This window comes from Aeromonas schubertii (assembly GCF_000820105.1).
In the GTDB taxonomy this organism is placed as follows: Bacteria; Pseudomonadota; Gammaproteobacteria; order Enterobacterales; family Aeromonadaceae; genus Aeromonas; species Aeromonas schubertii.
The window spans coordinates 1-50,245 of sequence record NZ_CDDB01000067.1; the positions used below are offsets into that span (position 1 = coordinate 1).

Genomic DNA, 50,245 nt, shown 5'->3' on the forward strand with positions numbered 1-50,245 from the left:
GGCCATCGGTCACGGCGTGGCGCGAGAGCGTTACGCCCAGCACTGCGGCCAGCGACGGTGTCACCAGCCAACCCACTAATCTTGCTTTAAGTCGACTTTCCCTTCTGGCGCATCTCATGACATCAGTGCGGTCGTGTGGCCGCTCGGTGGTCTGTTTTTAGGAATTCACTCTCCCCAACGTTTGATGTTTGGCGTCTGAGGTCTCAAGGGGCCAAATCATCTCGGTAATGATTGAGCTAACGCCTTCAGTAAAACGATGAGTGTCCCAGATAAAAGAAGTGACCGGGCTCTCTTTTTCACTAATTGGTCGGCACCGGTGGGCGAGCCCCCTCCCAAGGCGCCCTGCTTGTTGCGATAGTGGCAAGATGACCCATTCGGAGAAGAGACCATGCTGGCGCTGATCACCACAGCTCACCAAACCTGTTACCCCAATCCCATCGGCGTTGTGGCCGGGGAGCGGGTGCGTATCGGCCATGAGGATGACGAATTTCCGGGCTGGGTGCGCACCTACACGGCCGACGGCAACGAGGGGTGGGCGCCCCTGTCGCTGCTGACCCCGGCCGGGCAGGGGGAGGCGTTGGCGCGGCAGGATTACACGGCCCGGGAGTTGAATGTGGAGGTGGGGGAGCGGGTGACGGTGGAGCACGAGTTGGCCGGCTGGCTCTGGGTGAGCAATGAAACGGGGGAGTGCGGCTGGATTCCGCAAAGCTGTATCACCCCCCTTGGGTGATCTTGTGCTCGACGAGTCCACGTGTGAACGGGTTATAGTGGGCGTCGATTGTCAACTCACCGAGAGTGCACCATGAACCGTGATATTGCCGCCCAGTTTATCAAGATGCTGACCAACCTCGATCACTGCCTGGCCAAGGCCGAGGCTCATGCCGAGGCGAAACACTTCAACGTGGAGAACTTCTTCGGCGAGCGCCTGATCGTCGACATGCTGCCGCTCGCCAAGCAGGTACTGATCTGCTGCGATGCGGCCCGCGCCTGCGTCGCCACCGCCAGCCTGACCGAGCCGCCGGTACTGGGTGACGATCCCAAGACCATGGCCGATCTGCGCGCCCACGTGGGCAAGACCCTCGGCTACCTGGAGGGGATGCTGGAGGCCGACTTCAGCCACTTCGAGCGTGGTCATTATGTGCCCCACTGGGCCGGCGGCAAGGGGATGGATGGCCATACCTGCGTGTTCGAGTACGCCATCCCCAACTTCTACTTCCACCTCACCATGACCTATGCCCTGCTGCGCAAGGCGGGGGTTGATCTCGGCAAGCGCGACTACCTGGGCAGCCTCAACCTGCAGTAAGGGTTGCAGCTGGATTCGGCCTCGGGCTGGTTTGTGCGTCAGGTGAGTCGGAGCCTCGATTCGGCTCACCTTGGAATAAGGAGCCTCGGCTCACTCGGGTAAGAAGTCCCTATGTGTATCGTTTCTCTGTTGGTTGGGTCCCTCTTCTGGCTACTTTTGCTGCTCTCCCCCCTGCTGCTTATGCTGGCGCTCTCTTTTGTGACCTCGCTGCTCACCCTGGGCGGTGAGGTGACCCTCACAAACTGGCCACTGGTGCTGGTGTCGAGTCTGGCGGTCTCTCTGCCGGTGGCTGTCGTTATCACCGAATGGGTTCGGCGTCGTTACGGTGTGATTGCTCTCTTCGGGCGCCTGTTGCATCAGCCCGAGCTAACCACGCCACCGGATAACCGACAGGGTTGAGGGGGGCGCTATGATGGTCATGAGAAAAACCTGGCGGCATAAGGCCGCCAGGTGAATTGTCAAGAGTAGGGTGACAGCGGGTATCAGCCTAGTCTAATCAACTCGATGGGCGCGAAGCGCTCTCGGGAGTGGGCCAGCAGCACGCACTTTTCGTGCTCCGCCTGATAGGGGGTCAGGTTGTCGGTGTGGGCCTCCTTGAGCACGTCTACGGCGCCGGTAGCGGCGATCATCACTCGTTGACCCTGGGTCAATCGGTTTCGATTACGGTCATAGATCTTCATGGTTTCCTCCTGATAGGTGTCGAAAACCCGTTCAGCCTACGCCCCTCAAAAAGGGTGAGGCATGTCACAGATCAAAAAAGCGAAAAAAAGGATTCCATTGGCACCTCCGCTCTGCCCAGCCATGGAGAGATAAAAAAGCCCGCTTCGGGAAGCGGGCTATCGGTTAGCGGGCGGCTCAGGCGCGCCAGGCTTTCCAGGTGTTGATCAGGCCATTGGTGGAGCTGTCGTGGCTGCTGATGGCCTCAGCGGTGCCGAGCTCCGGCAGGATCTTGTTGGCCAGCTGCTTGCCTAGCTCAACGCCCCACTGGTCGAAGCTGAAGATGTTCCAGATAGCGCCTTGCACGAAGATCTTGTGTTCGTACATGGCGATCAGGGAGCCCAGCATCTTGGGGGTCAGCTGCTTGAACAGCAGGGAGTTGGTCGGGCGATTGCCCTCGAACACCTTGAACGGCACCAGATCCTTGACCTGCTCCAGCGTCTTGCCGGCGGCCAGGAATTCGGCCTCAACCTGCTCCTGGCTCTTGCCGAAGGCCAGGGCCTCGGTCTGGGCGAAGAAGTTGGCCAGCAGTTTCGGATGGTGATCGCCGATGGGGTTGTGGCTGATGGCCGGGGCCAGGAAGTCACAGGGGATCAGCTTGGTGCCCTGGTGGATCAGCTGATAGAAGGCGTGCTGGCCGTTGGTGCCCGGCTCACCCCAGATGATGGGGCCGGTCTGGTAGTCGACCGGGTTGCCGGCGCGATCCACGTACTTGCCGTTGGACTCCATGTTGCCCTGCTGGAAGTAGGCGGGGAAACGGTGCATGTACTGATCGTACGGCAGGATGGCCTCGGACTCGGCGCCGTGGAAGTTGTTGTACCAGAGGCCAATCAGCGCCAGCAGCACCGGCACGTTCTGCTCATAGGCGGCGGTGGCGAAGTGCATGTCCATCTCGAAGGCGCCTTGCAGCAGGGCTTCGAAGTGCTCGAAACCGACCGACAGGGCGATGGGCATGCCGATGGCAGACCAGGAGGAGTAACGACCGCCCACCCAGTCCCAGAACTCGAACATGTTGGCGGTGTCGATGCCGAACTCGGCCACGGCCTTGCCGTTGGTCGACAGGGCGGCGAAGTGCTTGGCCACGTGGGCCTTGTCACCGGCATGGCTCAGGAACCAGTCACGGGCACTCAGGGCGTTGGTCATGGTCTCCTGGGTGGTGAAGGTCTTGGAGGCGACCAGGAACAGGGTGGTCTCCGGATCGATCTTTTTGAGGGTCTCGGCGATATGGGTGCCGTCGACGTTGGAGACGAAGTGCATCTCCAGGTGGTTTTTATAGGCGCGCAGGGCTTCGGTGATCATGACGGGGCCGAGATCCGAGCCGCCGATGCCGATGTTGACCACGTGCTTGATCGATTTGCCGGTGTAACCCTTCCATTCACCGCCGATGACCTTCTCGCAGAAGCCTTTCATCTTGGCCAGCACGGCGTTCACTTCCGGCATCACATCCTTGCCGTCCACCTCGACCGGACGGTCGGAGCGGTTGCGCAGGGCCACGTGCAGCACGGCGCGATCCTCGGTGCGGTTGATCTTCTCGCCGTTGAACATGGCGTCGATGGCGCCGCGCAGGTCGGTCTCGTCGGCCAGCTTGATCAGCAGTTGCAGCGTCTCTTCGGTGATCAGGTTCTTGGAGTAATCCACCAGCAGATCGCCACCGAAGGTGAGGGAAAACTTCTCAAAGCGCTGGGGATCCTTGGCGAAAAGATCCTTCAGTTGCATGTCGCCCTGGGCGGCGAAGTGGGCTGCCAGTGCCTGCCAGGCCTGGGTATGGGTTGGATTGATGTTTTTCATAGTCATCCTGAGATTCCAATTGTTGTTTGAACCTTGCAGGCAAGGCTCCCGCCAAACCTTATTATTCGAGGGATTATAGCCAGTCCGGCAGCCGTTCCGGGGTAACAGAAGATTGCAGACTGTCTCGCTCAGAGAGGTGGTAAGTTTACAACCAAACGCCCGGATTATGGCCCCCCGAGATGACGGTGACATTGAGCCTGCTCATATTTTCCCCGGCCAGTACCAGCGTAAAGCACTGCCCTTGCCCCCTTCGTCGCGACAAAAACGGGTTTTGTGCAGAAGTTGACCGCCGTCAACTCAGGTTCAGGCGGCGCCTTCTATGCTGCGCGCGCAAGGATTCAGATCTCCCAGGGATGGTTCACAAAGAGAGGAGATCGGATATGAAGAAGATGTTTTCCCTGCTGGTGCTCTGCCTGGTGGCCACCGGTGTGGTCGGGTTTCTGACCCTGTCTGCCGCAACCCTGGCGCCGAGCCTGGAGGTGAGAGTGCTCTCGGTCATAGGTGCGCTGCTGGCCGGTTATCTGATGATGCAACCCATCGTCAACCGGTTGGCGAGTCGCCTGGCCTGATCCCGTTAACGAGGCGTCTGCCTCGTTATTTTTGCCCTTTACATTACAGTTAAGGTAAAGGTTAAGGTTCGGGATATTCCATCGAGGGAGTATCACTCATGACCATTTCCATTCAGGTGCCCGTCAAAGGCATGAGCTGCGCCAACTGCGGTGAGCGTATCGAGCGTGGCCTGAGCGAGCTGGAAGGTGTCACGGCCTCGGTCAATTTTGCCCTGGAGCAGTGCTCCATCACGGCGACCACCCCCGAGGCCGAGCGCGCCGCCCTGGCTCGTATCGGTGAGCTCGGTTACCAGACCGTCGAAGAGACCCATCAGTTTGCCATCGAGGGGATGAGCTGCGCCGCCTGCGCCGCCCGTCTCGAGCGGGTGATGGGCGCGCAACCCGGCGTGCTGGGGGCCGAGGTGAACTTCTCTCTGTCCCAGGCTCGGGTACGCGGGGTGCAGGGAGCGGTGACGCCGGCCTCTTTGCGTGATGCGGTGCAGGGGGCCGGCTTTGGCGCCCACTTCGCCGGTGGTGAAGACAAGGCGCGCCAACTCACCGAGCAGGCCGAACGGGAGCGCAGTGAGGAGCGGGGTGAACGCCGCCGCCTGATAGCCGCCGCCCTGCTTACCCTGCCTCTGGTGGTCGGCATGGCATCCATGGCCGGCTGGCTCCCCTGGCACCTGCCGCCCCTGGTCGAGTTTCTGCTCGCCACTCCGGTTCAGTTCTGGGTTGGCGCCCGTTTCTATCGCGGTGCCTGGCGGGCCTTGCGTGCCGGCGCAGCCAACATGGACGTGCTGGTCGCCACCGGCACCAGCGCCGCCTATGGCTACAGCGTCTGGATCTGGCTCAAGCTGGGGTCGGGGGCCATGGGGCATCTCTATTTCGAGGCGAGCGCCGTGGTCATTACCCTGGTCTCCCTCGGCAAGTGGCTGGAGGGGCGCGCCAAGCGCAGCACCCGAACCGCCATCGTCGAGCTGATGGCCCTGCGCCCCCAGCAGGCCAGGGTGTGGCGCGGCGACCAGTGGCAGCAGTGCGCCATCAATGAGGTGCTCAAGGGGGATCGCATCCAGGTGCTGGTGGGCGAGCGCATCCCGGTAGACGGTGTGATCCTGAGTGGTGAGAGCGAGCTCGACGAGGCGGTGGTCACCGGCGAGAGCGTGCCGGTGCTGCGCCAGGTGGGGGACAAGGTGCTGGAGGGGACCATCAACGGCTCCGGCCTGCTCGAGATAGAGGCCCGCGCCGTCGGGGAGGAGTCCAACCTCGGCCGCATCATCGCCCTGGTGGAGCAGGCCCAGATGGGCAAGGCCCCGTTCCAGCAACTGGTGGATCGCATCAGTGCCCTGTTTGTGCCCGTGGTGATGATCATCGCCCTGCTCACTGGCCTGCTCTGGTGGCAGCTTGGTGGTGGGGTCGAGCAGGCGCTGATGGCCGCGGTCGCCGTGCTGGTGATCGCCTGCCCCTGCGCCCTGGGGCTGGCCACTCCGGCGGCCGTGGTGACCGGTACCGGGGTGGCGGCGCGCCACGGCATCCTGATCCGCGATATCGAGACCCTGCAGCGGGCCCATGGCATTCGCGCCGTCATCTTCGACAAGACCGGGACCCTGACCCTGGGGCGGCCGACCCTGGAGCAGTGGCAGGGGAGTGAGGCGGACCTGCGCCTGGCCGCCGCCCTGCAACAGGGGAGTGAACATCCGCTTGCCCACGCCATGCTGAGCGCCGCCAGCGGCCCTCTGCCCCAACCGGAATCGGTGCTGGTGCACGTGGGCAGTGGCATCGAGGGGCGGGTCGAGGGACATCATCTCTTCATCGGTAACCTGGGTCTGATGGGGGTGGCAGGCATCGATCAGAAGCCGCTTGCGGCGCCAGAGGCCGGGGTGACCCGGGTCTGGGTCGCCCGCGATGGCGAGCTGGCGGGGTGGGCCGATCTGGCCGATCCCCTGCGCCCGGAGAGCGAGGCCGCGGTACATGCCCTGCAGGGGCGCCACATCGCCGCCTGGCTGGTCAGCGGTGATGCCCGTCCCGCCGTCGATCATGCGGCGCAGCGGCTCGGCCTGGATGGCGCCTTCGCCCAGGTGAAACCCGAGGGCAAGGTGGAGCGGGTGCGCGAGCTGCAAGCCAAGAGCGACGGGCTGGTGGCCATGATAGGGGACGGCGTCAACGATGCGCCGGCCCTGGCCGCCGCCGACGTGGGCATCGCCATGGGGTCGGGGGCCGAGGTAGCCATGGAGACGGCCTCGATTACCCTGATGCGGCCGGATCCACGCCTGGTGGTCGATGCCATCGACATCTCGGCCTCGACCTGGCGCACCATACGCCAGAACCTGTTCTGGGCTTTTATTTTCAACACGGTCGGCATTCCGCTCGCCGCCTTTGGCCTGCTCAGCCCGGCCCTGGCAGGCGCCGCCATGGCCTTGAGCAGCGTGACCGTCCTGACCAATTCCCTGTTACTGAAACGGTGGCGCCCGCGCGCCGCCGCCTGAATAAGGAGAGTGCAATGAATATCAGCAAGGTGGCCAAGGCCAGCGGGCTCACCGCCAAGACCATCCGTTACTACGAGAGCATCGGCCTCATCACGCCGCCGGTACGCAGTGCCAACGGCTATCGCAGCTACGGCGATGCCGCGGTGCGCGAGCTGCGCTTCGTGAAGCGGGCGCGCGAGACCGGTTTTAATCTGGAGGAGTGTCAGGAGCTGCTGGCCCTCTATCGGGACGAGCACCGCACCAGCGCCCAGGTCAAGAAGCTGGCCCAGGAGAAGATCGTCGATCTGCGCGAGCGCATCAGTGGTCTGCAGGCCATGTTGGCCAGCCTGGAGAAGCTGACCTGCTGCTGCCATGGGGACGAGCGTCCCGAGTGCCCGATCCTGGAAGAGTTCGAGAAGGGGTGAGTCGGATAGCGGGTCGATGCTGACCGCAAGCCGGCGAGAGCGATCTGAGTAAAAGGCTAATAATTGACCTTTATTGTTGGTCCGATGAGCCGGTGCTAGACTGTCGCCCTTCTAGGGAAGGGAGTGGCAGAGTGACAGCGAGTGTAACCAAGCAGGTCCGGCAGGCAGTCGTGACCCAGCTCTGTGAACACGTGGCCTTCAGCCTGCCCTGTCTCCTGCTGGTGGCCATCAGCTGGGCCCTGATGTTTTACGCCTATGTCGAGCCACGCCAGACCCTCGTCTGGCTGGGCAGCAACCTGCTGTTGCTGGGGCTGCGCTGGGTTCATCTGCTGTGGCGCCAGGGCATGCTGGAGCGAGTCGATCACGAGCGGCTCGAGCATGAGCTTTTTATCGGCGTCACCTCCAGCTCCATCCTCTGGGCCATGGGGATTCTCATCTACTTCGACCTGCTGCCGGATGCCTATCGGGCCAGCATGTTGATCCTGATCAGCCTGATCCTCACCGGCGGCAGCATATTGCTCATCGGCAGTCGCCGCTGTTTCCTCGGGTTTCTGCTCCCCCTCGGGGTGACCCTGCTGCTGGAGCTGGCGTTTGGCAGCGAGCAGGAGCGGATCCTCGGCTGCATGGTGGCAGGCTACCTCTTCGTCTTTCTCACCACCCTGGTACGCAGGTTGCGGCGGGATATGCTGGCTTCCCTCTATCACCGCTTCGCCAACGCCGATCTGGCGGCCGAGCTGAAGGCGGTCTCCGAGCATCTGCAGCTCGCCTCGCGCCTCGATGGCCTCACCGGCATCGCCAACCGGGCCCACCTCGATCACTGCCTGGATCTGGCCTGGCGCCGTTGTCGCCGCGCCCGGGCTCCGCTCTCCCTGATCCTGCTCGACGTGGATTACTTCAAGCAATTCAATGACCTCTATGGCCATCAGGAGGGGGATGCCTGCCTGCAGCAGGTAGCCGGTGTCCTGGCCGAGGCCCTGCGTCGGGAAGACGATCTGGCCGCTCGCTACGGGGGAGAGGAGTTTGCCCTGCTGCTGCCGGCCACCGGTCATGAGGGGGCCCGCCAGGTTGCCGAGCAGGTACGCCGCGCCATGCGTCAGCTGGCGATCCCCCACGGTCGCTCCCGGGTCTCCGGGGTGGTGACCTGCAGTCTGGGGGTCGTGACCCTGGTGCCGGATCCCTCCCTCAGGGTGAGCGATCTTATCCAAAAAGCGGATGCAGCCCTCTATCAGGCCAAGCATAATGGGCGTGACCGAGTGGAGGTGGCCCTCAAGGGGCGCGCCGCCTGAAATCCGACACCAGAAGCGAGGAATCAGATGCAATGTCATCGTATTGAGGAGCTGCTCGAACTGCTGCAGCCCGCCTGGATCCGCGAGCAGGATCTGAGCCTGATCCAGTTTATCGAGAAGCTGGCCCAGGAGGCCGGTTACCAGGGACCCCTGAGCGAGCTGACCGATGACGTGCTCATCTATCACCTCAAGATGCGCGATGCCGCCAAGGCGCAGATGATCCCGGGTCTGGCCAAGGATCACGTGCCCGATTTCAAGGAAGCCCTGCTCAAGGCGCGCGGCATCAAATAAATCCCTCCTTTTTGTGGTGCGTTGTCAATGGTGACGCGCCACTTCTTCGCTACAAAATTGCGATCATCGTTCCATTCTTGTCACATCTGACGCCATCTCGCAGCAAGCTGTTTAAGATATAATCCGCCTATAACAATCAAAACGGAGCAACGTGCTGCAATGGGTGACCACGAAAAGATCGAGGTCAAGGACGTGACCGGGGTGTATAACCCCAACACGTTCAAGGCCAGTGACGACAGATTCAACCCGGGAAACCGGATCTATGTACGGGCACAGCTGGGCCAGTGGCAACGGCTGCGCAAGGGGATGGGCTGGTTCTTCATGCTCTTCTTCCTGGCGCTTCCCTGGCTGCGCTACGATGGCCGCCAGGCGATCCTGTTTGATATCGGCAACCAGCAGTTCCATATCTTCGCCGCCACCATCTGGCCCCAGGATCTCACCCTGCTCGCCTGGATCTTCATGATCGCCGCCTTCGGGCTCTTCTTCCTCACTACCTTCCTCGGCCGGGTCTGGTGTGGCTACCTCTGCCCCCAGACGGTCTGGACCTTCCTCTTCATCTGGTTCGAAGAGAAGCTGGAGGGGCCGGCCAACAAGCGACGCAAGCTCGATGCCGCGCCCTGGGGCCGGGAAAAGATAGTGCGCAAGGGGAGCAAGCACCTGGCCTGGATGGTCATCTCCCTCATCACCGGCCTCACCTTCGTCGGCTACTTTCAGGACATGATGACCCTGGTGCCGGGGCTGGTGACCCTCTCCATCGACTTCTGGCCCCTCTTCTGGGTGCTCTTCTTCGCCGCCTGTACCTATGGCAACGCCGGCTTCATGCGCGCCATCATGTGTGTTCACATGTGCCCCTATGCCCGCTTCCAGTCGGCCATGTTCGATAAAGACACCTTCATCGTCGGCTATGATGCCAAGCGCGGTGAGCAGCGCGGAGCCCGTTCCCGCAAGGCCGACCCCAAGGCGATGGGGCTGGGGGACTGCATCGACTGCGACCTCTGTGTGCAGGTCTGCCCGACCGGTATCGACATCCGTGACGGCCTCCAGTACGAGTGCATCAACTGCGGCGCCTGTGTCGATGCCTGCGATCAGACCATGGATCGCATGGGCTACGCCAAGGGGCTCATCAGTTACACCACCGAGCACAAGCTGGCCGGTAACGATACCCAGGTGGCTCGCCCCAAACTCATCGGCTACGGCCTGGTGATGGCGGCCATGCTCTCGGTGTTTGCCTACAACGCCATGTCCATCATGCCCATGGGGCTGGATGTGCTGCGTGACCGTAACCAGCTGTTCCGCGAGAACAGCGACGGCCTCATCGAGAACACCTATAACCTCAAGATCCTCAACAAGACCCTGCAACCCCAGGTCTACCGACTGGCGGTCGAGGGGCTGCCCGACTACCAGTGGTACGGACCGCGTGAGGTGACCCTCAAGAGTGGCGAGATCCTCAACCAGCCGGTCAGCCTGGGGGTCAACCCGGACAACCTGCGCCAGGGCTCCCTGGATATCCGCTTCGTGCTGATCCGCAAGGGGGCAGGCTCGGATCCCAAGGGGGTCATCAAGCAGGAGAGCAAGTTTATCAGCCGGCTCTGAGTGCTTTATGGATAGAATGGGGGCCCAGTGCCCCCTTTATTTTCGGAGATGTCATGGGCTTTCACTTTCACGATCTCACCCCGGATCTCATCCTCGATGCCCTCGCCAATACCGGGCTGGCCGTGGACTCCGGGCTGACCGAGCTCAACAGCTACGAGAACCGGGTCTATCAGTTTCACGACGAGGATCGCCGCCGCTATGTGGTGAAGTTCTACCGTCCCGGGCGCTGGAGCCGTGAACAGATCCTGGAGGAGCACGGCTTCTCCGCCCTGCTGGCGGCCGAGGAGATCCCGGTGGCGGCCCCGCTCGCCTTCGGCGGCGAGACCCTGCTCGAGCAGGGAGGCTTTCACTATGCGGTGTGGCCGAGCCTGGGGGGGCGCGCCTTCGAGGTGGATAATCTGGATCAGCTGGAGTGGGTCGGCCGCTGGCTGGGGCGAATTCATCGCCTCTCCCGCACCTTTGCGTTCCACCACCGCCCCCATCTGGATGTGGCCTCCATGCTCGAAGAGCCGCGCCACCTGCTGGCGACAGGGGAGTGGGTGCCACGGGGGATCGCCAGGTCCTTCTTCGGCCTGCTCGACGAGCTGATCGCCCATGTGCGTGAAGCCATGACCCTGGAGGTGGAGCAGATCTCCCTGCACGGGGATTGTCACCCGGGCAATATCCTCTGGCGCGACGGCCCCCTGCTGGTGGATCTGGATGACTGCCGCACCGGTCCCGCCATCCAGGATCTCTGGATGCTGCTCTCGGGGGATCGCCAGGAGCGGCTGTTGCAGCTCGACACCCTGCTGTGCGGCTATGAGGAGTTTATGGATCTGGACCGGCGGGAGCTGTCGCTCATCGAACCCCTGCGGGCCATGCGTATGGTGCACTACATGGCCTGGCTGGCCCGTCGCTGGGACGATCCGGCCTTCCCGCGCCACTTCCCCTGGTTCAACACCCCGGCCTACTGGGAGCAACAGCACAAGGCCCTGCACGATCAGTTGCAGCTGCTGCGTGAGCCGCCCCTCTCATTGACTCAGGGCTGGTGACACAATAGGCTTGCTCTGCTCCGGTTCGCCGGGCGTGCCTCACACCGATCTTATTAACAGGAAAGATCATGAGAAAAATACTGTTTTTCATTGCTGCCATGCTGATGATGCCGATGGTGCACGCTGCCCCGGAGTTCAGGGAAGGCGTCAACTATGACGTGATCAAGCAGACCGGCAGTGCGCAGCCGGAAGTGCTGGAGTTCTTCTCCTACTACTGCCCCCACTGCTACAAGTTCGAGCCCATCGCCGAAGAGCTCAAGAAGAGCCTGCCGGAAGGGGTTGCCTTCAAGAAGAACCCGGTCGGTTTCCTCGGTCGCGAGATGGGTCCCGAGACCCAGCGTGCCTATGCCGTCTCCAGCCTGCTGGAAGTGGAAGGCAAGGTGACCCCGGCCATCTTCGACAAGATCCACAACCAGAAGCAGTATCCCCAGAGCCGCGGCGATCTGAAGCAGATCTTCGTCGACAACGGCGTCAAGGGAGAGGAGTTCGACGGTGCCGTCGACAGCTTCGCCGTCTCCGGCATGGTCTCCCAGTTTGATCGCAACACCGAGGAGTACCAGATCCGTGGCGTGCCCGCCTTCGTGGTGAACGGCAAGTATCTGGTGAAGATCGAGTCCATCACTTCCCAGGATCAGTTCAACCGTCTGGTGAGCTACCTGGTCGGCCTGAAGGGCTGATGTCGAATAGCAAAAAGCCCGGCCGATCGGCCGGGCTTTTTCATGCCCGCTTACTTCTTGCGGGCGTTGGCGAAGGCCGCCGCGAAGGCGTTGCCGAGGGCCCCGTTCCGGGGCTTCTCCTCGCGCCGCCCCTGGGGCCGGGCTCCCTGGCCTGAGCGGGCCTCGCCACCACGGCGCTCCTCTGCGCGCGGCTTGCGCTCGCCGCCCTTCTCGTCGAGGCGCATGGTGAGCGAGATGCGGCCACGCTGCACGTCCACCTCCAGCACCTTCACCTTCACGATGTCGCCAGCCTTGACCACCTCGCGGGGATCCTTGACGAAGCGATCGGTCAGGGACGAGATGTGCACCAGTCCATCCTGATGGACGCCGATATCGACGAAGGCACCGAAGTTGGTGACGTTGGTGACCACCCCCTCGAGCACCATCTCGGGCTCGAGATCCGACACCTTCTCCACCCCTTCGCGGAAGGTGGCGGTCTTGAACTCGGGGCGCGGATCGCGGCCCGGCTTGTCGAGCTCACCGATGATGTCGGTCACGGTCGGCACGCCGAAGCGCTCGTCGGTGTACTCGGCGGGTGTGAGCCCCTTGAGCAGGCTGCTGTTGCCGAGCAGGCTCTCCACCGACTGCTGCAGTTTGGCCAGGATCCGCTCCACCACGGGGTAGGACTCCGGGTGCACCGCAGAGGCATCCAGCGGGTTGGCCCCGCCGCGGATACGCAGAAAACCCGCGCACTGTTCGAACGCCTTGGGCCCGAGGCGGCTCACCTTGAGCAGCTGCTGGCGGCTGGCGAAGGCACCGTTGTCGTCCCGGTACTGGACGATATTCTGGGCCAGCGTCTGGGTCAGGCCCGAGACCCGCGCCAGCAGGGGGGCGGAGGCGGTGTTCACATCCACCCCGACCGCGTTTACGCAATCCTCCACCACCGCCTCCAGCTTGCGGGCCAGCTGGGTCTGGCTCACGTCGTGCTGGTACTGGCCGACACCTATGCTCTTGGGATCGATCTTCACCAGCTCGGCCAGGGGGTCTTGCAGGCGGCGGGCGATGGAGACGGCGCCGCGCAATGAGACGTCGAGCCCGGGGAATTCATTGGCCGCCAGCTCGGAGGCGGAGTAGACAGAGGCGCCGGCCTCGCTCACCACGATTTTCTGGGCGCGCGCCTCCGGGTAGCGGGTGAAGAGCTCGGCGGCCAGCTTGTCGGTCTCGCGCGAGGCGGTGCCGTTGCCGATGCTGATGAGCTCGACCCCGTGCTTCACACAGAGATCGCGCAGGGTCTTGAGGCTCTGCTCCACCTGGCGCTTGGGCTCGAACGGGTAGATGGTGGCGGTGTCGACCAGCTTGCCGGTGGCGTCCACCACGGCCACCTTGACCCCGGTGCGGATCCCCGGATCCAGCCCCATGGTGGCGCGCATGCCGGCCGGGGCGGCCATCAGCAGGTCCTTGAGGTTCATGGCAAACACCTTGATCGCCTCCTCCTCGGCGCTCTCGCGCACCCGGCCGACGAGCTCGGTCTCCATCTGCAAGGAGAGCTTGATGCGCCAGGTCCAGCTCACCACCCCCTGCAGCCACTTGTCGGCCGGCCGGCCGCCGAAGGTCAGCCCCAACTGGCGGGCGATGATCCCTTCGCAGGGGCTGGCCCCTTCCTCTTCGCCGGTGTGCAGGGTGAGCGACAGCACCCCCTCGTTGCGTCCGCGCAGCATGGCCAGCACCCGGTGCGACGGCGCCTTGGCCAGCGGTTCGTCGTGCTCGAAGTAGTCCTTGAACTTGGCCCCCTCCTGCTCCTTGCCGGCCACCAGGCGGGCGCGCAGGTTGGCGTGTTGCCACAGGAAGTCGCGCAGCTTCTCGAGCAAGTCCGCCCGCTCGGCGAAGCGCTCCATCAGGATGTAGCGGGCGCCGTCGAGCACCGCCTTGGTGTCGGCGAAGCCCGCCTCGGGGTTGAGGTAGGCGTTGGCCTCCGTCTCGGGATCCCGCATGGGATCGCCCAGCAGGGCCTCGGCCAGGGGCTCGATGCCGGCCTCGATGGCCATCTGTCCCTTGGTGCGGTGCTTGGGCTTGTAGGGGAGATAGAGATCCTCGAGGCGGGTCTTGCTGTCGGCCTCCTTGATGTCGCGGGCCAGCTCTGGGGTCAGCTTGCCCTGCTCCTCGATGGAGCGAAGTATGGTCTGGCGGCGATCCTCCAGCTCGCGCAGGTAGCCGAGGCGGCTCTCGAGGTTGCGCAGCTGGGTGTCATCGAGGCCACCGGTCACCTCTTTACGGTAACGGGCGATGAAGGGGACGGTGGCGCCCTCGTCGAGCAGGCGGATGGCGGCCTCGACCTGTTCGGGGTGGGCGGCCAGCTCGGTGGCGATCTGTTTCTCTATGGTGCTCATGGGGTTCTCGTCTTGATCAGGGCCGGGAGTAGGTGATGGCGTTGATGTACCAGACGGCCTCACCGGCCGGGGTCTGCACCACGGCCTCGTCGTCCACCTCCTTCTTCAGGAGGGCGCGGGCCATGGGGGAGTCGATGGAGATGTAGTCCTTGCGCCCGAAGATCTCGTCATAGCCGACGATGCGAAAGTTCAGGGTGTCGCCCGCATCGTTCTCGATCTCGACCCAGGCACCGAAGAAGACCTTCCCCTCCTGGGTCGGGGAGTAATCGACGATCTTGAGATTTTCCAGGCACTTGCGCAGGTAGCGCACGCGCCGGTCGATCTCGCGCAGGCGTTTCTTGTTGTACTGGTAGTCGGCGTTCTCGCTGCGATCACCCAGGCTGGCCGCCCAAGCCACCTTGCGGGTGGTCTCGGGGCGCTCGACCCGCCACAGCTGGTCCAGCTCCTGCTTGAGGGCATTGTATCCCTCGCGGGTGATGAGTTGGCTTCGCATGGAAATGGCCTCTCCTTGTCACTTGGTCCGGGCATTCTACCCCCGGGGCGCGGTGAGGGCACCTGGGATGAGTGGCTTGCCCCCTGTTGCTCGTCGGGCGACTGTGCGATGCTCGTACGAGGACAACAGGGAGAGAGTGTCATGCGTCTGATGGTCGGGTTGTGGCTGTTGCTGGTGTCGTCTCTGCTGGGGGCGGCCGAGCCGAGAGGGGAGATGACGGGGCAGGAGCGGGAGCGCACCCTGATCCTGCTCAACGAGCCTGTGGTGATGTTTCAGGCCAGCCTCGGCAGCCTGACCCCGGAGGCCCGGGTGCGGCGGGCCAAGGGGCGTATCGCGACCCTGGAAGAGTCCGATCTCCAGGTGCCCGTCGAGGTGGAGAGCCTGCAACGGTTCGGCCAGTCGGTGCGCTTTATTAGCCTCAATGGCAAGCGGCTGGTGATGCTGGTCGAAAAGGATCTCGACGAGTCTGACGAATTGACCCTGGATCAGGCGGCCGACCGGGTGCGCGAGCGGCTCGAGAAGATGCGGTTGCAGTTTATCGAGTTGCGTTCCCCCGCCTATCTGGCCAAGGCGGCGGCCCTGGCCCTCGGCTCGGCCTTGCTGCTCGGTGCCTTCCTGCTGGTGCTGCATCGCGGTTATCGCCGTACACGCCAGTGGCTGGGCAATCGCCTGCTGATGAAACGATCCTGGTTACCGGAGAGCTGGCGTCCCCTGATCGGTCCCATCGAGTTGCGGCTGTTGGGGGCCATGGCCCTGGTGGTGGTGGTGATCGCCCTCTATCTCTGGCTCACCTATGTGCTCGGCCTCTTCCCCCACACCCGGGTCTGGAGCCAACAGCTGGGCCAATCGCTGCTGGCCCTCTGCGCCCGCCTGCTGGAGGGGGGGCTGGCCGCCCTGCCGGGGCTGGCGACCGTCCTCATCATAGTGGTGGTGACCCGCTTCTTCATTCGTCTGCTGGGGTTGCTGTTCGATCGGGTGCAGCGGGGGCAGGTGCAGATCCAGGGGCTGCATGCCGAAACGGTGGGGGCCACCCGCCGCCTGATGAACGCGGTGATCTGGCTGTTTGCCCTGACGGTGGCCTACCCCTATCTGCCCGGTGCCGACTCCGATGCCTTCAAGGGGGTGAGCGTCTTCTTCGGCCTGATGGTGACCCTGGGCTCGGCAGGGGTGATGAACCACGCCATGAGCGGCCTGGTGCTCATCTATTCCCGGGCTCTGCGCAAGGGTGACTGGGTGCGTATCGGCGAGGTCGAGGGGCAGGTGAGCGAGCTCAACGCCCTCTCCACCAAGATAGTGACCCGGGAGGAGCACGAGGTGACCCTGCCCAACGCCGTGGTGGTGGGGGGGCGCATCACCAACCTGAGCCGGCTGGCGGCGGGACGGGGGCTGCCCCTGCTGACCAGGGTGACCATAGGTTATGACACGCCCTGGCGTCAGGTGCAGGCCATGCTGGAGCTGGCGGCACGGCGCACTCCGGGGCTCAATGGTGATGAGACCCCCCTGGTACGTCAGCTCGGCCTGCTCGACTGGTATGTGGAGTACGAGCTGCAGGTGTGGGTCAACGAGGGGGAGAAGCCGGCCCTGATCCGCAGCCGTTTACACGGGGCCATCCAGGATGTCTTCAACGAGTTCGGGGTGCAGATCATGTCCCCCAACTTTGTCGCCCAGCCGCCCCAAAATCTGGTGGTTCCGAAGGCGCAGTGGTACGCGGCACCGGCGCCGGCAGAGGATAATAAACGGTAACATCTTTTCCCTTGGCGGGCGGTCATCTCCCTTCTACCATGGCCGCCAATTGTGGTGAGGAGTAACGAAATGACCCAACAGCAAAAGGTGCTGGTTGTCGATGATGATCCCAAGCTGAGAGCCCTGCTGGAACGCTATCTGAGCGAGCAGGGGTTCTGGGTGCGCGGGGTGGCGAACGGGGAGCAGGCGGATAGGCTGCTGACCCGGGAGAACTTTCATCTGATCGTGCTGGACCTGATGCTGCCCGGGGAGGATGGCCTCTCCATCTGCCGCCGCCTGCGTGAGGGGGGGAACCAGATCCCGATCCTGATGCTGACCGCCAAGGGGGACGAGGTGGATCGCATCGTCGGCCTCGAGATGGGGGCCGACGACTACCTGCCCAAGCCCTTCAACCCCCGCGAGCTGCTGGCCCGGATCCGTGCCGTGATGCGCCGTCACTCGGTGGAGCTGCCGGGCGCCCCCTCCGCCACCGAGAAGGTGGTGGAGTTCGGTGCCCACGTGCTTAACCTGGCGACCCGTGAGATGACCACGGATGGCGAGCCGGTCACCCTGACCAGCGGCGAGTTCGCCGTGCTCAAGGTGCTGGTCAGCCATCCGCGCGAGGCCCTGTCGCGCGACAAGCTGATGAATCTGGCTCGTGGTCGCGAGTACACCGCCACCGAGCGCAGCATCGACGTGCAGGTGTCGCGCCTGCGCCGTATGCTCGAGGCCGATCCGGCCCATCCCCGCTATATCCAGACCGTCTGGGGTATCGGTTATGTCTTCGTGCCTGACGGCGCGACACCATGAGGCGAGCCTCGGGTATGTTCTCCCGCCTGCTGCTGTTTCTGGCGGCGGTGCTGGTGGTCTATCAGGTGGCCTCCTACGCCATCTCCTACAACTATCTGCTGGAGCCCACGGTCAAGCAGATCAGCCACCTGCTGGCCAACCAGGTCAAGCTCATCTTCCCCATGGACCGCAACCAGCAGCCCCTGAGCGAAGATGCCGAGGCGCTGGTCTATGTGGCGACCGGCGCCGATATCTACACCCAGCGCGAGGCGGAGCGCTACGGCCTGAAGCAGGCCAGGCCCAATGCCTTCATGGAGGATCTGATCGCTCACGAGCTGGGGGGCAAGACCCGGGTCATGGTGGAGATCCAGGACTACTACATCATCTGGATCCAGCCGCCCCAGGCCAACGGAGTCTGGGTGCGCATTCCCCTCACCGAGATCGACGACGACGATATCAAGCCGCTGATGTTCTACCTCTCCATCATGCTGGTGGTCGTGCTGTTCGGGGCCTGGTGGTTTGCGCGTCAGCTGGTGCGCCCCTTGGAGAGTCTGGAAGAGGGGGCCGTCTCGGTGGGGCGTGGCCATTTCCCCGATCCCTTGCCCGAGAAGGGGTCTCGCGAGTTGCGCCGTCTCACCCGCACCTTCAACAACATGTCCTTCTCCATCAAGAGCCTGATCGAGGAGCGTAACCTGATGATGGCGGGGGTCTCCCACGATCTGCGCACTCCGCTCACCCGGATCCGGCTCGCTACCGAGATGATCTCCTCCGAGGATGAGTTCCTCAAGGAGAGCATCAACGCCGACATCGACGAGTCCAACGAGATCATCGATCAGTTTATCGACTACATCCGTCCCGACACCGGCGTGACCATGGAGCGTGTCGATCTGGCGGCCCTGGTACACGACGCCATCCTGCTGCAGGCGGATCAGGGGCTGGAGATGGATCTCGACCTGCCGAGCTGCGCCGTCCCGGTCGATTGCAATCCGGTGGGGCTGCGCCGGGTCATTAACAACCTGACCAACAATGCCTTGCGCTACGGTGCGACCCGGCTCTGGGTCGAGCTGCGCGGTGACCAGCACTGGGCCTCTTTGCGCCTGTGTGATAACGGCCCCGGTATCCCGGAGCAGGACTACCAGCGCCTGCTGCGTCCCTTTACCCAGGGGACGACGGCCCGTACCCAGAGCGGCAGCGGGCTGGGGCTGGCCATCGTGGCCAAGATCCTGGCCCATCACCATGGCTCTGTGCGCCTCGGCCGGGCCGAGCAGGGAGGGTTGATGGTGGAGTTGAGGCTCCCATGCAAGCAGCCTCTGGAGTGGGATGACTGAGGCGTCGAGCCAAAACAAAGCGGGCCAATCGGCCCGCTTTTTCATCTCGCTATCGACTTACAGCCGGGGGCCGGCGGCCACCAGGCGTTTGCCTTCGTCGTTGTCGGTGAAGCGCTCGAAGTTCTTGATGAAGCGCTCTGCCAGATCCTGCGCCTTGGCATCCCACTCCGCCTGGTTGGCGTAAGTGTCGCGCGGATCGAGGATCGCCGGATTCACATCGTGGAGCTCGGTCGGCACTTCCAGATTGAAGATCGGCAGCACCTTGGTCGGCGCCTTCTCGATAGATCCATCCAGGATGGCGTCGATGATGGCGCGGGTGTCCTTGATGGAGATACGCTTGCCGGTGCCGTTCCAGCCGGTGTTGACCAGATAGGCCTCGGCGCCGGCGGCTTCCATCCGTTTCACCAGCTCCTCACCATACTTGGTGGGGTGCAGGGTCAGGAAGGCGGCCCCGAAGCAGGAGGAGAAGGTCGGGGTCGGCTCTGTGATGCCGCGCTCGGTACCGGCCAGTTTGGCGGTGAAACCGGAGAGGAAGTGGTACTTGGTCTGTTCCTTGGTCAGCTTGGCGACCGGGGGCAGCACACCGAAGGCGTCGGCGGTCAGGAAGATCACCTTGTTGGCGTGACCCGCCTTGGAGACCGGCTTGACGATGTTGTCGATGTGATAGATGGGGTAGGAGACGCGGGTGTTCTCGGTCTTGGAGCCATCATCGAAGTCGATGGTGCCGTCGGCGGCCACGGTCACGTTCTCCAGCAGGGCGTCGCGACGGATGGCGTTGTAGATATCCGGTTCGGCTTCTTTGGAGAGCTTGATGGTCTTGGCGTAGCAGCCCCCTTCGAAGTTGAAGACGCCGTCATCATCCCAGCCGTGCTCGTCGTCACCAATCAGCTCGCGCTTGGGATCGGTGGAGAGGGTGGTCTTGCCGGTGCCGGAGAGGCCGAAGAAGATGGCCACATCGCCCTCCTGACCCACGTTGGCGGAGCAGTGCATGGAGGCGATGCCGCGCAGGGGCAGGAAGTAGTTCATCATGGAGAACATGCCCTTCTTCATCTCGCCACCGTACCAGGTGCCGCCGATGAGCTGCATACGCTCTGTCATGTTGAAGGCGACGAAGTTCTCGGAGTTGAGACCCTGCTCCTTCCATTCCGGGTTGGTGCACTTGGCACCGTTCATCACCACGAAGTCAGGCTTGAAGCTCTTCAGCTCTTCCTCACTCGGACGGATGAACATGTTCTTCACGAAGTGTGCCTGCCAGGCCACCTCGGTGATGATGCGCACGGCCAGACGGGTGTCAGGGTTGGCACCGCAGTAGCCGTCGATGACAAACAGGCGCTTGCCGGAGAGCTGCTTGGTCACCAGGGCTTTCAGATGCGACCATACTTCCGGGCTGATGGCTTTGTTATCGTTCTTGCCCTGGTCAGACCACCACACAGTATCCTGGGTAGTTGCGTCCTTGACGATATATTTATCTTTCGGGGAGCGACCGGTGAAGATGCCGGTGTTGACATTGACGGCGCCCAGCTCGGTCACTACACCGCGCTCGTAACCCTGCAGATCGGAGCGGGTCTCCTCGATGAAGAGCTGCTCGTAAGAAGGGTTGCGCACTACATCCGTCACACCATGGATGCCGTAACGTTCCAGGCCCAGTTGCTCGGCCAGGGTGGGTTCAGCCACGATTGTCATTGTGATCTCCTGGGTTCAGAGGTTTGTAGGGTTCTATCTGGCCTCCATGCTACCACCTAGGTGGTAGAAATAAGCGACGGCCATCAAACTTTATAAAATAGGGTATTTTTTTAGTTATTAAGTTAAAGGCGGGTTACCCCGCCTTTAATTAGTGTAACTTGTTTGCATCATTCACTGGAACCACATTGAACAGGGTTTCCACGTCGATGCCGTCAAAAATGTAGTGATTGCCACAGTAGTCACAGTGCATGTCGATCTGCCCCTGATCCTGAATAATCGCCACAGCCTCCTCCTTGCCGACCTGCAGCAGGGCACTCTGGCAGCGCTCGCGCGAGCAGGTGCAACGGAACTCGACCGACTGCGGGTCGAACAGGCGAACCCGGTCCTGGTTGTAGAGGCGATAGAGGATCTCCTCGGCCGGCAGGGTAAACAGCTCCTCATCCTTGATGGTCCCGGTCAACTGCACCAGATGGTCGAAGTCGGCCTCGTGATCCTCGCTCTGGGCCGGCAGGGCCTGCACCATGATGCCGGCGGCCTTGGGCTGACCCTCCACCATGCCGGTGCGGATCCAGAGGCGGGTCGGCAGCTGTTCGGACTGGGCAAAATAGGCCTCCAGGCAACCGGCCAGGGTATCGGCCGAGAGGGCGATGATCCCCTGGTAACGCTCACCCTGCTCCGGAGTGATGGTGATGACCATCTGGCCATGACCGATCAGATCCTTGAGGGCGTCGCTGGCCGGCAGATCCCCTTCGAAGCGGGCCACACCCCGCAGCTGCTGGTTGTGATCCCCGTTGATGACGGCCAGCTTGACCGGGCCGTCTCCCTGCAGTTGCACCGTGATGGAGCCTTCGAACTTGAGGGTGGCGGTGAGCAGGCTGGTGGCGACCAGCAGCTCCCCCAGCAGGCGTTGCACCTGGAGGGGATAGGCCTGGGCATCGACGATATGGCGGTAGGTCTGGTCGAGCTGTACCAGCTCGCCGCGCACTTCATACTCTTCAAACAGGTAACGATGGAGTTGGTCTTGAGTCATCTTGGTTTCCAGTGATGGGCGCAAGCCATGGGCCTGCGACAATAAAAAGGGATCAGAACTGCTTGGCCCGGATCAGCAGGCGACGCTCCTGCTTGTCGGGGCGACGCTCGGGGCTGGGGGCAAACTGGCTGCCGAGCTTGCGCGCCTCGGCGTTATCGTGGCGGCGTTTCACGCTCGCCTCTGTCTCCCGGTAGAGGAGCTGGGCCTCGGGGGCGCCACGGCGTTGGGCCGAGATGGCGATCACTTCGACTTCCCGCTCGTCCTGCCCCTGCCAGAAGCGGATCAGGGCGCCGACTTCGACCACCTTGCCCGGCTTGCTGCGCTGCCCGTTGTAATGCACCTTGCCACCTTCGATCATCTCCCGGGCCGTGCTGCGCGCCTTGTAGAAACGAGCGGCCCAGAGCCACTTGTCGAGCCGGACGGCTTCGGATTTCTCCTGTTGCAACGACATGGGATGTCCTGACGGTGAAAAATGATGCCTTATTATACCAGAGTGGGGCGGCCGGGTTGAACGCAAGGGAGAGAGGCGGCGAGTGTGATCCTCCCCCTTTTTTCGAACGAGACCCCGGTCTGGCGGTTGTATCGCCGACCAAGGCCGTACACAATGACCAGCCCGGTACATCCTAGATATTATTGATAAAACCATGAATGACCTGCTCAGGGAAGACTGGCTCCAGAAGGGATGGGAGTGGTTGTCGCGCCTGCCCTGGCGCCGCAGTTGCCAGCCCCTGTTTCTGCTGTTGCTGCTGCTGATCGCCCAGCAACTGGCCATCCTCACCTGGCGCCTTACCGGCATGATACAGCCGTACCAGGCGGCCGTCTGGCAACCTGCCGGCCAGGGGCTCTCGGGCTCATCCCGTCAGGGGGAGAGCGATCTCGGTGCCATCACCCGTCTCGCCCTCTTTGGCAAGGCCGCTCCCACCGAGGAGGCTGGTCAGGATCGTGCCATCGCCGCCGACGCCCCCCAGACCCGCCTCAACGTCCAGCTCACCGGTGTGCTGGCCAGCAGCGATCCCGCCAAATCGATTGCCATCATCGCCAATGGCGGGGTACAGAATAGTTACGGGGTCGGCGATATCATCGACGGTACCCAGGCCAAGATCCGCCAGGTCTATCCTGATCGCGTCATCATAGAGCACCAGGGGCGGGACGAGACCCTGATGCTCGATGGCGAAGAGTATGGCAAGCCGCTGCCCACCGCCCATGCGGACAACACCCTGGGTGGGGTGCGCGAAGAGCTGTTACAGAATCCCGGTAAATTGACCGATTACGTCACCATAGAGCCGGTGCGGGTGGATGGTCGCATGGCCGGTTACCGCCTCAATCCGGGCCGTGATCCCGAGCTGTTCAACCGGCTCGGGCTGCAGGCCAACGACATGGCGGTGAGTATCAATGGACTGGACTTGAAGGACACGGCGCAGGCCATGCAGGCCATGCAGCAGTTGGCAGGAGCCACCGAGATGACGGTCACCGTGGAGCGGGAAGGTCAGCTCTACGACGTTTTCGTCGGACTGTCGGAATGATGATCTGGAGTTACACCAATAAATGATTATTAAAAACAAGGCGCTACGAATTGCCTCTGTGGCCGCTGCGCTGCTGATGGCCGGTCAGGCATGGGCGGCAGAGTTCTCCGCCAGCTTCAAGAATGCGGATATTGAAGAGTTCATCAACACGGTCGGCAGAAATCTCAACAAGACCATCATCATAGAGCCCTCGGTGCGCGGCAAGATCAACGTCCGCAGCTATGACCTGCTCAATGAACAGCAGTACTACCAGTTCTTCCTGAGTGTGCTCGATGTCTATGGCTTCGCCGTGGTGCCCATGGATAACGGTGTGCTCAAGGTGGTGCGTTCTCGCGATGCCAAGACCTCGGCCATTCCTGTGGTGGATGGCACCAATCCGGGGATGGGTGACGAGATGGTGACCCGGGTGGTGCCGGTGCGCAACGTCTCGGTGCGTGAACTGGCCCCTCTGCTGCGCCAGCTCAACGACAACGCAGGCGGCGGCAACGTGGTCCATTACGATCCCTCCAATGTGCTGCTCATCACCGGCCGTGCCGCCGTGGTGAACCGCCTGGTGGAGGTGGTGCGCCGGGTCGACAAGGCGGGCAACCAGGAGGTGGACATCATCAAACTGAAGTACGCCTCGGCCGGTGAGATGGTGCGTCTGGTCACCACCCTCAACAAGGATGCCAGTGCCCAGGGAGGGGCCGGTGCCTCTGCCCTGCTCACCCCCAAGGTGGTGGCAGACGAGCGCACCAACTCCGTGGTGGTGACCGGCGAGCCCCAGGCCCGGGAGCGGATCATCCGCATGGTGCGTCAGCTGGATCAGGATCTGCAAACCCAGGGTAATACCCGGGTCTTCTACCTCAAGTATGCCAAGGCCAAGGAGATGGTGGACGTGCTCAAGGGCGTCAGCTCCAGCATCGAGGCCGAGAAGAAGGGAGGGGGCGCCGCCGCGACCGGTGGCGGGGCCAGCATAGGCGGTGGCAAGCTGGCCATCTCCGCCGACGAGGCCTCCAACTCCCTGGTCATCACGGCTCAGCCGGACGTCATGGCCGAGCTCGAGCAGGTGATCACCAAGCTCGACATCCGCCGTGCCCAGGTGCTGGTCGAGGCCATTATCGTCGAGATGCAGGATGGGGACGGCCTCAACCTCGGGGTGCAGTGGGGTAATGCCAACGGTGGTGGCACCCAGTTCACCAACACTGGCTTGCCTCTCGGCCAGGTGATCGCCGCCGGCAAGGATTACGACAAGAATGGCACCACCACCGGGCTCAGCGGCTTGATGAAAGAGTTCAACGGCATGGCCGCCGGCTTCTATCACGGGGACTGGGCCATGCTGGTGACGGCCCTCTCCTCCAACACCAAGAACGACATCCTCTCGACTCCGAGTATCGTCACTATGGACAACAAGGAGGCGTCGTTCAACGTGGGTCAGGAGGTGCCGGTGCAGACCGGCTCCCAGAGCTCTACCTCGGGTGACAACATCTTCAACACCATAGAGCGCAAGACGGTGGGTACCAAGCTGGTGGTGACCCCCCAGATCAACGAGGGGGACTCGGTGCTGCTCAACATCGAGCAGGAGGTCTCCAGCGTGGCGCAGGCCCAGGCCTCGGGCACCGCCAATCTGGGCCCCACCTTCGACACCCGTACCGTGAAGAACGCGGTGCTGGTCAAGAGCGGCGAGACCGTGGTGCTGGGGGGCCTGATGGATGACCAGACCAAGGAGCAGGTCTCCAAGGTCCCCATCCTCGGCGATATTCCCGTGCTGGGCTACCTGTTCCGCTCCACCTCCAACACGGTGAGCAAGCGTAACCTGATGGTCTTTATCCGCCCGACCATTTTGCGCGATGCCAACGTCTACTCCGGCATCTCCAGCAACAAGTACACCCTGTTCCGCGCCCAGCAGCTGGAGAATGCGGCCCAGGAGGGCTACCTCACCTCGCCGGCCCGTCAGGTGCTGCCCGAGTATGGCCAGGATGTGACCGTCTCCCCCGAGATGCGTCAGCAGATAGAGCAGATGCAGCGCCAACAGCAGAACACCGCCAGTGGGGCGCGTACCTTCCTGCAGGGTAACCAGTGATGGCGTATCAGCTCGACGACGCCGAGGCACCGGCCCCGCTGCCGGAGCTTCCCTTCGCCTTCGCCCGCCAGAATGGCGCCATCCTGACCGAGCGGGAGGGGGCGCCCTGGCTGGTGTGTCGTGCCGGCATCTCCCCCCTGAGCCTGCTTGAGGTGCGCCGGGTGGCCGGCCGCCCCTTCCAGGTGGAGCAGCTCGATGCCGAGGCGTTTGAGGAGCAGCTGATGGCCCACTATCAGCGCGACTCCTCCGAGGCGCGTCAGCTGATGGAGGATATCGGTAACGAGATGGACTTCTTCGCCCTGGCCGAAGAGCTGCCCCAGAGCGAAGACCTGCTCGATGCCGACGACGATGCCCCCATCATCCGCCTCATCAACGCCATGCTGAGCGAGGCGATCAAGGAAGAGGCATCGGACATTCACATCGAGACCTTCGAGCGCTCCCTGGTGATCCGTTTTCGCATCGATGGGGTGCTGCGGGAGATCCTGCGCCCCCATCGCAAGCTGGCCTCCTTGCTGGTGTCGCGTATCAAGGTAATGTCGCGCATGGACATCGCCGAGAAGCGGGTCCCCCAGGATGGCCGCATCTCATTGCGCATCGGCGGTCGCGCCGTCGACGTGCGGGTCTCCACCATGCCGTCGAGCTATGGCGAGCGGGTGGTGTTGCGTCTGCTCGACAAGAACACCATCCGCCTCGAGCTGGCCCAGCTCGGCATGACCCTGCGCAACCGCAACATCATCAGCGAGCTCATCAGAAAGCCCCACGGCATCATACTGGTGACCGGTCCGACCGGCTCGGGCAAGTCGACCACCCTCTATGCGGCGCTCTCGGAGATCAACTCCCGGGATCGCAACATCCTGACCGTGGAAGACCCTATCGAATATGACCTCGAGGGGGTCGGTCAGACCCAGGTCAACACCAAGGTCGACATGACCTTCGCCCGCGGCCTGCGCGCCATCCTGCGTCAGGATCCGGACGTGGTGATGGTGGGGGAAATCCGTGACCTTGAGACTGCCCAGATCGCCGTGCAGGCCTCCCTGACCGGTCACCTGGTGATGTCGACTCTGCACACCAACACCGCCATCGGCGCCATCACCCGGATGCGCGACATGGGGATCGAGCCCTTCCTGCTCTCCTCATCCTTGTTGGCGGTGCTGGCCCAGCGCCTGGTGCGTACCCTCTGCCCCGACTGTCGGGAGTCCCACCCCATCACAGCCCACGAGCGGGAGCTGATGGGGCTGCGCGACGACGAGGGGGAGACCGTCTGGCGCGCCGTCGGCTGCGAGCTGTGCAACCACACCGGTTATCGCGGCCGGACCGGCATCCACGAACTGGTGGTGATCGACGAGCCGGTGCGCGAGGCGATCCACAACGCCAGCGGTGAGCTGGCCATCGAGCGCCTCATTCGTCACCACACTCCCAGCATCCGCCGGGATGGCATCGACAAGGTGCTGACCGGGCAGACCAGCCTGGAAGAGGTGCTGCGCGTGACCCGGGAAGATTAAGATGGCAGCGTTCGAGTACAAGGCCCTCGATGCCAGGGGACGTAACAAGAGCGGCGTGCTGGAGGGAGACTCCGCCCGCCAGGTGCGCCAGCAGCTGCGTGAGCAGGGGCTCACTCCCCTCGAGGTGAGCGAGACCACCGAGAAGGCCAAGCGTGAGGCGACCCGCTTCGTGCTGTTTCGCCGCGGTGCCTCGACCTCCGAGCTGGCCCTCATCACCCGCCAGCTGGCGACCCTGGTGGCGGCGGCCATGCCCATCGAAGAGGCGCTCAAGGCCGTGGCCCAGCAGTGCGAGAAGGCCCACCTGCGCAGCATGGTGGCGACGGTGCGCAGTCGGGTGGTCGAGGGTTACTCGCTGGCCGACTCGCTCGCCACCTTCCCCCACGTCTTCGATCAGCTGTTTCGCTCCATGGTGGCGGCGGGGGAGCGCTCCGGTCATCTGGAGAAGGTGCTCAACCGTCTGGCCGACTACACGGAGCAGCGCCAGCACATGCGCACCAAGCTGCTGCAGGCGATGATCTATCCCATCGTCCTCACCTGTGTGGCCATCGGCGTCATCTCCATTCTGCTCACCGCCGTGGTGCCCAAGGTGGTGGCCCAATTTGAACACATGGGCCAGCAACTGCCCGGCACCACCCGCTTTCTCATCGGGGCCAGCGAGCTGCTGCAGCACTATGGCCTCTGGTTTCTGCTCGCCATCATGCTCGGTGGCATGGGGTGGCGCTGGTGGCTCAAGGATGCCGCCCGGCGTCGCCGCTGGCACGGCGTGCTGCTGCGCCTGCCGGTGATAGGCCGGGTCAGCCGCGGTCTCAACACGGCGCGCTTCGCCCGCACCCTGAGCATCCTCAACGCCAGCGCCGTGCCGCTGCTGGAGGGGATGCGCATCGCCGGTGAGGTGCTCTCCAACGACTTCGCCCGGACCCGCATCCTGGAGGCGACCGAGCGGGTGCGCGAGGGGACCAGCCTGCGGGCCTCCCTCGAAGAGACCCGGATCTTCCCCCCCATGATGCTGCACATGATCGCCTCGGGGGAGCGCAGCGGCGAGCTCGACAGCATGCTCGAGCGGGCCGCCGACAACCAGGATCGGGAGTTCGAAACCCAGGTCAACATCGCCCTCGGGGTGTTCGAGCCCATGCTGGTGGTCTCCATGGCGGGGGTGGTGCTCTTTATCGTCATGTCGATCCTGCAGCCGATCCTCGAGCTCAACAACATGGTGAATCTGTAGGTGAGGGTGTCCAAATACGCTTCGCTATTCGAACCTGCAGACTTAATCGAGCCCGTAGGTCCGATTCGCCGACAGGCGTCATCGAGCGATCGCGGTTTAACAATTCATCGTTGATGGTTCATGCCATCTCATTTCGTTAGGGAGTCAGTCATGCAAAAACGTCGTCAACGGGGTTTCACCCTGCTGGAAGTCATGGTGGTCATCGTGATCCTCGGGATCCTCGCCAGCCTGGTGGTGCCCAACCTGATGGGTAACAAGGAGAAGGCGGATCAGCAGAAGGCGGTCTCCGACATAGTCGCGCTGGAAAATGCCCTCGACATGTACAAGCTCGACAACAACCGCTACCCGACCACGGAGCAGGGCCTGGAAGCCCTGGTCACCAAGCCGACCATCGAGCCGGAGCCGCGCAGCTACCGTGACGGGGGTTACATCAAGCGCCTGCCGCAAGACCCCTGGGGCAACCCCTACCAGCTGCTGAGCCCGGGCCAGAACGGCAAGATCGACATCTTCTCCATGGGACTGGATGGAGAAGCCGGCACCGAAGATGACATCGGCAACTGGAACCTGAAGGACTTCCAGTAAGTGCTGCCTCCCGCCCGTGATCTTGCCCTGCCTCTTCCCGCCGATGGCACTCCTCCCGTGAGGGGAGATCGGCAGGCGGGTTTCACCCTGCTCGAGGTGCTGCTGGTCGCCATGCTGATGGGGCTGGTGGCCATGGCGGTGACCCTCAGCATGGGCAGCGTCAAGGGGGATCGTGAGCTGGAGAACCAGAGTGCCCGCCTGCGGGCCGCCCTGCAGCAGGCCCAGGAGCAGGCCATCATGGAGGGGCGTCTGCTGGGCTTGCGGGTCGAGGATCGGGCGTGGCAGTTCATGGTGCGCAGCGGTCAGGATCGCAAGTGGCAGGCCATCGAGGGAGACAAGCTGCTCTCCCGTCATGAATTGCCCGAAGGGATGAGCCTCGCCCTCGAGGTGGAGGGCTTCTCCTGGCAGAGCGGGCGCGACGAGAAGGCCGAGCAGAGCCGTGAGGAGAAGGCGCGTACCCCCCAAGTGCTGCTCTTTCCCGGCAGCGAGCTGACCCCCTTCACCCTGACCCTGACCCTGGATCAGGATGGGGAGCGCTTCCTGCGCCGTTATCAGGGGGATGAGTTTGGTCGCATCACCCGGCAGGAGGAGGAGGAGTGAAGGCCCGTGGCATGACCCTGCTCGAGGTGATGGTGGCGTTGGCGGTCTTCGCCGTGGCGGGACTCTCTGTGATGAAGAGCGCCAGCGAGCACCTCTCCGGCCTCTCCTGGCTGCAGGAGAAGACCCTGGCGACCTGGGTGGCCGACAACCAGCTGGTGCAGCTCCGACTCGAGAAGAAGTGGCCCGGCGACAGCTGGGTCGAGGGGGAGAGTGAGCTGGCCGGCCAGAAGTGGTATTGGCGCTACCGGGGTCAGGCGACCCAGGACGCCAGCCTGCGCCTGGTCGAGGTGGAGGTGCGCGACACCCCCAAGGGGGAAAACCCCATCACCCTGCTGCGGACCTATATCAACCGATGAGCACAGAGACCCAGAGGGGCTTTACCCTGCTCGAGATGCTGGTGGCCATCGCCATCTTCGCCACCCTGAGCCTCGGCGCCTATCAGGTGCTGCAGGGGGTGTTGGCGAGCGACGAGACCGCCAAGGGCAAGGAGGCGAGGCTGGCCGAGCTGCAACTGGCCATGGGCGCGATGGAGCGGGATCTCACCCAGATGCTGCCGCGCAGCGGCCGCATCGAGGGGGAGGCCAACAAGGTGGCCATCGCCGCCTCCCGCTTCGGGCAGGAGAGCGAGGATTGGGGCATCGCCTTCATTCGCGGCGGCTGGCTCAACCCCGATGCCATGTTCCCCCGCTCCGAGTTGCAGCGGGTCGGCTGGCGTCTCAAGGGGGGCAAGCTCGAGCGCCTCACCTTCCTCTACCCGGATCCGGTGATCGGCGCCGAGCCCAAGGTTCGCGAGATGCTGGGCGGGGTGACGGCGTTTCGCCTGCAGTTTTTCAACCAGGGGCGCTGGGGTGACGAGTGGAGCCGGCGCGACACCCTGCCCGAAGGTATCGCCGTGGAGCTGGAGCTGGAAGACTACGGCCTCATCCGTCGTCAGTTCCTGATCGGGGCCGGCGGCCAGAGGATAGAAAATGGGACCCCGTAAGGGCGAGCGGGGCATGGCCCTGCTGGTGGTACTGCTGATCCTGGCGGTCATGGTGATAGTGGCGGCCAACATGAGTGGCCGGCTGCAGATAGAGCTGCGCCGCACCGCCAATCAGGTCGCCGGCAAGCAGGCCTGGTGGTACGCCCTCTCGGCCGAGGCCCTGGTGGCCAAGGCCCTGGCACAGGATGCCAAGGACAGTGCCAACGTCACCCACCTGGGCCAGTATTGGGCCCGCAAGGAGACCGTCTTCCCGGTGCCGGACGGCAAGCTCAAGGGCGAGGTGCGCGATCTCTACGGTTGTTTCAATCTCAACAGCCTGGATAGCACGACCGGTGGCACCAATCCGGGGGGAAACAACCCGGATGGCAGCAAGCCCGACGACAAGCCGGCGGGCAATCCGGACGATCCCCTGAACCAGCCGCTGGCTGTCCGCACATTGCGGATCCTGTTGGCCGAGCTGGGCATGGAGGAGTACGACGCGGCCCAGTTGAGCGATGCCCTGCGCGACTGGATCGACAAGGATACCGTGCTGGTCTCCAGTTACGGGGCCGAGGATGCCTACTACGAGGGGCTCAATCCCCCCTATCTGCCGGCCAACCAGAGGATGGCTTCCTTGAGTGAGCTGCGAGCGGTACGCGATGTCACCCCCGAGCTCTACCGCAAGCTGGCCCCTTATCTCTGTGTGCGGCCGGACGGGGATCTCAAGGTCAACGTCAACACCATACCGGCCGATCAGGGGGCACTGCTGACGGCCCTGAGTCTGAACAAGGTCCCCGCCGATGAGGCGAAGCGGATCCTGGCCGAGCGCCCCCGCAACGGCTGGAAGAGCAGCGAGGAATTTCTCAAGCTGGTGCCGACCTGGGATCAGAAGGCTCGTGGCTCTGTGGTGGTGAAGAGTGAACGCTTCTCGGCCCGTCTGGTGGCGGAGGTGGGGGAGAACCGCGCCTTCCTCGTCAGCGAGTTCCAGCGAGAAAAAGACAACAAATTCAAGGTGGTCCGCCGGCTCCAGGAGAGCGGCGAGACGCTCAAGTGAGGATGATAAGGTGAGCGAGAGTCTGGTCGTCCGACTCGGGACGAGTCGGGAGCAGCCGGTGCATTGGCTGGTCTGGTCGGTGGAGCAGGGGGAGATCATCGCCTCTGGCATCCTCCCCTCGGCCCAAGCCCTCGGCGAATTGAAGGAGCGTGCCGGTGGCCGCCCCGTGGTGGTGCTGGTACCGGGTAGCAGCCTGATCCTGCGCCGGGTGACCCTGCCCGGCCGTTATGGGCGGCAATCCCACAAGGCGCTGCCCTACCTGCTCGAGGAGCAGGTCGCCTCGGATGTGGAGTCGCTGCACATCGCCGTGCTGGGTCACGACGGCAACCAGGTGGATCTGGCGGCGCTCGATCGGGAGCAGATGCAGAGCTGGCTCGCCTGGCTCGGCGAGGCAGATCTCACCAGCCGCAAGCTGTTGCCGGATGTGCTGGCCCTGCCGCTCCCCGCCGAGGGGTGGGCCGCCCTGCAGCTCGGCGACGAGTGGCTGCTGCGTCAGGGTGAGTGTCAGGGAATGGTGGCGGAGGCAGCCCTGCTGCCCCTGCTACTGGACGGGGAACATCCCCCCATCCATGCCCACACCGCCCTGCCGGCCGGGGTGAGCGGCCAGTGGCAGGCTGCCGATCCCGAGCTCCCCATGTTGTTGCTGGCGCGCGGCGCCCTGACCAGCCGGGTCAACCTGCTGCAGGGCGACTTCAAGCCCCGGAGTGATCTGTTCAAGCACTGGCGCCCCTGGCGCAAGGTGGCCATCGCCGCCGCCGTGCTGCTGCTGATGGTGCTGGGGAACCGGGGCCTCGACCTCTATCGTCTCGACGCCAGCGACAAGGCCCTCAAGGCCGAGATCCGTCAGGTCTATACCCGCATCTTCCCGGGCGAGACCCGCATCGTGAACGTGCGTGGCCAGATGGAGCAGCACCTGCGGGTGCTGGGGCAGGATAACCGGGGTGGCTTGCTGCTCTGGATGACCGAGTTGGCTCCCGTCTTCGCCCAGGTGCAGGGGCTCAAGCCCCAGGTGATCCGCTTCGACGCGGATCGCCGTGAGCTGCGTCTGCAGGTGACGGCTCCCGGCTTTGCCGAGGTTGAGCGCTTCCGCGAGCTGGCGGGCAAGGGGTTTGCCGTGCAACAGGGGGAGCTGCGTAGCGAAGAGGGCAAGGTTGAAGGCATGCTGATTCTGAGGAGCAAGGGATGATGGAGCCACTGCGCGCCTGGTGGGGGGGCATCACCCCCCGCGAACAGAAGATGGTGGGAGCGGCCGGCGCCATGCTGGTGGTGGGTCTCTTCTATTGGGGACTGTGGCAGCCCCTGGCGGATCGGGTCGCCGAGCGGGAGCGCCAGGTGGCCGCCCAGCAGCGGACCCTGGCCTGGCTCAAGGAGAAGGGGGAGCTGGTGCTGGCCATGCGGGGCAACAGCGGCGGCCAGATCGACACCTCAGGCACCCTGGAGGGGGTGGTCAACCGCACCGCCTTCAATCACAAGATCACCATCGCCCGGCTGCAGCCCCAGGGTCAGGAGTTGCAGGTGTGGATCGACACCATTCCCTTCGACACCCTGATGCTCTGGATGGCCGATCTCACCGACCGTTACGGGGTGCAGATCAAGGTGATCGAGATCGCCCGTGAGAACCTGCCCCCCGGCATGGTGAAGATTCGTCGTCTGCAGTTGAGCCGTCCCGTATGAAACAGCGCATCCTGATCGCCTTGCTCTTCCTCGTCGCCTACCTTGGCTTCCTCATCGCCCGTCTGCCGGCGGATCTGGTGGTGCGCTACGCCCCCCTGCCACCCATGGTGAGCCTGGAGGGGGTGAGCGGCACCCTCTGGCAGGGGCAGGCCGCCCGGCTGCAGGTCGCCTCCGAGTCGTTTAGCAACCTGAGCTGGGATCTCGAGGTCGGCTCGTTGCTGACCCTCTCTCCCCGGGTGGCTTTGCGCTTCGGCCAGCGCGGTGGTCTCAACGGCGAGGCGCTGGTGGGGTGGCAGCAGAGCCGCATCACGGCCCGGGATCTGGTGCTCAACATGCCGGCCCCCTGGCTCCTCTCCCGCTTGCCCCTGCGCCTGCCCTTCCCCCTCGAGGTGGCGGGTCAGCTGCAGCTCAAGGTGGACGAGTTCGCCCAGGGCCAGCCCTGGTGCGAGAGCCTCTACGGGACCCTGGATTGGGTCGGCGCCCGCGCCGACACCCCGGCCGGCAAGCTGGATCTGGCGGATCCCTCCGCCAAGCTGCTGTGCCAGCAGGGCAAGCTGGTGGCCGAGCTGCGCCAATCCTCCGAACAGGTGTCGCTCACCGGCAAGGTGGAGCTGATGGCGGGGCGCCAGTTCCTGTTCCAGGGCTTCCTCAAGCCGGGATCCGAGCTGCCCGAGCAGATGCGCCAGGGACTCCCCTTCCTCGGCCAGCCCGACAGTCAGGGGCGCTACCCCCTGCGCGAGCAGGGCTACTTCTAGGCGCCTGAGCCAAGACGAGAGACCCGCCATCCGGCGGGTCTTCTCATTGGGCGACCAGCTGGCCGAGAAACAGGGTGAAGAGATCGGCGCGGGAGGCGAGCCCCAGCTTGGCGTAGAGGTGCTTGCGGTGGTTCTTGACCGTGCCCGGGGCGATGGCGAGGCGCAGGGCTATGGTCTCGGTGTCGAGGCCGTGCAGGATCAGGGTGGCCACCTCCCGCTCGCGACGGGTCAGGTGGGGGCCACCCAGACGAGGCAGCGTGGTGGTGATGATCTCCCGGATCCGCGCCAGATCCTCGCGCCCCGGCGGGGCGGCGGGCAGGGGATCGCTCATCTGGCCCCAGTGCTGGCGACAGAGGGCGTGCACCAGGGGGAAGTGCTGGCGCAGCCGGGCCAGCTCGGCCGCGCTCACCGGCCGCCCCTTGCCGAGGCGACCGAGGAAGATCACCAGGGCGAAGCCGGGCCGCAGGGGCAGGTGCAGCCCCAGCTCCTCGCGCCAGCCGGTGGCCCGGTAGAAGGCGCGCACATAGTCGGGCTCGAGCCCGGCGCGGCGCGACACCTCGGCCAGGGTCCAGACTCCCGCCTCCAGCCCCTGTTGCAGGGCGAGCAGGAAGGGATCCTGGCGGTGGGCCCCGGTGAGGTAGCGCTCGAACAGCAGCTCACGGCGATCGGGCAGGGTGTCGTAGAGGTAGAGGGGGCGGCGGTCGTGACCCAGCACCAGGGCGCAGTCGAAGGCGGCCCACTGGCGCAGCAGGGCCACCAGGGCGGCGGGAAAGCCGGGCTGGTGCAGCGCCGCGACGGCGTGGGTCAGGGCATCGCTGAGGGGGGTAGACATGGCGAGCAGTGGGTTCGGATAGGTGGCCCCATGCTAGCACCGGATCCCCAAACTGTCCCCTGGGGGACATATTCGGCGCGGGCCAAAGCGGTGAGGATGTGGCCTTTTCCCCGCTATCTGGAGACCCCATGACCGCTTCTTCCCTGCTCGACGATCTGATGGCGCGCGGGCTCATTGCCCAGCAGAGCGATCCCGAGGCCCTCGCCTCACACCTCACTACCCAGCGCACCGTCTATTGCGGCTTCGATCCCACCGCCGGCAGCCTGCACATCGGCCATCTGGTGCCGCTCCTGATGCTGCGCCGCTTCCAGCTCGCCGGCCACACCCCGGTGGCCCTGGTGGGCGGGGCCACCGGCCTTATCGGCGATCCCAGCTTCAAGGCAACCGAACGAACCCTCAACAGTGCCGACACCGTGCAGGGTTGGGTGGCCAGCCTGTCGGCCCAGATAAGCGCCCTGCTGCCGGCGAGCGACGGGCTTACCGCCCCGCTGCTGGTCAACAACGCCGACTGGATAGGGCAGATGTCGGCCCTCGATTTTCTGCGGGGCATCGGCAAGCACTTCTCGGTCAATGCCATGCTGGCGCGGGAATCGGTGCGCCAGCGCCTCGCCCGCCCGGATCAGGGCATCTCGTTCACCGAGTTCTCCTACGCCCTGCTGCAATCCCAGGACTTCGCCGTGCTCAACCAGCGCCTCGGCTGCACCCTGCAGATCGGCGGCAACGACCAGTGGGGCAACATCACCAGCGGCATGGATCTCACCCGGCGCCTCCATCAGGCCCAGGTGTACGGCATGACGCTGCCGCTCATCACCAAGGCCGACGGCACCAAGTTCGGCAAGACCGAGGGGGGCGCAATCTGGCTCGATCCGGCGCTCACCTCCCCTTACGCCTTCTACCAGTTCTGGCTCGGCACTGCGGACGAGGATGTCTACCGCTTCCTGCGCTACTACAGCTTTATGCCGCTCTCCGCCATTGCAGAGCTGGAGGCGGAGGATGCCAAGCGGCAGGGGCGCAAGCAGGCCCAGCAGGTGCTGGCCGACGAGCTGACCGAACTGGTCCACGGCAAGGGGGCGCTGGCGGCGGCGCGGCGTATCAGCGAGCTCTTGTTCAGCGGCGACGTGGCGCGCCTTGGTGAGAGCGATTTGGCCCAGCTGGCCCAGGATGGTCTGCCGAGCAGCCCCATCGAGGGGGAAACGGATCTGGTGACCCTGTTGGTGGCGTGCGGGCTGGCGAACTCCAGGCGCATCGCCCGCGAGCTGCTGGCGGCGGGGGCGGTCAGTCTCAACGGCGTTATCCGCCAGGATGGGCCAATGGCCGACGGCGACTGGCTGTTTGGCCGCTACCTGCTGCTGCGCCGGGGCAAGAAGCAGTACCACCTGGTGATCCGCTCATGAGGGGGTGAGCGCCTCGATGACGTAGTCGAGGAAGTGGCCGACCAGGGCCGACTCGGCCCGGCGCTGGGTGTAGAGGGCGCAGAAATGGGCCCCCTTGGGACGGTAGTCGGGCAGCACCTCGCGCACCACCCCCTCGGCCAGCTCGGCCGCCACCAGGTAGCGCGGCAAGCGGGCGATTCCCAGCCCCTGGCGCATCGCCTGGTGGATTGCCTTCTTGCTGCTGAAGGCCAGCTCGCCCGCCACTTCCAGCGGGATCTCGCGCCCCTGGGCAAGCAGGGTCCAGCGCTCGTGGCGGCCGTAATCCCGGCTGCGGGTGATGAGGGAGTGCTGCTGCAGATCCTGCGGCTCGCTCAAGGGCGGGTGGCGGTCCAGGTAGTCGGCGCTGGCGCAGAGCACCAGATCGTCCACCCCGATGGGGCGCGCCAGATAGGGCTGGCTGCCAAGCTCGGTGCTGCGAAACGCCACGTGCAGGTTGTCGCGCAGCAGGTCGGCCGGGGTATTGCTGAAGTCGGCGATGATCCGCACCTCGGGGTGGTTGGCGCGAAAGCGCAGCAGCACCGGGGTCAGCACCACCTCGCCCCACAGATCCGGCGCCGTGATGCGCAGCTCCCCGCACAGGGCCGAGCGGCGGCGCTGCAGGCCGTCCAGCAGTTGCTCGTGCAGGGCGATCATCTGGTCGGCCTGGCGGTAGGTGAGCTCCCCCGCGTCGGTCAGCTGCACCCGGCGGGTGGTGCGGCTCAGGAGCGTGTTGCCGAGGCTCTGCTCCAGGTGGCGCAGATCCTTGGAGGCCTTGCTCGGTGTGATGCCGAGCTGGGCCGCGGCGGCGGCGAAGGATCCGCAGCGGACGATGGCGACCAGCAGGCGCATCAGGTAGAGGGTGTCGAGCTTGTGGTGACGCATGAGGGGTGACCTATTGTGTCTTACTGGGAATGAATGCCTTGCTTGTGTGCCTGATTATATCCTGATTGTCCCGGTTTATAGTGGCGGCCATTCCATTGCGATCCCGGGAGAGGGCGATGAACAAGTCACTTGGCGACAGCTTCCACTTCGAGCGGGCCGGATTACGGCTCAAGAACCGGGCCGTGCTGGCCCCTTTGACCCACAACATGAGCGGTGCAGGCGGCGATCCCGCTCAGGCCGAGCTCGACTGGTTGGCGCGCTGCGCCCGGGGCGGCTTCGGTCTGCTCATCGCCGCCGCCACCCAGGTGCAGCCTGGTGGACGCTGCTGGGCCGGACAGCCGGCCCTGATGACCGACACTCAGCAGCAGGCCTTCACGGCCCTGGCCGACAGTGCGCGGCAGGCCGGGGCACTGGCGGTGGTGCAACTGCATCACGGCGGGATGCGGGCCCTGCCCGAACTGAACGACGGGGCGCCGGTCGGCCCGTGCGCGCTGGCACCGGGCGGGCGCTACCCCCTCGGGGTCAAGGGGCTGAGCGAGGAGGGGATTCTTACGCTGATCGAGGCCTTCGTGGGCGCCGCCGAGCGGGCCCATGGCGCCGGCCTGCACGGGGTCGAGCTGCACGCAGCCCACCACTTCCTGCTCTGCAACTTCCTCAACCCCCTGCACAACCGGCGCACCGACCGCTGGGGCGGCAGCATCGCCAACCGGGCGCGGATCCTGGTGGAGATAGTGCGCGGCATTCGCGCCCGCCTGCCCCGGAGCTTTCTGATCGGGGTGCGTCTCTCCCCCGAGAGCTATGCCCATATCCAGGGCATAGCGCTGCCCCATCAGCTGGCGGTGGCGCGCCTGCTGGCGGACGAGGGGATCGACTACCTGCACTTCTCCATGGGGGACAGCTTCAAGGCGGTGGCGGGGGATCCCGATGGCGGCGCCCTGCTGGAGGCGGTGCGGGTCGGGCTGGCCGGACGGGTGCCCCTCATGGTGGCGGGCAAGATCCATGACGCCGCCTCGGCCGAGCTGGCCCTGGCTGGCGGCGCCGATCTGGTGGCGGTGGGCACGGCGGCCATCGGCAATCCGGACTGGATGGAACGGGTGAGCCGCGGCCTGCCCCTGCGGCGCGCCCCCTTCACGGCGGCGCACCTCGCAGCGCTTGGCTTCACCCCAAGCGCCCTCGACTACCTGGCCGGCATGGGGGTGCTTGCCCCGTGCGATGCGGCCTGAGGGGGACATGATGAGCGAGTGGACCCTGCTTTTGATGTTTATCCCGACCTTCTTTCTCATCTCGGTCTCACCCGGCCTTTGCATGATGCTGGCCATGAGCTTTGGCGCCAGCCTGGGGCTGCGCCGCACCTTGTGGGTCATCGCTGGCGAGCTGGTCGGGGTGGGGCTGATTGCCCTCACCGCCTTGCTCGGCTACACCCGGGTTCTGGCCGAGCAGCCGGCCCTGATGCAGGGGTTCAAATACCTCGGCGCCCTCTATCTGCTCTGGATGGGGGTGGCGAGCTGGCGCGGCGGCGGGCAGGCGGGGGCGACCCGTCAGGAGGACAGCGGCCGCCCTGGACTGGTGCTGCGCGGCTTTACCGTCGCCATCTCCAACCCCAAGTCCTGGCTCTTCATGATGACCCTGCTGCCGCCCTTCATCAGCCCGGCCCTCTCGACCGAGTTGCAGACCCTGCTGTTCGTCGCCCTGGTCATCCTGATCGAGTGCGTCAACTTGCTGCTCTATGCCTACGGCGGGCAGCGGGCAAACCAGCTGCTGCAAGGGCAGGGGCGCGGGGATCTGCTGGGGCGGGTCTCCTCCCTGCTGATGATGGGCGTCGCCGGCTACTGGCTGCTGACCTGATATGACAAGGCCCTCGCGAGGAGGGCCTTGAGCGTGTCAGACGCCGAGGGGCAAGAGATCGGCGTAGTCATCGAGCGCCGGGAAGCGGCTGAAGCAGAGGGGGGGCTGCTGGCTGTCCGGGCGGGCTATCCCCAGCTGATGGGCGATGCCGAACTCGGCCGAGGCATCGAGGATCCGCTCGCTGTCGTCGATGAAGAGGGTGCGCGCCGGATCGAAGGGGATGCAGCGAGTGAGCGCCTGCCAGCAGCGCTGGCTCTCCTTGGACCAGCCCAGGTGATGGGTGGTGACGATACTGTCCAGATGGGCGTCGAGTTCGAGCCTGAGCAGCTTCACCTCCAGGCTGGCCGGGTGGGCGTTGGTGAACAGGATCCGCTGTTTGCCGGCGGCCTTGAGGGCATCGAGGAAGGGGATGACGTTGGGGCGCCACCGGATCTTGTCGAGGATCTCCTGCTTGAGGGCCCGGATGTCGAGCTCCAGGGTGTCGCTCCAGTAGTCCACGCAGTACCACTTGAGGGTGCCGGCCACCGCCTCATAGTGGGCATCGATGCGGCGCTTGGCCTCATCCTGCGCCAGGGCGTGGCGGGCGGCGTAGCGCTCCGGCACCAGGGTCTGCCACAGGTGGCTGTCGAAATGGAGATCGATGAGGGTGCCGTCCATGTCGAGCAGGACGGTGTCGATATCGCGCCAGGGCAGGGTGATGGGCATGGTGCTCTCCTTGAGTGGGCGGGCAGTATAGCAGGGAGCTTCGGTGGCGCTCCCCCTTTTGTGGATAGCCGCGAGGCGGGGAGTCGTTTACTCTTGAGGCATGAGCCCAGCCCAGTGATCACCATGGACCACGCAAAAGAGAAACCCGAGATCCTCAAGGCCGAGCTGGTGGCCGAAAGCCGCCTGTTCAAGGTCGAATCCTTGCACCTCAAGTTCTCCAACGGGGAGGAGCGCGTCTACGAGCGGATGCGCGGCGGCGGCCGTGGCGCCGTCATGGTGGTACCCATGCTGGACGACCAGACCCTGCTGCTGGTGCGCGAGTACGCCGCCGGTACCCACAGCTATGAGCTGGGCTTTCCCAAGGGGCTGATCGATCCCGGTGAAGACATCTTCGAGGCGGGCAACCGCGAGCTGATGGAAGAGGCGGGCTTCGGCGCCCGCGAGCTCATCCCCCTCAAGCAGGTGTCGCTCGCCCCCGGATACTTCTCGAGCCGGATGGACATTCTGCTGGCCCGGGAGCTCTACCCGGAGCAGCGGGAGGGGGACGAACCCGAGCCCCTCGAGGTGATCCCCTGGCCCTTGCACGATATCGATACCCTGTTGGCGCGCTCCGACTTCACCGAGTCGCGCAGTATCAGCGCCCTGCTGCTGGCGCAGAAATGGTTGAAGGAGGAGTCATGATCGATCTGCTGGCGGTGGCCCCCGAGGCGTGCCGCATCGCTCGCGAGGCCGGGCGGATCTTGAGCGAGATCTACCGCGGTGGTCAGTTCGAGCGCCACCTCAAGGAGGACGATACCCCGGTCACCAGCGCCGATCTGGCGGCCGATGCCTACCTCAAGCAGGCGCTCTCGGCCCTCACCCCCGGGGTGCCGGTGCTGACCGAAGAGGCGGCCGATATCCCGCTGGCCGAGCGTGCCGAGTGGCCCGAGTACTGGCTGGTGGATCCCCTCGACGGCACCGGCGAGTTCATCGCCGGCAGCGGTGACTTTGCCACCCTGATCGCGTTGGTGCGCCATCACCAGCCAGTGCTTGGCATCGTCTACGCGCCCGAGTCGGACACCCTCTACTGGGCGGCCCAGGGGGAGGGGGCCTTCAAGGAGGCGCAGGGGTTGAGTCGTCCCATCCATGCCCGCCATCATCTGGTGCCCCCGGCGACCCTGACGGTGGCGGTGAGCCGGCGCCAGGCCCCCGAGTCCCTGACTCGCCGCCTCAGCCCCGAGTTTGACTACGAGCGGTTACCGCTGGGGTCGAGCGCCCTCAAGTCCTGCCTGGTGGCCGAAGGGGTGGCCGACTGTTATGTGCGCCTCGGCCCCACCGGGGAGTGGGACACCGCTGCCGCCCAGTGCATCGTCAGCGAGGCGGGGGGCGCCATCTTAAGCCTCGGCCTGCTCCCCTTAAGCTACAACCGGCGCGACTCCCTCGAAAATCCCGACTTCATCACCCTGGGAGATGAGGGACTTCCCTGGAGCGAGATACTGCGCCCCTGAGGGGAGGCACAAAACGAAGAGGCGGCCATCGGGCCGCCTCTTGTCGTTGTGGGGGGATCAATAGTCCCCGGCCGCCCGTTTGGCGCGCTCTATCATGGGGGTGATGGTCATCCCCTGCACCACGATGGAGAACATCACCACGGCGTAGGTCATGATGAGGATCACCTCGCGCAGATCGACGCCGTACTCGGGCAGCATCATCTGGCCGGAGGGGAGCGCCAGGGCCATGGCCATGGCCAGACCGCCGCGCAGGCCGCCCCAGGTGAGGATCCGCACCGAGAACTTGTTGTAGCTGCGGAACTTGCGAAACGCCACATAGGGCAGCGAGACGCTGATGAAGCGGGCCGCCAGACACAGGGGCACCGAGATGACCAGCAGGATCCAGTCACGCCAGGCCAGATCCAGCAGCACCAGGGCCAGGCCGATCAGCAGGAACAGCAGGGCGTTGAGGAACTGGTCCATCAGCTCCCAGAAGTGATCCAGGTGATGCTGGCTCTGCTCGGAGAAGCCCGAGTGACGGGTCCAGTTGCCGATCATGATGCCGGTGACCACCATGGCCAGGGCGCCGGAGACGCCGAGCATGTTGGCCAGGGCGAAGCCGGCGGTCGGGATGCACAGGGTCAGCAGCAGCTCGAGCGAGCCGTCATCGGTGGCACTGATCATGATGTGGGCCACCAGGCCCAGCACCACCCCGAACAGGATGCCACCGAGGGCCTCGTGCAGGAACAGGCTGGCCACGCCACCGAAGGAGGGCTCGACGCCGCCAAACGCCACGGCGAACACGGTGGCGAAGATGACCAGGCCGACGCCGTCGTTAAACAGGGACTCCCCCTCGATCTGGATGGCGATCTGGGGCGGGGCCTGGAGCTTCTTGACGATGGCCAGCACGGCGATAGGGTCGGTGGGGGAGATCAGGGCACCGAACAGCATGCAGTAGACCAGGGGGATCTCCCAGCCCAGCAGGCCGGCGATAAACCAGAAGCCGTAGCCGATCAGGAAGGTGGAGAGCAGGGTGGAGAAGATGGCCATGATGGCGATCTCCCACTTCTGGTCCTTCAGGGCGGGCAGTTTGATGCCGATGCCCCCGGCGAACAGCAGGAAGCCCAGGATCCCCTTGAGCAGGAAGTTCTGGAAGTCGATGCTCTCCATGGTCTCGACGGCCAGGGGGCCCATGTTGAACCAGTCCAGCTTACCGAACAGGACCATCAGGGCCGAGATCAGCATGGAGCCGGCGGTGATAGCGATGGTGGTCTGGATCCTGATGACGTACTGGTTGGCGAACGCAATGAAGATCGCCAGTGCCGCCAGGAAGCAGAGGGTGTAGTAGACACTCATGTTGTTATTTTCTCATTGGTAGAACAGCAAGCACGCTCAGCCCGACAGGGTCGGGCTGCCATAGGGTACTCTCTGGCGGGGATGGGCTCACTACCCCCTATTGAGTAGTGTTGCGATAATTTGGATAGATAGACGGCTGGATTTCTAATTCTGTTTTTTGCTGATAGGATGGGGCAGAGTCGTCACAGGATACAAGGAGTCGTCGTGTCGCAAGCCAAGCAGAAACTGGAAGCCCAGCTCAGGGAGCGGATCCTCATCATAGACGGTGGCATGGGGACCATGATCCAGGGCTACCGGCTCAAGGAGGCGGACTACCGGGGCGTGCGCTTCGCCGACTGGCCGTCGGATCTCAAGGGCAACAACGATCTGCTGGTGCTGACCAAGCCGGCGGTGATCCGCGAGATCCACGACGTCTACTGCGCGGCCGGTGCCGACATCCTCGAGACCAACACCTTCAACGCCACCACCATTGCCATGGCGGACTACCGCATGGAGTCCCTCTCGGCCGAGATCAACCGGGAGGCGGCCCGCCTGGCGCGCGCCGTGGCCGACGAGTGGACGGCCAGAGAGCCCCACAAGCCGCGCTTCGTGGCCGGGGTCCTGGGGCCCACCAACCGCACCGCCTCCATCTCACCGGACGTCAACGATCCGGGCAAGCGCAACGTCACCTTCGACCAGCTGGTGGCCGCCTATGACGAGTCGACCCGTGCCCTCATCGAAGGGGGGGCCGATCTCATCCTCATCGAGACCATCTTCGACACCCTCAACGCCAAGGCGGCGGCCTTCGCCGTGGACCAGGTGTTCGAGGCCCTCGGGGTCAGGCTGCCGGTGATGATCTCGGGCACCATCACAGACGCCTCCGGCCGCACCCTGTCGGGCCAGACCACAGAGGCCTTCTACAACGCCCTGCGCCACGTGCGGCCGATCTCGTTTGGCCTCAACTGCGCCCTTGGGCCGGACGAGCTGCGCCAGTACGTGGAGGAGCTCTCGCGTATCTGCGAGTGCCACGTCAGCGCCCACCCCAACGCCGGTCTGCCCAACGCCTTCGGTGAGTACGACCTCGGCGCGGCCGAGATGGCGACCCACATCCGCGAGTGGGCGTCGAGCGGCTTTCTCAACCTGGTGGGGGGCTGCTGCGGCACCACCCCCGAGCATATCCGCGCCATGGCAGGCGCCGTGGCCGGCATCACGCCTCGCACCCTGCCGGATCTGCCAGTGGCCTGCCGGTTGTCGGGCCTGGAGCCGCTCACCATCGACGCCGACTCCATGTTCGTCAACGTGGGCGAGCGCACCAACGTCACCGGCTCGGCCCGCTTCAAGCGCCTGATCAAGGAGGAGCTCTACGACGAGGCGCTGGAGGTGGCCAAGCAACAGGTCGAGAGCGGCGCCCAGATCATCGACATCAACATGGACGAGGGGATGCTTGACGCCGAGAAGGCCATGGTGCGCTTCTTGAACCTCATCGCCGCCGAGCCGGACATCGCCAGGGTGCCTGTGATGATCGACTCCTCCAAGTGGGAGGTGCTGGAAGCCGGCCTCAAGTGCGTGCAGGGCAAGGGGATCGTCAACTCCATCTCCATGAAGGAGGGGGAGGCCAAGTTTATCGAGCAGGCCAGGCTGATCCGCCGCTACGGCGCCGCCGTCATCGTCATGGCCTTCGACGAGACCGGCCAGGCCGACACCCGGGCGCGCAAGACCGAGATCTGCCAGCGCGCCTACCGCATCCTGGTGGAGCAGGTGGGCTTCCCGCCCGAAGACATCATCTTCGACCCCAACATCTTTGCGGTTGCCACCGGCATCGACGAACACAACAACTACGCGGTGGACTTCATCGAGGCGGTCAAGGACATCAAGGAGACCCTGCCCCACGCCATGATCTCCGGCGGTGTCTCCAACGTCTCCTTCTCGTTTAGGGGTAACGAGCCGGTGCGCGAGGCCATTCACGCCGTCTTCCTCTATCACGCCATCAAGAACGGCATGGACATGGGAATCGTCAACGCCGGCCAGCTCGCCATCTATGAGGAGATCCCCAAAGATCTCAAAGAGAAGGTCGAGGCGGTGGTGCTCAACACCCACCCGGGGGCCACCGAGGCGCTGCTGGCCATCGCCGAGCAGTACCGGGGCGGCGGCGCCGAGGCGGCCGACCCGCGCGAGCAGGAGTGGCGCAGCTGGCCGGTGGGCAAGCGGCTCGAGCACGCCCTGGTCAAGGGCATCACCGACTTTATCGAGGAAGACACCGAAGAGGCGCGCGCCGGGGCCGAGCGCCCCCTGCACGTCATCGAGGGGCCGCTGATGGACGGCATGAACGTGGTCGGCGACCTGTTTGGCGCCGGCAAGATGTTCCTGCCCCAGGTGGTGAAGTCGGCCCGGGTGATGAAGCGGGCGGTCGCCTACCTGCAACCCTATATCGAGGCGGAGAAGTCCGGCGGCACCAGCAACGGCAAGATCGTGCTGGCCACCGTGAAAGGGGACGTGCACGACATCGGCAAGAACATCGTCGGGGTGGTGCTGGCCTGCAACAACTTCGAGATCGTCGATCTCGGGGTCATGGTGCCTGCCGAGACCATATTGAAGACCGCCCGCGAGGTGAACGCCGACATCATCGGCCTGTCGGGTCTCATCACCCCGTCCCTGGACGAGATGGTGCACGTGGCCAAAGAGATGGAGCGCCAGGGTTTCACGCTGCCGCTGCTCATCGGCGGGGCTACCACCTCCAAGGCCCACACGGCGGTGAAGATAGAGCAGAACTACAGCGAGCCGGTGGTCTATGTCTCCAACGCCTCGCGCGCCGTGGGGGTGGCCCAGAGCCTGCTCAGCCCCGAGCTCAAGCCGGCCTTTGTCGAGCGGCTCGCCAAGGAGTACGAGGTGGTGCGCGACCAGCACGCCCGCAAGCAGCCGCGCACGCCGCCGGTGTCGCTGGCAGCGGCCCGCGCCAACCGGCATCAGCTCGACTGGGCCGGCTATCAGCCGCCGCGCCCGCATGCCCTCGGAGTCCAGGTCATCGAGTCCATGCCCATCGCCACCCTGCGCCGCTACATCGACTGGACGCCGTTCTTCCTGAGCTGGGAGCTGGCGGGCAAGTTCCCGCGCATCCTCGACGACGAGGTGGTGGGGGAGGAGGCGACGCGCCTCTTTGCCGACGCCAACGCCATGCTGGATCGGCTCGAGGCCGAGGGATCGGTGCGCTGCGCCGGCGTGTTTGGCCTGTTCCCGGCCAACGCCGTGGGGGACAGCATAGAGGTCTATGCCGACGAGTCCCGCGAGCAGGTCATCGAAACCCTGCACCACCTGCGCCAGCAGACCGAGAAGAAGGGCTTCCCCAACTACTGCCTGGCCGACTATGTGGCGCCCAGGGAGAGCGGTGTGGCCGACTGGGTGGGCGCCTTCGCGGTGACCGGCGGCATCGGTGAGGAGGCGATCGCCCGTGCCTTCAAGGCGGACCACGACGACTACAATGCGATTCTCATCCAGGCGGTGTGCGATCGCCTGGCCGAGGCCTTCGCCGAGTACCTGCACGAGCAGGTGCGAAAGGTGCACTGGGGCTATGCGCCCGATGAGGCGCTCAGCAATGAGGAGCTGATCCGCGAGAACTACCGTGGCACCCGCCCGGCGCCCGGTTACCCGGCCTGCCCCGAGCACACCGAGAAGGGGGCCATCTGGCGGCTGCTGGGGGTGGAAGAGCGCATCGGCATGGTGCTCACCGAGTCCTATGCCATGTGGCCGGGGGCGGCGGTGTCGGGTTGGTACTTCTCTCACCCCGAGAGCCGCTACTTCGCGGTGGCCCAGATCCAGCGCGACCAGCTCGAGGATTACGCGGCCCGCAAGGGGATGAGCCTGGAGGAGGCCGAGCGCTGGCTGGCGCCAAACCTGGGCTAACCTGCCAGTGTGACCTGTGTATGACGGCGCCCCGAGGGGCGCCCCATTTTGTGCGCTCGTGCTTGTTGTCAGGATAAACAATTGGCGTTGCCTTGGCGCCGTGGCACCTTATACTCTCCCGCCCGATTCCCAGGTCTCTCACGTCCATGAAGATTGCCATTCTCTCCCGCGAACCCAACAACTACTCCACCTGCCGCCTGGTGGAAACCGCGGAGAGCCGCGGCCACAGGGTCGAGGTGCTCGATACCCTGCGCTGCTACATGAACATCGCCTCCCACAGCCCCTCCATTCACTACGAGGGGCTCGAGCTGGCCGGCTATGACGCCATCATCCCGCGCATCGGCGCCAGCATCACCTTCTACGGCACCGCCGTGCTGCGCCAGTTCGAGATGATGGGCACCATGGCCCTCAACAGCTCGCTCGGCATCTCCCGCTCCCGCGACAAGCTGCGTGCCATGCAGCTGCTCTCGCGCCACGGCATCGGCCTGCCCGTCACCGGTTATGCCCACAGCACCCGCGACGTGCCGGATCTCATCAAGATGGTGGGAGGCGCCCCCCTGGTGGTGAAGCTGCTCGAGGGCACCCAGGGGATCGGCGTGGTGCTGTGCGAGACCAACAAGGCCGCCGAGAGCGTGATCGAGGCCTTTATCCAGACCGATAACAACATACTGGTGCAGGAGTACATTCACGAGGCCCAGGGAGCGGATATCCGCTGTCTGGTAGTGGGGGGCAAGGTGGTCGCCGCCATGCGTCGCCAGGCCCAGGAGGGGGAGTTTCGCTCCAACCTGCACCGGGGCGGCAGCGCCTCGGCCATCACCATCACCCCCGAAGAGCGGGCCACCGCGGTGCAGGCCGCCAAGATCATGGGGCTCGACGTCGCCGGGGTGGATATCCTGCGCTCTGCGCGCGGCCCCCTGGTGCTGGAGGTGAATTCCTCCCCCGGCCTGCAAGGGGTCGAGAGTGCCTCGGGCAAGGACGTGGCCGGCAAGATCATCGAGTTTCTCGAGAAGAAGGCGTCGAAGAAGCACAAGCCAGCCGAATAAGGTGGCGATCAGCCGAGCTGGAGCGGGAGTTCAGCCAAACTCCGTCGCCTGTGGCAAGCGGTTGGTCGCCCTGCCCTTTTGCGCCAAGCGCCCCCACCTGGGGGCGTTTTGCTATCGGTTGCCTCGGTGCCGAGGGGCGATTGGCATGGGGATGCCAGGCCTCTTGGCCTGGGACTTTTTGATGCGGCTGCGCCGCATGGGACGCGAGGCCGCTGGCCTCGACGGGTTTCGCCTGCCCTTCGGGCCGGGGCGAGTGACTTTGGAAAGACCCAAAGTCACCAAAGGTCTTCTCCCCCGCCAACCCGACCGCTGCGCGGTTTCCCTCGGGTCGGTCGCCAGGTCGGACGGACCGCCGCACACGGCACATCCTTGTGCCGCCTGCGGCTGCGCCATCATCCCTGATGGCGCTCCTGACCCTGCTCCTTCCCCTCGGCGGGTTGGAGGGGGCTCCAATACCGTGCCCGCCTGCGAATGAGGGGCATGGCATCGATCTACTGGCCGCTACGCGGCGCTCAGAATGGTGGGTGTCCCATTTTCAGTATGGGATGCGAGGCCGTTGGCCTCGACGGGTTTCGCCTGCCCTTCGGGGCGGGGCGAGTGACTTTTCTTTGCGTGGCCAAAGAAAAGTCACCAAAAGAAAGGCCACCCCCCGCCAACCCGACCGCTGCGCGGTTTCCCTCGGGTCGGTCGCCAGGTCGGACGGACCGCCGCACACGGCACATCCTTGTGCCGCCTGCGGCTGCGCCATCATCCCTGATGGCACTCCTGACCCTGCTCCTTCCCCTCGGCGGGTTGGAGGGGGCTCCAATACCGTGCCCGCCTGCGACTGAGGGGGCTGGGCACCGATCTATTGGCCGCTACGCGGCGCTCAGAATGGTGGGTGTCCCAGAATCTGATACATCTCAACAATTTAATAAAGCAGGCCCATTTTCTGCCAAAGATGGCGAAGATCTGCTGGGGGCTGAGCGCTCTGCAAGAGACGATTTTGACGATCATTGGCCTTGGCTTGCTCACCGAGCAATCGAGTTAAGGATTCATGCACTACGCTCGGGAAGAACTGCTTACCATGAACCCCGCATTGAAATTGCTGTGATACTGGCCAAGCCATCACCTCCGCTAAGCGGGCCTGGTAGTCAGCCCATATTGACTCAGGCGATAAATACTGATGCCATTCATTCAGTGTTTGCCGGATGGCTTGCTCATCTCCCGCCTGTTGAATATCGAGTAACCGCTCCTTAAAGCCCAGCGCACGCAGTCCTTCCCACAATGGGTTGATCACCTGCCATAGTGCACCGTGCTGGCGCCATATAGGCAAATTATCTGTAATGGCCGCATATAATGCCTGATAGCCACCCTCGATTTTCTGCTGCTGTCCAGGTGGTAACATTGCCCAGAGCTCCTCTGGATCACACAGATAATTTTCCAAACAAAAGCGTGGAAGAACCCAGAGATTCGGGAGTTCTCGTTGCTTTTCAGCAATCAAATGTGCAGTCCATTCATCTCGGTCAACTACACCAATCCAATTGGGCTCACGTGCCAGCAGTTCTAGTACGTTGGCCTTCTTTTGCGCGTGGGCAACGACCCAGCTGTTTTCCCAGGTTACATCCACTTTTCCCAACCAGGCACGGAAAGCATGATTGTCATCGAGTCCTTCAACCAACAGGACCCTCTTGCCGGTTGCACCGACATATTGCTGTTTAATATTGGTCTGCAGGTCATCCAGCCAACTCATGCGTGTTCCCCCTGCAGCTCAATCCGCAGTCCTTGCTGTTCATAACGCTGCCAGATATCGACACTGTGGGAAGTCAGGATGAGCTGTCCCTGCTTGTCTGCTACCAGCTTCTCAAGATTGGCCAGCAATCCGCTGACTAGGGAAGGGTGCAGATAGAGATCCGGTTCATCGATGAGCACGATACCACCTGGTTGTAACCAGCGACTGATGAGATATACGAGGATCAATACCTGATGCTCACCAGCACTCAGCTCATCGAGCGAATGACGCATCCCGCGCTGCCCCTTGATCTTGACGCTCAGACGATTTTCACCGGGGACCATATCCGATTCGATCTCCTTGCCCAGCAAGAACAGGTTCAGATTACGCAGCACCTCATGGAATTTATGTAATTGGGTGGTTTTAAGGGCAATCAGAGAGGGCTCTAACTGCCCTTTCCAATCCTCGCTGACTTGATAACGAGTGAGCCAGCGCTGGCTCAACAGGTCTGGTTCCGGTGAGCCTACATTGCGTCTTGGATTAACCCAACGCCGCTCTTCTGCATCGAGATATATAAGATTGGGTACGTCAACCTTATCGTAGCTAAGCAACATTCGTCGGCGCTGTTCTGCTAACTTACTCATCCACTCTTCAGTTGGCAGTAATAAATCACGCTTGGGTTTTCCTGGTTTTCCACTTCTGGCAACCGTCTCACCTATCCACGCTACATTAAGATGCTTGGCCTGTATTGTACTAATCCATTCGGCATCTCCAAATAACACACCAACCTGTCTTTGACTAAACGGCTCTAAATGGTCAAAAACAACGACAACACCTCCCCAACGTTGTAGCCAAGTCCTTGATACATGACTCTGTGGCAATGGCTTTTGTTGATCAAGCCACCAGCCTACGGCGTCCCACAACATGGCAATCGCCCGTAACACGGTTGATTTACCACAACCATTGGGGCCGGTAAGCAAAACTTGATAATGTGCGCCCCCCAGCCAATCATCTCGCAGATCGAGGTGTGAACGCGTTAGTGGCCCGACACCGTCTAGGTAGAGCTGGGTGATATGCATAGGTTGTGGTCCTCCAAAATCCGAAACGCTATTCTAACGTGTTTCGTGAATTCAGATAATAAGCGCAACGTCCATGGGGCGAGATTCTGGAGGGGGAAGTTGGGGAAGTTGAGGCCCCCCCGTTGTGATAGCTCCGTAGTGGTGCGCTACGACGATGCTGGGTCCTCTGCGTTGGCTGTGGCGATCTTGGTTGCGCCACCGCTCGTTCCCCCTCTCTGTCGAGCCGGCATGGCCGCGACGTTTGGTGGGGGGGAGTGGCTATACTTCGGGAAAATCGCCCGTGGATAGCACTGCACTATGCGCTTTTACTTCTGCCTGCTGTGTCTGGCCTTTGCCCTTCCGCTTGACGCAACGCCGATTCGGATCTGTTACGAGCAGAGCGAAATGCTGCCTTATGCCCGGGGTGAGGGGCCAGAGGTGCCGGCCGACCCTGGGGTGATTTGATCTGACCCAGCAATCGTGGACACCGGGTTAAGCAGCTACCTTCTCAAACTCCTCTGGGGTTTGGTAACCCAAAGTGCTGTGCAGGCGATGTCGATTGTAATCGACCTCTATGTACTCGAATACCCTT

Annotated in this window: 47 protein-coding genes; 33 read left to right on the top strand and 14 right to left on the bottom strand. The window is 64.0% G+C overall.

Annotated elements, in window-relative coordinates:
- Positions 1–388: 388 nt before the first annotated feature.
- The 3 genes from BN1133_RS13015 to BN1133_RS13025 all read left to right on the top strand — a co-directional run bounded on the left by BN1133_RS13015 (position 389) and on the right by BN1133_RS13025 (position 1,702).
- Positions 389–730 carry an SH3 domain-containing protein gene (locus tag BN1133_RS13015; protein ID WP_050666943.1) on the top strand — a complete coding sequence of 114 codons (342 nt, stop codon included), beginning with the start codon at positions 389–391 and terminating at the stop codon, positions 728–730.
- Positions 731–802: 72 nt separating this feature from the next.
- On the top strand, positions 803–1,303 hold the full coding sequence (locus BN1133_RS13020; RefSeq protein WP_050666944.1) for a DUF1993 domain-containing protein: 501 nt from the start codon (positions 803–805) through the stop codon (positions 1,301–1,303).
- Between the two features lie 111 nt (positions 1,304–1,414).
- Positions 1,415–1,702: a hypothetical protein gene (locus BN1133_RS13025; protein ID WP_050666945.1), complete on the top strand. Its 288-nt coding sequence runs from the start codon at positions 1,415–1,417 to the stop codon at positions 1,700–1,702.
- Between the two features lie 83 nt (positions 1,703–1,785).
- Here BN1133_RS13025 and ydfZ read toward each other — a convergent pair whose 3' ends face one another.
- Both ydfZ and pgi read right to left on the bottom strand, forming a co-directional pair.
- A complete protein-coding gene (gene ydfZ, locus BN1133_RS13030; RefSeq protein ID WP_050666946.1) occupies positions 1,786–1,983 on the bottom strand; it encodes a putative selenium delivery protein YdfZ in 198 nt (65 codons plus the stop codon).
- 175 nt (positions 1,984–2,158) lie between these two features.
- Positions 2,159–3,808 carry a glucose-6-phosphate isomerase gene (pgi, locus tag BN1133_RS13035; protein ID WP_050666947.1) on the bottom strand — a complete coding sequence of 550 codons (1,650 nt, stop codon included), beginning with the start codon at positions 3,806–3,808 and terminating at the stop codon, positions 2,159–2,161.
- A gap of 380 nt (positions 3,809–4,188) precedes the next feature.
- On the opposite strand from pgi, the gene BN1133_RS13040 reads away from it, so the two are divergent.
- From BN1133_RS13040 to BN1133_RS13075, 8 genes are all read left to right on the top strand, one after another.
- The gene (locus BN1133_RS13040; RefSeq protein WP_050666948.1) at positions 4,189–4,377 is read left to right on the top strand and encodes a holin; all 189 of its coding nucleotides are present in this window, start codon (positions 4,189–4,191) and stop codon (positions 4,375–4,377) included.
- A gap of 98 nt (positions 4,378–4,475) precedes the next feature.
- Positions 4,476–6,839: a heavy metal translocating P-type ATPase gene (locus tag BN1133_RS13045; RefSeq protein ID WP_050666949.1), complete on the top strand. Its 2,364-nt coding sequence runs from the start codon at positions 4,476–4,478 to the stop codon at positions 6,837–6,839.
- Between the two features lie 14 nt (positions 6,840–6,853).
- A complete protein-coding gene (gene cueR / locus BN1133_RS13050; RefSeq protein ID WP_050666950.1) occupies positions 6,854–7,243 on the top strand; it encodes a Cu(I)-responsive transcriptional regulator in 390 nt (129 codons plus the stop codon).
- A gap of 131 nt (positions 7,244–7,374) precedes the next feature.
- Positions 7,375–8,529 (top strand): GGDEF domain-containing protein, encoded by a 1,155-nt coding sequence (locus tag BN1133_RS13055; RefSeq protein WP_050666951.1) that lies wholly within the window; start codon positions 7,375–7,377, stop codon positions 8,527–8,529.
- Positions 8,530–8,556: 27 nt separating this feature from the next.
- Positions 8,557–8,820 carry a YihD family protein gene (locus BN1133_RS13060; RefSeq protein ID WP_050666952.1) on the top strand — a complete coding sequence of 88 codons (264 nt, stop codon included), beginning with the start codon at positions 8,557–8,559 and terminating at the stop codon, positions 8,818–8,820.
- A 159-nt stretch (positions 8,821–8,979) separates the two neighbouring features.
- Positions 8,980–10,413, top strand: a complete 1,434-nt coding sequence (gene ccoG / locus BN1133_RS13065; protein ID WP_050666953.1) for a cytochrome c oxidase accessory protein CcoG — start codon at positions 8,980–8,982, stop codon at positions 10,411–10,413.
- A gap of 53 nt (positions 10,414–10,466) precedes the next feature.
- On the top strand, positions 10,467–11,444 hold the full coding sequence (locus BN1133_RS13070) for a serine/threonine protein kinase (RefSeq protein WP_050666954.1): 978 nt from the start codon (positions 10,467–10,469) through the stop codon (positions 11,442–11,444).
- 68 nt (positions 11,445–11,512) lie between these two features.
- On the top strand, positions 11,513–12,121 hold the full coding sequence (locus tag BN1133_RS13075) for a thiol:disulfide interchange protein DsbA/DsbL (RefSeq protein WP_050666955.1): 609 nt from the start codon (positions 11,513–11,515) through the stop codon (positions 12,119–12,121).
- Positions 12,122–12,171: 50 nt separating this feature from the next.
- Here the strand turns inward: BN1133_RS13075 and BN1133_RS13080 are convergent, their stop codons facing one another.
- Both BN1133_RS13080 and greB read right to left on the bottom strand, forming a co-directional pair.
- Positions 12,172–14,487 carry a Tex family protein gene (locus BN1133_RS13080; RefSeq protein ID WP_050666956.1) on the bottom strand — a complete coding sequence of 772 codons (2,316 nt, stop codon included), beginning with the start codon at positions 14,485–14,487 and terminating at the stop codon, positions 12,172–12,174.
- Positions 14,488–14,503: 16 nt separating this feature from the next.
- Positions 14,504–14,980 (bottom strand): transcription elongation factor GreB, encoded by a 477-nt coding sequence (gene greB, locus BN1133_RS13085; protein ID WP_005356438.1) that lies wholly within the window; start codon positions 14,978–14,980, stop codon positions 14,504–14,506.
- A gap of 141 nt (positions 14,981–15,121) precedes the next feature.
- On the opposite strand from greB, the gene BN1133_RS13090 reads away from it, so the two are divergent.
- The 3 genes from BN1133_RS13090 (at position 15,122) to envZ (ending at position 18,819) form a co-directional block, all read left to right on the top strand.
- Entirely contained in the window at positions 15,122–16,723 is a 1,602-nt protein-coding gene (locus tag BN1133_RS13090; protein ID WP_050666957.1) for a mechanosensitive ion channel family protein, read from the top strand.
- 69 nt (positions 16,724–16,792) lie between these two features.
- Positions 16,793–17,512, top strand: a complete 720-nt coding sequence (gene ompR / locus BN1133_RS13095; RefSeq protein ID WP_050666958.1) for an osmolarity response regulator transcription factor OmpR — start codon at positions 16,793–16,795, stop codon at positions 17,510–17,512.
- Positions 17,509–18,819 carry a two-component system sensor histidine kinase EnvZ gene (gene envZ, locus BN1133_RS13100; RefSeq protein ID WP_050666959.1) on the top strand — a complete coding sequence of 437 codons (1,311 nt, stop codon included), beginning with the start codon at positions 17,509–17,511 and terminating at the stop codon, positions 18,817–18,819. Before ompR ends, envZ begins: the two co-directional genes overlap by 4 nt.
- 57 nt (positions 18,820–18,876) lie before the next feature.
- On the opposite strand, the gene pckA is transcribed toward envZ, so the two are convergent.
- The 3 genes from pckA to hslR all read right to left on the bottom strand — a co-directional run bounded on the left by pckA (position 18,877) and on the right by hslR (position 21,983).
- Positions 18,877–20,502, bottom strand: coding sequence for a phosphoenolpyruvate carboxykinase (ATP) (gene pckA / locus BN1133_RS13105; protein ID WP_050666960.1), 1,626 nt, complete (start codon positions 20,500–20,502; stop codon positions 18,877–18,879).
- 148 nt (positions 20,503–20,650) lie between these two features.
- Complete coding sequence (gene hslO, locus BN1133_RS13110; protein WP_050666961.1) at positions 20,651–21,532, bottom strand: Hsp33 family molecular chaperone HslO; 882 nt, start codon at positions 21,530–21,532, stop codon at positions 20,651–20,653.
- A 52-nt stretch (positions 21,533–21,584) separates the two neighbouring features.
- Positions 21,585–21,983, bottom strand: coding sequence for a ribosome-associated heat shock protein Hsp15 (gene hslR, locus BN1133_RS13115; protein WP_050666962.1), 399 nt, complete (start codon positions 21,981–21,983; stop codon positions 21,585–21,587).
- A 193-nt stretch (positions 21,984–22,176) separates the two neighbouring features.
- Here hslR and exeC point away from each other — a divergent pair, with 193 nt between their 5' ends.
- The 12 genes from exeC (at position 22,177) to BN1133_RS13175 (ending at position 33,467) form a co-directional block, all read left to right on the top strand.
- Positions 22,177–23,055: a GspC family type II secretion system variant ExeC gene (exeC, locus tag BN1133_RS13120; RefSeq protein ID WP_050666963.1), complete on the top strand. Its 879-nt coding sequence runs from the start codon at positions 22,177–22,179 to the stop codon at positions 23,053–23,055.
- A 22-nt stretch (positions 23,056–23,077) separates the two neighbouring features.
- Positions 23,078–25,117 (top strand): GspD family T2SS secretin variant ExeD, encoded by a 2,040-nt coding sequence (gene exeD, locus BN1133_RS13125; protein ID WP_050666964.1) that lies wholly within the window; start codon positions 23,078–23,080, stop codon positions 25,115–25,117.
- Positions 25,114–26,619 (top strand): type II secretion system ATPase GspE, encoded by a 1,506-nt coding sequence (gspE, locus tag BN1133_RS13130; protein WP_050666965.1) that lies wholly within the window; start codon positions 25,114–25,116, stop codon positions 26,617–26,619. Before exeD ends, gspE begins: the two co-directional genes overlap by 4 nt.
- 1 nt (position 26,620) lies before the next feature.
- Positions 26,621–27,841 carry a GspF family T2SS innner membrane protein variant ExeF gene (gene exeF, locus BN1133_RS13135; RefSeq protein ID WP_050666966.1) on the top strand — a complete coding sequence of 407 codons (1,221 nt, stop codon included), beginning with the start codon at positions 26,621–26,623 and terminating at the stop codon, positions 27,839–27,841.
- A 150-nt stretch (positions 27,842–27,991) separates the two neighbouring features.
- The gene (gene exeG, locus BN1133_RS13140; protein WP_050666967.1) at positions 27,992–28,423 is read left to right on the top strand and encodes a GspG family T2SS major pseudopilin variant ExeG; all 432 of its coding nucleotides are present in this window, start codon (positions 27,992–27,994) and stop codon (positions 28,421–28,423) included.
- Between the two features lie 57 nt (positions 28,424–28,480).
- On the top strand, positions 28,481–29,023 hold the full coding sequence (gspH, locus tag BN1133_RS13145) for a type II secretion system minor pseudopilin GspH (protein WP_050666983.1): 543 nt from the start codon (positions 28,481–28,483) through the stop codon (positions 29,021–29,023).
- The gene (gene gspI / locus BN1133_RS13150; RefSeq protein ID WP_082178010.1) at positions 29,020–29,379 is read left to right on the top strand and encodes a type II secretion system minor pseudopilin GspI; all 360 of its coding nucleotides are present in this window, start codon (positions 29,020–29,022) and stop codon (positions 29,377–29,379) included. Before gspH ends, gspI begins: the two co-directional genes overlap by 4 nt.
- Positions 29,376–30,005: a GspJ family T2SS minor pseudopilin variant ExeJ gene (gene exeJ, locus BN1133_RS13155; RefSeq protein ID WP_050666968.1), complete on the top strand. Its 630-nt coding sequence runs from the start codon at positions 29,376–29,378 to the stop codon at positions 30,003–30,005. Before gspI ends, exeJ begins: the two co-directional genes overlap by 4 nt.
- The gene (gene gspK, locus BN1133_RS13160) at positions 29,992–31,038 is read left to right on the top strand and encodes a type II secretion system minor pseudopilin GspK (RefSeq protein WP_144431430.1); all 1,047 of its coding nucleotides are present in this window, start codon (positions 29,992–29,994) and stop codon (positions 31,036–31,038) included. The genes exeJ and gspK overlap by 14 nt, the downstream gene beginning before the upstream one ends.
- Positions 31,039–31,048: 10 nt before the next feature.
- Positions 31,049–32,224: a GspL family type II secretion system protein ExeL gene (exeL, locus tag BN1133_RS13165; RefSeq protein ID WP_050666969.1), complete on the top strand. Its 1,176-nt coding sequence runs from the start codon at positions 31,049–31,051 to the stop codon at positions 32,222–32,224.
- Positions 32,221–32,712 (top strand): GspM family type II secretion system protein ExeM, encoded by a 492-nt coding sequence (exeM, locus tag BN1133_RS13170; RefSeq protein WP_050666970.1) that lies wholly within the window; start codon positions 32,221–32,223, stop codon positions 32,710–32,712. The genes exeL and exeM overlap by 4 nt, the downstream gene beginning before the upstream one ends.
- Positions 32,709–33,467, top strand: coding sequence for a type II secretion system protein N (locus tag BN1133_RS13175; protein WP_050666971.1), 759 nt, complete (start codon positions 32,709–32,711; stop codon positions 33,465–33,467). The genes exeM and BN1133_RS13175 overlap by 4 nt, the downstream gene beginning before the upstream one ends.
- Positions 33,468–33,510: 43 nt before the next feature.
- Here BN1133_RS13175 and BN1133_RS13180 read toward each other — a convergent pair whose 3' ends face one another.
- Positions 33,511–34,299 carry a helix-turn-helix transcriptional regulator gene (locus BN1133_RS13180; RefSeq protein ID WP_050666972.1) on the bottom strand — a complete coding sequence of 263 codons (789 nt, stop codon included), beginning with the start codon at positions 34,297–34,299 and terminating at the stop codon, positions 33,511–33,513.
- A gap of 128 nt (positions 34,300–34,427) precedes the next feature.
- On the opposite strand from BN1133_RS13180, the gene tyrS reads away from it, so the two are divergent.
- Entirely contained in the window at positions 34,428–35,693 is a 1,266-nt protein-coding gene (tyrS, locus tag BN1133_RS13185; RefSeq protein WP_050666973.1) for a tyrosine--tRNA ligase, read from the top strand.
- Here the strand turns inward: tyrS and BN1133_RS13190 are convergent.
- A complete protein-coding gene (locus BN1133_RS13190) occupies positions 35,688–36,593 on the bottom strand; it encodes a LysR family transcriptional regulator (RefSeq protein ID WP_050666974.1) in 906 nt (301 codons plus the stop codon). The two genes, tyrS and BN1133_RS13190, sit on opposite strands and share 6 nt — an antisense overlap.
- Before the next feature lie 116 nt (positions 36,594–36,709).
- Between BN1133_RS13190 and BN1133_RS13195 the strand changes: the two genes are divergently transcribed.
- Positions 36,710–37,816, top strand: a complete 1,107-nt coding sequence (locus tag BN1133_RS13195) for an NADH:flavin oxidoreductase (RefSeq protein ID WP_050666975.1) — start codon at positions 36,710–36,712, stop codon at positions 37,814–37,816.
- Positions 37,817–37,826: 10 nt separating this feature from the next.
- Complete coding sequence (locus BN1133_RS13200) at positions 37,827–38,438, top strand: LysE family translocator (protein WP_050666986.1); 612 nt, start codon at positions 37,827–37,829, stop codon at positions 38,436–38,438.
- A gap of 36 nt (positions 38,439–38,474) precedes the next feature.
- On the opposite strand, the gene yrfG is transcribed toward BN1133_RS13200, so the two are convergent.
- Positions 38,475–39,143: a GMP/IMP nucleotidase gene (gene yrfG / locus BN1133_RS13205; RefSeq protein ID WP_050666976.1), complete on the bottom strand. Its 669-nt coding sequence runs from the start codon at positions 39,141–39,143 to the stop codon at positions 38,475–38,477.
- Between the two features lie 123 nt (positions 39,144–39,266).
- Between yrfG and nudE the strand changes: the two genes are divergently transcribed.
- Together nudE and cysQ are read left to right on the top strand one after the other, a co-directional pair.
- Complete coding sequence (gene nudE, locus BN1133_RS13210; RefSeq protein WP_050666987.1) at positions 39,267–39,824, top strand: ADP compounds hydrolase NudE; 558 nt, start codon at positions 39,267–39,269, stop codon at positions 39,822–39,824.
- Complete coding sequence (gene cysQ, locus BN1133_RS13215; protein ID WP_050666977.1) at positions 39,821–40,630, top strand: 3'(2'),5'-bisphosphate nucleotidase CysQ; 810 nt, start codon at positions 39,821–39,823, stop codon at positions 40,628–40,630. The genes nudE and cysQ overlap by 4 nt, the downstream gene beginning before the upstream one ends.
- Before the next feature lie 57 nt (positions 40,631–40,687).
- On the opposite strand, the gene BN1133_RS13220 is transcribed toward cysQ, so the two are convergent.
- The gene (locus tag BN1133_RS13220) at positions 40,688–41,965 is read right to left on the bottom strand and encodes a cation:proton antiporter (RefSeq protein WP_050666978.1); all 1,278 of its coding nucleotides are present in this window, start codon (positions 41,963–41,965) and stop codon (positions 40,688–40,690) included.
- A 168-nt stretch (positions 41,966–42,133) separates the two neighbouring features.
- On the opposite strand from BN1133_RS13220, the gene metH reads away from it, so the two are divergent.
- Entirely contained in the window at positions 42,134–45,841 is a 3,708-nt protein-coding gene (gene metH / locus BN1133_RS13225) for a methionine synthase (RefSeq protein ID WP_050666979.1), read from the top strand.
- A 146-nt stretch (positions 45,842–45,987) separates the two neighbouring features.
- The gene (rimK, locus tag BN1133_RS13230; RefSeq protein WP_050666980.1) at positions 45,988–46,884 is read left to right on the top strand and encodes a 30S ribosomal protein S6--L-glutamate ligase; all 897 of its coding nucleotides are present in this window, start codon (positions 45,988–45,990) and stop codon (positions 46,882–46,884) included.
- Positions 46,885–47,794: 910 nt separating this feature from the next.
- Here rimK and BN1133_RS13235 read toward each other — a convergent pair.
- From BN1133_RS13235 to BN1133_RS20150, 3 genes are all read right to left on the bottom strand, one after another.
- Positions 47,795–48,616 carry a DUF4435 domain-containing protein gene (locus tag BN1133_RS13235; RefSeq protein WP_050666981.1) on the bottom strand — a complete coding sequence of 274 codons (822 nt, stop codon included), beginning with the start codon at positions 48,614–48,616 and terminating at the stop codon, positions 47,795–47,797.
- On the bottom strand, positions 48,613–49,674 hold the full coding sequence (locus BN1133_RS13240; protein WP_050666982.1) for an AAA family ATPase: 1,062 nt from the start codon (positions 49,672–49,674) through the stop codon (positions 48,613–48,615). Before BN1133_RS13240 ends, BN1133_RS13235 begins: the two co-directional genes overlap by 4 nt.
- A gap of 471 nt (positions 49,675–50,145) precedes the next feature.
- A partial coding sequence (locus BN1133_RS20150) for an IS3 family transposase (protein WP_157432339.1) occupies positions 50,146–50,245 on the bottom strand: 100 nt, incomplete at its 5' end.

Excerpts from the sequence above, each read along its gene's own strand:
- BN1133_RS13015 (WP_050666943.1), top strand. The coding sequence starts at position 389 with ATGCTGGCGCTGATCACCACAGCTCACCAAACCTGTTACCCCAATCCC.
- BN1133_RS13020 (WP_050666944.1), top strand. The coding sequence starts at position 803 with ATGAACCGTGATATTGCCGCCCAGTTTATCAAGATGCTGACCAACCTC.
- BN1133_RS13025 (WP_050666945.1), top strand. The coding sequence starts at position 1,415 with ATGTGTATCGTTTCTCTGTTGGTTGGGTCCCTCTTCTGGCTACTTTTG.
- ydfZ (WP_050666946.1), bottom strand. The coding sequence starts at position 1,983 with ATGAAGATCTATGACCGTAATCGAAACCGATTGACCCAGGGTCAACGA.
- pgi (WP_050666947.1), bottom strand. The coding sequence starts at position 3,808 with ATGAAAAACATCAATCCAACCCATACCCAGGCCTGGCAGGCACTGGCA.
- BN1133_RS13040 (WP_050666948.1), top strand. The coding sequence starts at position 4,189 with ATGAAGAAGATGTTTTCCCTGCTGGTGCTCTGCCTGGTGGCCACCGGT.
- BN1133_RS13045 (WP_050666949.1), top strand. The coding sequence starts at position 4,476 with ATGACCATTTCCATTCAGGTGCCCGTCAAAGGCATGAGCTGCGCCAAC.
- cueR (WP_050666950.1), top strand. The coding sequence starts at position 6,854 with ATGAATATCAGCAAGGTGGCCAAGGCCAGCGGGCTCACCGCCAAGACC.
- BN1133_RS13060 (WP_050666952.1), top strand. The coding sequence starts at position 8,557 with ATGCAATGTCATCGTATTGAGGAGCTGCTCGAACTGCTGCAGCCCGCC.
- ccoG (WP_050666953.1), top strand. The coding sequence starts at position 8,980 with ATGGGTGACCACGAAAAGATCGAGGTCAAGGACGTGACCGGGGTGTAT.
- BN1133_RS13070 (WP_050666954.1), top strand. The coding sequence starts at position 10,467 with ATGGGCTTTCACTTTCACGATCTCACCCCGGATCTCATCCTCGATGCC.
- BN1133_RS13075 (WP_050666955.1), top strand. The coding sequence starts at position 11,513 with ATGAGAAAAATACTGTTTTTCATTGCTGCCATGCTGATGATGCCGATG.
- BN1133_RS13080 (WP_050666956.1), bottom strand. The coding sequence starts at position 14,487 with ATGAGCACCATAGAGAAACAGATCGCCACCGAGCTGGCCGCCCACCCC.
- greB (WP_005356438.1), bottom strand. The coding sequence starts at position 14,980 with ATGCGAAGCCAACTCATCACCCGCGAGGGATACAATGCCCTCAAGCAG.
- BN1133_RS13090 (WP_050666957.1), top strand. The coding sequence starts at position 15,122 with ATGCGTCTGATGGTCGGGTTGTGGCTGTTGCTGGTGTCGTCTCTGCTG.
- ompR (WP_050666958.1), top strand. The coding sequence starts at position 16,793 with ATGACCCAACAGCAAAAGGTGCTGGTTGTCGATGATGATCCCAAGCTG.
- envZ (WP_050666959.1), top strand. The coding sequence starts at position 17,509 with ATGAGGCGAGCCTCGGGTATGTTCTCCCGCCTGCTGCTGTTTCTGGCG.
- pckA (WP_050666960.1), bottom strand. The coding sequence starts at position 20,502 with ATGACAATCGTGGCTGAACCCACCCTGGCCGAGCAACTGGGCCTGGAA.
- hslO (WP_050666961.1), bottom strand. The coding sequence starts at position 21,532 with ATGACTCAAGACCAACTCCATCGTTACCTGTTTGAAGAGTATGAAGTG.
- hslR (WP_050666962.1), bottom strand. The coding sequence starts at position 21,983 with ATGTCGTTGCAACAGGAGAAATCCGAAGCCGTCCGGCTCGACAAGTGG.
- exeC (WP_050666963.1), top strand. The coding sequence starts at position 22,177 with ATGAATGACCTGCTCAGGGAAGACTGGCTCCAGAAGGGATGGGAGTGG.
- exeD (WP_050666964.1), top strand. The coding sequence starts at position 23,078 with ATGATTATTAAAAACAAGGCGCTACGAATTGCCTCTGTGGCCGCTGCG.
- exeF (WP_050666966.1), top strand. The coding sequence starts at position 26,621 with ATGGCAGCGTTCGAGTACAAGGCCCTCGATGCCAGGGGACGTAACAAG.
- exeG (WP_050666967.1), top strand. The coding sequence starts at position 27,992 with ATGCAAAAACGTCGTCAACGGGGTTTCACCCTGCTGGAAGTCATGGTG.
- exeJ (WP_050666968.1), top strand. The coding sequence starts at position 29,376 with ATGAGCACAGAGACCCAGAGGGGCTTTACCCTGCTCGAGATGCTGGTG.
- gspK (WP_144431430.1), top strand. The coding sequence starts at position 29,992 with ATGGGACCCCGTAAGGGCGAGCGGGGCATGGCCCTGCTGGTGGTACTG.
- exeM (WP_050666970.1), top strand. The coding sequence starts at position 32,221 with ATGATGGAGCCACTGCGCGCCTGGTGGGGGGGCATCACCCCCCGCGAA.
- BN1133_RS13175 (WP_050666971.1), top strand. The coding sequence starts at position 32,709 with ATGAAACAGCGCATCCTGATCGCCTTGCTCTTCCTCGTCGCCTACCTT.
- BN1133_RS13180 (WP_050666972.1), bottom strand. The coding sequence starts at position 34,299 with ATGTCTACCCCCCTCAGCGATGCCCTGACCCACGCCGTCGCGGCGCTG.
- tyrS (WP_050666973.1), top strand. The coding sequence starts at position 34,428 with ATGACCGCTTCTTCCCTGCTCGACGATCTGATGGCGCGCGGGCTCATT.
- BN1133_RS13190 (WP_050666974.1), bottom strand. The coding sequence starts at position 36,593 with ATGCGTCACCACAAGCTCGACACCCTCTACCTGATGCGCCTGCTGGTC.
- BN1133_RS13195 (WP_050666975.1), top strand. The coding sequence starts at position 36,710 with ATGAACAAGTCACTTGGCGACAGCTTCCACTTCGAGCGGGCCGGATTA.
- BN1133_RS13200 (WP_050666986.1), top strand. The coding sequence starts at position 37,827 with ATGAGCGAGTGGACCCTGCTTTTGATGTTTATCCCGACCTTCTTTCTC.
- yrfG (WP_050666976.1), bottom strand. The coding sequence starts at position 39,143 with ATGCCCATCACCCTGCCCTGGCGCGATATCGACACCGTCCTGCTCGAC.
- nudE (WP_050666987.1), top strand. The coding sequence starts at position 39,267 with ATGGACCACGCAAAAGAGAAACCCGAGATCCTCAAGGCCGAGCTGGTG.
- cysQ (WP_050666977.1), top strand. The coding sequence starts at position 39,821 with ATGATCGATCTGCTGGCGGTGGCCCCCGAGGCGTGCCGCATCGCTCGC.
- BN1133_RS13220 (WP_050666978.1), bottom strand. The coding sequence starts at position 41,965 with ATGAGTGTCTACTACACCCTCTGCTTCCTGGCGGCACTGGCGATCTTC.
- metH (WP_050666979.1), top strand. The coding sequence starts at position 42,134 with ATGGGGCAGAGTCGTCACAGGATACAAGGAGTCGTCGTGTCGCAAGCC.
- rimK (WP_050666980.1), top strand. The coding sequence starts at position 45,988 with ATGAAGATTGCCATTCTCTCCCGCGAACCCAACAACTACTCCACCTGC.
- BN1133_RS13235 (WP_050666981.1), bottom strand. The coding sequence starts at position 48,616 with ATGAGTTGGCTGGATGACCTGCAGACCAATATTAAACAGCAATATGTC.
- BN1133_RS13240 (WP_050666982.1), bottom strand. The coding sequence starts at position 49,674 with ATGCATATCACCCAGCTCTACCTAGACGGTGTCGGGCCACTAACGCGT.